The organism is Methylobacterium sp. ME121, from assembly GCF_000974725.1.
GTDB lineage: Bacteria > Pseudomonadota > Alphaproteobacteria > Rhizobiales > Beijerinckiaceae > Methylobacterium > Methylobacterium radiotolerans.
The window spans coordinates 1-47,182 of the sequence record NZ_BBUX01000045.1; the positions used below are offsets into that span (position 1 = coordinate 1).

The window sequence follows — 47,182 nt, forward strand, 5'->3', positions numbered from 1 at the left end:
GGCCGATGCCGCGCGCGACCGCCTGCACGTCCGCGCCCACCGCCTCGCACAGGTCCGCGACCTCGTTGATGAACGTGATCTTCGCCGCCAGGAACGCGTTCGCCGCGTACTTGGTCAGCTCGGCCGTGCGCCGCGACGTGACCATGATCGGCGCCTGGTTGAGGTAGAGCGGCCGGTAGACCTCGCGCATCACCGCCTCGGCGCTGGCCTCCTCGGCACCGACGACGATGCGGTCGGGGCGCTTGAAGTCGGCGATGGCCGCGCCCTCGCGCAGGAACTCGGGGTTCGACGCGACCGCGAACTGCGCCCCGGGGTTGGTCTCGCGGATGATGCGCTCGACCTCGTCGCCGGTGCCCACCGGCACGGTCGACTTGGTCACCACCACGGTGAAGCCGGACAGCGCGCCGGCGATCTCCCGGGCGGCGTCGAACACGAAGCTCAGGTCGGCGAAGCCGTCGCCGCGGCGGGAGGGCGTGCCCACCGCGATGAACACCGCGTCGGCCTCGGCCACGGCCTCCCGCATGGACGTGCTGAACGCGAGCCGGCCCTGGCGCACGTTCTCGGCGACCAGGACGTCGAGGCCCGGCTCGTAGATCGGCATGCGGCCGGCGTTCAGGCTGGCGATCTTGTCGGGGTCCCGGTCGACGCACACGACCGTGTGGCCGAAATCGGCCAGGCAGGCGCCGGAGACCAGGCCGACATATCCGGCCCCAATCATCGCAATCCGCATCGGGCCCTCCCGGCAGCTCGCCCTCGGCTTGCTGCGATGCAACATGATCCGGGGCGCACGCGGATGCAACCCGGGCCAGCCTGGATCTGCTCCAGTCTGTCACGGGAATGCAACACCCGCGAAGGATGACTGTAGTTTGACAGCCGGCCGCGGGGCGGCCCGCATCGGCCGCCGGTCCGCGGGCCGCGCCTCCGCGAAGGCGCGCGGGGCGGCTTCGCAGCGCGGGCGGCTTCCTGTAGAAGCGCCCCCGCCCGGCGGGGAGGCCCGGATCCGCCCCGAGGACCCGACCCAAGGATCGGTGAAGGACCGCGATGACCGAATTGCCCAACGTGCACGTGCGTGCCGAGGTCCTGGCCCAGGCGCTGCCCCACATGCAGCGCTACGACCAGGAGATCGTGGTCATCAAGTACGGCGGCCACGCCATGGGCGACCGGGCCGCGGCCGAGGACTTCGCCGAGGACATCGTCCTCCTGGAGCAGTCCGGGCTGAAGCCGATCGTCGTGCACGGCGGCGGTCCGCAGATCGGCAAGATGCTCGACCGGCTCGGCATTCAGTCCGAGTTCCGCGGCGGCCTGCGCGTCACCGACGAGGCCACCGTCGAGGTCGTCGAGATGGTCCTGGCGGGCCTGATCAACAAGCAGATCGTCGGCTGGATCTCCGCCGAGGGCGGCCGGGCGGTCGGCCTGTGCGGCAAGGACGGCAACATGGTCCGGGCCAAGCGTGCGATGAAGACCGTCGTCGATCCCGAGAGCCACGTGGAGCAGACCGTCGATCTGGGCCTCGTCGGCGAGCCGGACCACGTCGAGCGCGGCGTCCTCGACGCGGTGCTCAAGGCCGAGCTGATCCCGGTCCTCGCGCCGGTCGCCTACGGGGCGGACGGGCAGACCTACAACGTCAACGCCGACACCTTCGCGGGGGCGATCGCCGGGGCGCTCCGGGCCAAGCGCCTGCTGCTGCTCACCGACGTGCCGGGCGTGCTCGACAAGGACAAGAAGCTGATCCCCGAGCTGACCGTGGAGGATTGCCGGCGCCTGATCGCCGACGGCACCATCACGGGCGGGATGATCCCGAAGATCGAGACCTGCATGTACGCGATCGAGCGCGGCGTCGAGGCGGTCGTCATCCTCGACGGCAAGGTCAACCACGCCGTGCTCCTCGAGCTGTTCACCGATTACGGTGCCGGCACCCTGATCCGTCGGGGCTGAGAACGCGGCCGCCCGCGCACCGCGCCGCCCCCGACGGCGCGGTGCGGTGCGCGGACGCAACCTCCGCGCGCCCGGCGCATTGTCGTACCCCCGCCCGCCCCGGAGGGGCCGGCCTCACAAGCTCCGGACAAGCATCAAACTTGCGAGCTTGGCCGTTCCGGTCCAGATTCCGGGGCAACAGCAACCTGAGGGGTTCCGGTGCACCACCCCGACAAGGCCCAGTTCACCACGCCGGCGGCGCGCGGCTTCGCCGATGTCGACACCTGGGTGTTCGATCTCGACAACACCCTCTACCCGAGCGACGCCGCGGTCTGGCCGAAGGTCGACGAGCGCATCACCCTGTACGTGATGCAGCTCTACGGGCTCGACGGCATCTCGGCCCGCGCCCTGCAGAAGTACTTCTATCACCGCTACGGCACGACGCTGTCGGCGCTGATGGTCGAGTCGCGGATCGATCCGCACGACTTCCTCGACTTCGCCCACGACATCGACCACTCGTCGATCAAGCTCGACAAGAGCCTCGGCGACGCGATCGAGCGGCTGCCCGGGCGCAAGCTGATCCTGACCAACGGGTCGCGCCGCCACGCCGAGAACGTCGCCGGCAAGCTCGGCATCCTCGACCACTTCGAGGACGTGTTCGACATCGCCGCCGCCGACTTCGTCCCGAAGCCGGAGCGCACGACCTACGAGCGGTTCCTGGAGAAGCACGCCGTCGAGCCGACCCGGGCCGCCCTGTTCGAGGACATCGCCCGCAACCTCGCGGTGCCGCACGACCTCGGCATGGCGACCGTGCTGGTGGTGCCGAAGGTCACCGATCCCTATCGCGAGGCCTTCGAGCAGGAGGCGGTGCGCGAGCCGCATATCGACCACATCACGGACGATCTCGCCGCCTTCCTCTCCGCCTGCGTGCTGCCCGAAGCGCGGTCGGGATCCGAGGAGCGCCGCTGACGCGAAGCCGGGCGGCGCGGTCGCGGTGCCTCCGCGGCCGGGGAGGGGCGCGGCGAAGACCCGGCCCCACCTGGAGGAGCGGGACGCGGCAGAGTTCCGTCCGGGATCGATCGCACGATCCGACATCCCGGCGGCGCCGCGGCTCGATCGCGCCCGTACCCCAATCGACAAGCCGGCGGCGATCCTGTAGAGAGCCGCCCAACTCACAACAGGATCGCCGAAATCCTGGCGCCGATCGCCCATGAGGGGCGGAACGGCGCGACGGCCGGAGCTATGCCATGAACATCATCGAGCAGCTGGAGCGCGAGGAAGTCGCGCGCCTCGCCAAGACCATCCCGGATTTCGAGCCGGGCGATACGCTCATCGTCAACGTCCGCGTGAAGGAAGGCGAGCGCACCCGCGTGCAGGCCTACGAGGGCGTCTGCATCGCCCGCTCGGGCGGCGGCCTCAACGAGAGCTTCACGGTCCGCAAGATCTCGTACGGCGAGGGCGTGGAGCGCGTCTTCCCGGTCCATTCCCCGATGATCGACTCGATCAAGGTGGCCCGCCGCGGCAAGGTGCGCCGTGCCAAGCTGTACTACCTGCGCGACCGGCGCGGTAAGTCGGCCCGCATCGTCGAGCGCACCGACCGCTACAAGGCGAAGGACACCCCGGCCGCGGCGCCCGCCGCCGAGTAAGCTGTCCGATCCGCTCCGCGGGCCGGAGCGATCGTCCCGTTTCATTCAGACCGGTCCGGCTCAGCCGGGCCGGTTTTTTTCTTGGCCGACAGTCTCGTCCAGGCCGCCGGCACGCCACCTCAGGCAGCCCGGATCCCGTCGAGGAACCGGTGGATCTCGGCGGAGAGCTGCTCGGACCTGCGTGACAGGTCGATCGCGGCGCCGAGAACCCGCTCAGCCGCGTCGCCCGTCGCCTCGGCACCCTGCGACACGTCGGCGATGTTGCCGGTGACGGCCTCCGTGCCGGCCGCCGCGCGCGCGACGCTGCGCACGATCTCCTCGGTGGTCGCCCCCTGTTGCTCGATCGCGGCCGCCACGGTCGCGGCAAGCGTACTGACCTCACCCATGGTGCGACCGATCCCGTGGATCGCCTCGACGGCCTGCCGGGTCGAGGCCTGGACCGCGCCGATCCGCGCGGCGATCTCCTCGGTCGCGGCCGCGGTCTGCTCGGCCAGCGCCTTGACCTCGCCCGCCACGACGGCGAAGCCCCGGCCGGCCTCGCCGGCCCGGGCCGCCTCGATCGTGGCGTTGAGGGCCAGGAGGTTGGTCTGTCGGGCGATGCCCGCGATCATGCTGGCGACGACCCCGATCTGCTCGGCCCCGTCGGCGAGATCGCCCACGAGGGCGTCCGTGCGCTGCGCCTCGGTCGCCGCCCGCGCGGTCTTGGCCGACGATTGCGCCATCCGTCCGGAGATCTCCTGGATGGTGATCGCCATCTCCTCGGTGGCCGCGGCGACGCTCTGCACGCTCCCGGCGGTCTCCTGCGCGGCCCCGGCGACGCGCGTCGCCCGGTCACTCGTGCGCGAGGCCGTCCGCGCCATCGCCTCGGCGGTCGCCTGCATCTCGGTCGCGGCCGCGGAGACGCCCGTCATCAGCGCACCGGCTTGGGCCTCGAACGCCCGGGTGAGCGCGTCGAGGCTCTGCGCGTGCCGGGCCTTGGCCTCCGCTTCCTGCGCGGCCGCCCGGTCCATGGCGGCCTTGGCGTCCAGGGCCTGTCGGAAGACTTCGACGGTCCGGGCCATCTCGCCGATCTCGTCTGTCCGCTCGAGCCCGGGTATCGGCTCCGCGCCGTCGCCCTGAGCCAGCACCTGCATCCGGCGGCCGAGCCGGTCGAGCGGCCGGGTGATGCCGCGCCCGATCAGGAGCGAGCCGATCACTCCCAGGGCGCCGAGCCCGAGCAGAAGGCCGATCGCCGCGAGGGCGAGCGCCTGGAAGGCGGCCTTGATGTCGTCGGTGTAGGTCCCCGCCGCGATCAAGATGTCCCAGGGCGCGAACCTGACGGCGAGCGTCGTCTTCGGAGACAGGCCTTCATGCCCGGGCCGGGGATAGAGATAGCTCATCGTAGCCGTGTCGGACTTCTTCAGCAGATCGATCAGGGTCCCGGCCACGCGAACGCCGTTGACCCGAGTCTCCAGCTGATTGCTGCCGACGAGTCGGCGGTCGGGAACCGCCAGCGCCGTTCCGTCCATCGCGTAGATGGCGACGTAGTTGGTGCCCGTGTCGAAGCGCATGGCCATGGCGGTCTCGACCAGTGCCGCCAGGGCCGCCTCCCGGGACAGAGCGCCGCTCCTGACCCGGGTCTCGAGGCTTTGCGCATAGGTGGTGAACAGCTCCGTGACCGTGCGCAGGGACTGCAGCCTCTCCGACAGCATTTCCTGATAATACATTCGCAGCCCTGCAGCGCCGATGACCGCGATAAGCATTGTTATGAGCGAAATCTGCGCCATCATTCGACGTGAAAGGCTTTTACTGAAAAATATTCTGATCATAATTCATACCGCAGGAGCGCCAGCATCGGATATGCTGCGGTGAGACCTGATAAATCTGCGCGTACATGTCAACGCAAGCCCTGGGATCCGGGGCGAGATCTGAAAGAGGATAGGATCAGCGGTGCAGAGCGGACGAAGAGGTCGTCGGCCACGACGCGGTCTGCATCGGGCGGAGGAACGGGCCGCGGAACGGCGATGGAGAACCTGAGATCTTGCCCGCGGCGCGCGGACGAAACGTCCCGGCCGTCCGCGGCAGCTGGGCGAAGTCGGCCCATTGCGGGCGCCGCTCGGGCGCGATCGGGGATGATATCGGCGGCGGATCGGCGTGGCGCCGCGGCCCGGCACAACCGCGCTGCCAAGATCGGGGTCAGGCGGCTAGCCGATCCGTGCGGTTACCTCGATCTCGACGCGCATCTCGGGGCGCAGAAGGCCCGCCACGATCACGATCGTGGCGGCCGGTCGGACATCTGCCAGCACCCGGCCGCAGACCGCCAGCACGGCCTCGGCATCGTCCCGGTCGGTGACGTAGTAGGTGGCGCGCACGAGGCCGGCGAGGCCGGTCCCGGCCTCGGCGAGAACCGAGCGGATCGTGCGCCAGCAGGCCTCGGCCTGCGCGGCGGCGCCGTCGGGCATCGTCATCGTGGCGTAGTCGTAGCCGGTCGTCCCGGACAGGTAGACGGTGTCGCCGTCGATTACCGCCCGGGAGTAGCCATAATCCCGCTCGAACGGGGAGCCCGAGGTGATCAGCCGCCGGCTCATCCGCCGCGCAGGGCTTCCAGCACCTTGCCGCCGGCGCGGCCCGTGGGCGTCATGCCGAGCCGGCGCTCCACGTCCTTGATGGCGTCGCGCGTCTTCTGGCCGACCTTGCCGTCCGGCTCGCCGACGTCGTAGCCGCGGGCGGCCAGCCGGGTCTGGAGATCGCGCCGCTCGGCCCGCGACAGGGGCGGGTCGTCGGTCGGCCACGCCGCCTGGACGCCGGCCTTGCCGCGCAGCCGGTCGGACAGGACCGCGATGGCGAGGCCGTACGACTCGGCGGCGTTGTACGAGTAGATCGCGTCGAAGTTCTTGGTGACCAGGAAGGCCGGCCCGTCGATGCCGGCGGGCGCGATGATCCCGGCCGGCCCCTCGCCCGAGAGCGGACGGCCGTCCACGCGGGTCACGCCGAGCGACGCCCAGTGGGCAACCGGCCTCTTGTTCTTGCGCCCGGCGGCGGCGACGTTGAAGCCGCGGGGCAGCTTCACCTCGTAGCCCCAGACCTGACCGTGCTGCCACTTGGCGACGTGCAGGAAGTTCGCCGTGGAGGCGACGGCGTCGGCCGTCGAGTCGACCACGTCGCGCCGCCCGTCGCCGTCGCCGTCGACGGCGAGGCGGTGATAGGTGGTCGGCATGAACTGGGTCTGGCCGAAGGCGCCCGCCCAGGAGCCGGTCAGCCGCTCCGGCGCGATGTCGCCGCGCTCGATGATCCGCAGGGTGGCGATCAGCTCGCCGCGGAAGAAGTCCCGGCGGCGGTTGTTGGAGCAGGCCAGCGTCGCCAGCGACTGCACCAGGGGCATCTTGCCGAGGTTCTTGCCGAAATTCGACTCGACGCCCCAGACCGCCGCGATCGTGTACCGGTCGACCCCGTAGCGCGACTCGGCCTGGGCGAGCGCCGCCGCGTTCTGGCGCATGGCCGCGCGCCCGTCCTCGACCCGCTCGTCGTCGACGAGCGCCGCCATGTAGTCCCAGATCGGCGTCTTGAATTCGGGCTGCGCCTGGGACAGCTCGATCACCTTGTCGTCGTAGCTGATGCCGCTCGTGGCGGACCGGAAGGTCTGCGCCGAGACGCCCGCCGCCGCCGCCTGGGACTGGATGCCGGCGAGGCAGCTGTCGAAATCGGCCCGCGCCGGCAGGCTCGCCAAGGGCAGGACCGCGATGCCGGCGAGCAGCCCGAGCGCGCGCGCCGTCCTCGGTCCCGTCGGGTGCTTCGGCATGCTGACGATCCTCACGATGCGGAACGGAGTCTGGGCGCGGATTCAGGCGACATGTGGGTTAACGAACGGTGAGGAAACCCGCCTTACCTTGACCCAGCTGCCTACCAACCGGTAGGTTGATGCGGAGCCGGCCCGCCAGTGGTCGGCCCCACCGAGCAGGGAGACAGGACGCATGATGAAGGACTGGAATCAGTACGGCGCCGAGCTCGTCAGCACGCTCGGGCGCATCGGTGCGGTGAGCCCGGACCTCCTCAAGGCCCACGATCAGCTCGCGGCGGCGGCCCCGACCGAGCGCAAGCTGGACGCGAAGACCCGCGAGCTGATCGCCCTCGCGGTGGCGGTGACGACCCGGTGCGACGGCTGCATCGCCGTGCATTCCGACGCCGCCCGCAAGGCCGGCGCGAGCAAGGAGGAGGTCGTGGAGGCGCTGGGCGTCGCGGTGGCGCTGAACGCCGGCGCCGCCCTGGTCTACACCGCCCGCGCCTTCGAGGCCTTCACCGGCGAGGCCGGCTGAACCGGCCGACCCGGGGCCGCGCCCCGGGACCTCGGGCGGCGCCGTGGCGCGTCATCGGGGCGGCCCGACGGCCCGGCCTTCGCCTCCCAGGCGGTCCAGATAGGCGCAGAGCATGTCGGCCAGGGCGTCCGCGCGGGTCTCCAGGGCGGCCTCGTCGCGGATCGACTCCGAGATGCGCTCGCCGACCGTGCCGAGCGTCGTCGCGATGATCTCGCCCGCGACCTGACGCTCCGCCTCGGGAACCGCCGGAAGGGCCGCGTGCAGGAACTCGCGGAAGGCCTGCGCGCCGGCCAGCTGCGGCTCCGCGGCCTCGGGCGCGTCGCGATAGGCGGGGGCGGCCGCGTCGAGGGCCCGGCGCATCGCGGCCTCCGCGCATTCCGAGCGCACGAAGGCGTGGACGGCGGCGCGCAGGCGCGCGCCGGGCGCCGTCGCGGGATCCGTCAGGATGCCGGCGAGGAGGGCGGTCGTGTCCCGCCACTCGTCGCTCTGCAACTGGAACAGGATCGCCGCCTTGTTGGGGAAGTACTGGTAGAGCGAGCCGATGCTGACGCCCGCGCGCTCGGCGACCCGCGCCGTCGTGAAGCGCTCCGCGCCGACCTCCCCCAGAACCTGAGTGGCCGCCTCCAGAACGGCCGCGACGAGGTCGCTGGAGCGCGCCTGCCGGGGCTGCTTTCGCTTGGAAATTCCGAGACTTGGCCGGTCGGGCATGGGGTGGTGCTCGGAACGCGAATAGGCGGGGGTAGGGGGCAGCGGTACTCTGCGTCGTGTTCAGTTGAACACGCAAGACGGACAGCAACGCGCCATGTCACTCTCAGCTTCCACACTCGCCGAACCGCGTATCGCCTCGCTGCTGGACAGTCTCTTCGTGCAGGCGGAGGCATCCTCACCGTTGAGCGCCGTCGGGGATCTCTCGGCGGACGAGCGGACGCGGCTCATGGGAAGCCGCACCGGCTACCGGGACTTCTACAGCCGGCTCAAGGACATGCCCCTCGCGGTCTCGCGGGAGACCGGCCGGCTGCTCTACATGCTCGCGCGGACCCGCCGGGCGCGGTCGATCGTCGAGTTCGGCACCTCCTTCGGCCTCTCGACCCTTCACCTCGCCGCGGCCCTGCGCGACAACGGCGGCGGCCGGCTCATCACCTGCGAGTTCGAGCCGTCCAAGGTGGTGCGGGCGCGGGCGAACCTGATGGCGGCCGGGCTCGCGGATCTCGTCGAGTTCCGCGAGGGCGACGCCCTCCAGACCCTCGGCCTCGACCTGCCCGACTCGGTCGACCTGCTGCTCCTCGACGGGGCGAAGGGGCTCTATCCGGAGGTTCTCAGCCTCGTGGAGAGCCGCCTCGGGCCGGGCGCCCTCGTGGTCGCCGACAACGCGGACCACAGCCCGGACTACCTGGCACGGGTGCGCGCGCCGAGCCGGGGCTACCTGTCGGTGCCGTTCGCCGACGACGTCGAACTGTCCATGCGGCTCGGGTGAGGCCGCATCCGGGTCGGACCGGCGGTCGCCTCAGCGCGACGCGACCGCCGTCGGGACGCGGATACCGCCGCTCAGGCCCACGCGCGCTGGGCGAGCTTCTGCTCGTAGGCGTCGATGGACGAGACGCGCTCGAGGGTCAGCCCGATCTCGTCGAGTCCGTTCAGCAGGTTGTGCTTGCGGCCCTCGTCGACGTCGAAATGCAGGGTGCCGCCGTCCGGCCCCCGGATCGTCTGCGCCGCCAGATCGACCGTCAGGGTGGCGTTCGCGCCGCGCTCGGCGTCCTCGAACAGCTTCTCCAGGTCCTCGGGCGACACGACGATCGCCAGGATGCCGTTCTTGGCGCAGTTGTTGAAGAAGATGTCGGCGAAGCTCGTGGAGATCACGCAGCGGATGCCGAAATCGGCCAGCGCCCAGGGCGCGTGCTCCCGGGACGAGCCGCAGCCGAAATTGTCCCCGCACACCAGGATCTTGCTGTTCCGGTAGGCCGGCTGGTTGAGGATGAAGTCCGGGTTCTCGGAGCCGTCCTCGCGGTAGCGCATCTCGGCGAACAGGCTCTTGCCGAGCCCGGTCCGCCGGATCGTCTTCAGGTACTTCGCCGGGATGATCCGGTCGGTATCGACGTTGATCGTCCGCAGGGGCGCCGCGACGCCCTCCAGGGTGGTGAACTTTTCCATCGTCTGACGGCTCGTGTCGGTGGTCTCTCTGCCGGGCGGTTTAGCAGCCGCCGGCCCGGGCCGGAAGCGTCAGGCGAGGTCGGGCGCCGTCGACCGGGACAGGGTCCCGTCGTGGAGGGCCGAGGCGACCAGCGCCCCGGCGATCCCGGCCGCCCGCAGCGCCCGCAGGTCGTCCGGGCCGCGCACGCCGCCCGCCGCGTAGAGGCGGCGATCCGGCGCCCGCGCGCGCAGGGCTCCCAGGGCCCCGAGGTCCGGGCCGGCCCCGGCGCCGACCTGCGCCAGCGTCATGGCGATCACCTCCGGCGGCCAGAGCGCGGGATCGTCGTGGAGGGCCGCCGGGCCGAGCCGCTCCGCGCCGCGCGTGTCGAGGGAGAACACCGCCCGGTCGCCGAGCCGCGTCACGAGGTCGGCATCCGCCTGGCTCTCGCTGCCGATCACCGGGCGGCCCAGGCCGGAGGCCAGGAACGCGTCGACGCCCGCCGGCTCGGCGAAGCCCGCATCGACCCACAGGCTGACGCCCGGGCAGGCGCGGGCGATCGCCTCCAGGGCGCGGAGATCGGGCGCGGCGCGATCGATGATCGCGTCGAGATCGGCGACGTAGAGGATGGCGGCGGGCCACGCGTCGCGCAGCCCCCGGGCCACCGCGTCGGGCGCCGAGCCCTTTGCCAAGGGCGTCTCGATCGGGGCATAGGAGGAGCGCTCGCCCCGGCGCGCCCGCACCACGCGGCCGCCCCGGAGATCGAGCACCGGGATCACCGCGAAGCCGGGGCGCCCGATCCTGTGGTCCATCGAGGCGCTCATCGCGGTCCCATGCGCTCATCAAACCCAACGACGATCGGGTGGGACCTCGGCGGGGTCCACGTCAAGGTCGCCCTGGTCGAGGACGGCCGGGTCGCGGCCGCCGCCCAGGTGCCGTGCCCGCTCTGGCAGGGCCTGCCGGCCCTCGACCGGGCGCTGGAGGCCGCCCCCGACTGGGCCCGCGGCGCGGCGCTCCACGCCGTGACCATGACGGGCGAGCTGACCGACTGCTTCGCCGACCGGCGCGCCGGCGTCGCGGCGCTCGCCGGGTGGGCCGGATCGCACCTCGCCGGGACCGTGCGGATCTACGCCGGGCGCTCGGGCTTCGTCGCCCCGGAGGCGGCCGCGTCCCGCGCGGCGGACGTGGCCTCGGCCAACTGGCACGCCACCGCGGCGCTCGCCGGCCGGCACGTCCCGGACGCGCTCCTGATCGATATCGGCTCGACCACCGCCGACCTGATCCCCGTCGTGGGCGGACGGCCGGCCGCGACCGGCTACAGCGACGCCGAGCGGCTGGAGACCGGCGAGCTCGTCTATACCGGCGCGGTGCGCACGCCGGTGATCGCGCTGTCCGACCACGCCCCCTTCGCGGGCCGCCGGACCCGGCTGATGACCGAGACCTTCGCCCACATGGCGGACGTCTACCGCATCCTCGGCCTCCTCCCCGAGGGCGCCGACCAGCAGCCGAGCGGCGACCGCAAGGGCAAGACGGTCGCCGAGAGCGAGACCCGGCTCGCCCGGATCGTCGGGCGGGACCGGGCGGAGGCGCCCGGAGCGGCCTGGACGGCGCTCGCCGCCCACTTCGCGGAGGCGCAGCTGCGCCTGCTGCACGACGCGGCGGCGGAGATCCTCAGCCGGCCCGATCTCGGCGCGGACGCGCCCCTCGTCCTGTGCGGCGCCGGCGCCTTCGTGGGCGCCCGCCTCGCCGAGCGGCTCGGTCGGCCCTCGACGCCGCTGGCGGCGCTGCTGGCGGACCGGATCGGCGGCGCGCGCGACGGGATCTCGACCTGTGGACCGGCGGTGGCGGTCGGCCTCATCGCCGCGGAGGAGGCAGTCGCATGAGTGCAATCAAGATCCTGGCCCGGATCCTGACGGCCCGGGTCGGGCCGCATATCGAGCTGGCCGTTGAGACGGAGACCGGGGAGGTGCTGAAGGTGCTCGCCACCGAGGACCAGGTCGACCGGCTGGTCGACGAGCTGGAGGACATCCTCAACTCGCCCGCCGACCCGGAGGATGACGGGCCGCCCCAGGCGGCCTGAGGCCCCGGGCCCCGCCGGTCGCCATGAGCCTGATCGCCGCCAAGATCGTCGTCACACCGACCCTGATGTGGGCCGTGTCGGCGGCCGCGCGCCGGTGGGGCAGCCTCGTCGGCGGCCTGCTCTCGGGCCTGCCGCTCACCTCGGCGCCGATCTCGATCTACCTCGCCGCCGAGCAGGGCGAGCGCTTCGCCGCCGAGGCGGCGATCGGCTCGGTGGAGGGACTCGGCGCGGTCACGGTCAGCTACCTCGCCTACGCCGTCTCCGCGCCGCGGACGGGGAAGCTCGCGTCCGCGCTGCTCGCCCTGGCGGCCTTCGTCCTCGCGGGCGCGCTGCTGCACGGGGTGGTCCAGCCCGGCCTGTGGCTCGCCACGGCGATCGACCTGCCGGCGATGGCGCTGGTGGTCGCCCTGTGCCGGCCGGCCGCCGGGACCGCGGCGCCGGTCCGCCGGGCGCGCCCGCCGCGCTGGGACATGCCGGCCCGGCTCGCGGCCGCCACCGCCCTGGTCCTGCTGGTCTCGGGCCTGGCGCCGCATCTCGGCTCGGGCCTGAGCGGCGTCCTGGCACCGATCCCGATCATCTCCTGGCCGCTCATCGTCTTCGCCCGGGCGCAGGACGGGGTCGGCGCCGCGCTGGACGTGGTGCGCGGCAGCGCCCAGGGCGCCTTCGGCGTGCTGGCCTTCTATGTCTGCGTGCACCTGCTGCTCGGGCGGATCGACCCGGTCGCGGCCTACGCCGCCTCGATCGCGGTGTCGGCGGCCTGCGTGCTGCCGTGGCTGGTCGCCCGGCGCCGCCCGCGGGCCGCCTGACCGGGCCGCGCCGACGCGACCGCCGAGGAGAATCATGCTGCCCGATACGGGGATCCCGACCCTCACCCCGGGCTACGCGGCGGTGCCGCGGGGCCATCTCGCCACCGTCGTCACGAGCCTGGAGATGCACCGGCCGCCGCCGCCGCGTCCCGGACGGCCGCTCCCGCCCGGCCTCGCCCTCGAGCCGCTGGCGGGCACCGACCCGAAGACCTACCGGACCCTGTTCCGGGAGGTCGGCGCCGACTGGCTGTGGTTCTCGCGCCTCACCCTTGCGGACGGGGCGCTGGCGGCGATCCTGGCCGACGGCGATGTCGAGATCTTCGCGCTCCGGCGCGACGGGCGGAACCTCGGCATGCTGGAACTGGATTTCCGCCAGCCCGGCACCTGCGAGCTGGTCTTCCTCGGATTGACCGACGACGCGGTCGGGACCGGGATCGGCCGCACGCTGATGAACGCGGCGATCGGCCGGGCCTGGGCGCGCCCGATCACGCGGTTCTGGGTGCATACCTGCACCCTGGACCATCCCGGGGCGCTCGCCTTCTACCGGCGCTCGGGCTTCGTCCCCTTCGCGGTCCACGTCGAGGTCGCGCCCGATCCGCGGCTCGACGGGACTCTGCCGCGCGACTGCGCCCCGCACGTGCCGCTGCTCGGCTGAGGCGATCCGGGATCCGGACACGAAGAGACCCGCGGCCTCACGGCCGCGGGTCTCGTGTCGCCGATCGTGCGCGCCCGGTCAGGCGGCGGTGCGCTTGCGGGCTTCCTGCTTCGTGTCGACGCCGGCCGCTTTGATCTCGGACAGCTTCTGCGCGACGTTGCGCGAGAACACGAACTCGGCCGGGCGCTGGTTCTCCAGGCTGACCTCGGGGGCCATCGCGCCGTCGGTCTTGATGCCGCGAATCGCGTGCACCAGCGGCTTCCAGGGCTTGCGGACCGAATCGACGACCGACGAGGCCTCGTACCCCGAGTGGACCATGCAGTCGGCGCACTTCTCGTAGTTGCCGGTGCCGTAGGCGTCCCAGTCGGTGGTCTCCATCAGCTCCTTGAAGGTCGCCGCGTAGCCCTCGCCGAGCAGGTAGCAGGGCTTCTGCCAGCCGAACACGGTGCGGGTCGGGTTGCCCCACGGGGTGCAGTGGTAGGTCTGGTTGCCGGCCAGGAAGTCGAGGAACAGGCCCGACTGCTGGAAGGTCCACTTCTCGCGGCCCTTCTCCTTGCCGTGCCGGAACACGCCGCGGAACAGCTCCTTCGTCGCCTTCCGGTTCAGGAAGTGCTTCTGGTCGGGAGCGCGCTCGTAGGCGTAGCCGGGGGAGACGGTGATGCCGTCGATGCCCATCCGGGTCACGCTGTCGAAGAAGTCGGCGATCTTCTCCGGCTGGGAATTGTTGAAGAAGGTGCAGTTGATGGTGACGCGGAAGCCCATCTCCTTGGCCTTCGCGATCGCCGCCACGGCCTTGTCGTAGACGCCGCGCTGGCACACCGACTGGTCGTGCATCTCCTTGTCGCCGTCCAGGTGGATCGACCACGTGAAGTACGGGCTCGGCTTGTACTCCTTGATCTTCTTCTCGAGGAGCAGCGCGTTCGTGCAGACGATCGCGAACTTCTTCTGGGCGATGATGCCCTCGACGATCTGCGGCAGGTCCTTGTGCAGGAGCGGCTCGCCGCCGGCGATCACCACCACCGGGGCGCCGCACTCGCGCACCGATTCGAGCGCGTCGGCGACCGGCAGGCGCTTGTTCAGGATCTCGTCCGGGTAGTCGATCTTGCCGCAGCCGGCGCAGGCCAGGTTACAGCGGAACAGCGGCTCCATCATCATCACAAGCGGGTAACGCTTGCGGCCCGTGAGGTGCTGCTTCAGGATGTAGCCGCCGATCTTCGCGACGTACCGGAGGGGGATACCCAAGATTGCGGCTCCTTACTTCGTCGACCCCGGGGCGTCGGGGTGCTTAACGCGAAAAAATCTCGAATTCCAGCGATCTAGCTTGGAACTAATCTGAAACGACCCCGTTTGGGCGGGGCGATGACATCTTATTCCGCTCCTGACGCAACGGTGCCACATGGACCGCGGGTGCGAAGTCCGTGGACGGAAGCGCCCGATCGTTGAGGACAGCACGTGCATTGCGTCGGCAATACGACCGAAATCCCAGGATTCGGGAGGCCGCGCCTGAATCGCCGTGCGCTAGCGCACACGGGCGGGCGCGGGATGCGCGCCGCGGCGGCCGCGTTGCAATCTGGCATCGCCCTCTTTACTGAGCCTCGTGGCCGCGATGCAAGTCCTGGCCCGCGATCGGTGTCCGGATCGCGGACCGCATCGGGCGAAGTCAGTCGGGTGCCGGACGCGCGCGGCGCGTTCGGATCGGGCGGTGCGGCGGTCCTCGAACCCGATGCGCGCCCGATCGGATCGCGGAGCGATCGCGCGGCGGAGCCCTGAGCCCGACGGCGTCGGTGGCCCGGGTTCGGACCGGACGGATGGCAGGAGCCGGTCGCGCGCGGGGCGCGTCCGATGCGAACAGGCAGGGTGCTCGTGATCGAAAGTCTCGTCGCGTTCTCGGTGCGGTATCGGTGGATCGTGATCGCCCTCACGGCGTTCCTCACGGTCGCGAGCCTCGGAGTCGCGGCGCACCTGTTCCGAATCAACACCGACGTCGAGCGCCTGATCGACCCGAAGGAGCCGTGGCGGCAGGACGAGATCAATTTCGAGAAGGCGTTCCCGCAGCGCAGCAACACCATCGTGGCGGTCATCAACGGCGAGACGCCGGAGGAGACCGAGGAGGCGGCCGCCAACCTCGCCAAGGCGCTCACGGCGCACAAGAACCTGATCGAGACGGTGTACCGGCCCGACGGCGGCCCGTTCTTCAACAAGAACGGCCTGCTGCTGATGTCTCAGGCGGAGCTCGACAAGACCCTGGAGGCGCTGACCCAGCAGCAGGGTCTGCTCGGGCCGCTCGCCGCCGACCCCTCGCTGCGGGGCATCATGCGGGTGCTGACGCTGGGCGCGCGCGGCGTGAAGACCGGCGACGCGAAGATCGAGGATCTCGAGAAGCCCATGGGGCAGATCGACGCCACCCTGCAGAAGGTGCTGGCCGGTCAGCCGGCGCGGATGTCCTGGCAGGAGCTCCTGTCGGGGGGTGAGACCAGCGTCACCGACAAGATGAAGTTCGTGGTGATCCAGCCGGTCCTCGACTTCAACGCCCTGGAGCCCGGCTACCAGGCGACCAAGCTGATCCGCAACGTCGCCAAGGATCTGGGGATCGACGCCCAGAACGGCCTGCGGATGCGCCTGACCGGCACGGTGGCGGTGGCGGACGAGGAGTTCGCGACGCTGTCGGAGGATGCCGGCCTCAACAACAGCATCATCGTCGGCGCGATCGTACTGTTCCTGTGGCTGGCCCTGCGCTCGGGCAAGCTCGTCGGCGCGGTGATCATCACCACCTTCGCGGGCCTCGTGGTCACGGCCGCCCTGGGCCTCATCATGGTCAAGGAGCTGAACCCGATCTCGGTGGCCTTCGCGGCCCTGTTCGTCGGACTCGGCATCGATTTCGGCATCCAGTTCTCGGTCCGCTACCGGGCCGACCGCTACGAGCAGCCGACGCTGGAGAGCGCGATCCGCGCCGCGGCGCGGGGCGTGGGCTGGTCGCTGACCCTCGCCGCGGTGTCGCTGGTGGCGGGCTTCTTCGCCTTCCTGCCCACGGCCTTCCGGGGCGTGTCGGAGCTGGGCCTGATCGCCGGCGTCGGCATGATCGTGGCCTTCCTGTTCTCGCTGATCCTGCTGCCGGCGCTGATCGCGGTGTTCAAGCCGGTGGGCGAGAAGGCGGCGGTGCAGACCGAGTGGCTCGTCGGCGTCGATCCGTGGATCATCCGGCACCGCAAGCCGATCCTGATCGTCGTCGGCCTGATCACCCTGGCCGGCGCTCCGCTGCTCTGGCACCTGCCGTTCGACTCGAACCCGATGCACCTGCGCAGCCCCAAGACGCAGTCCATCGCGACCTACCTGGACCTGATCAAGAATCCCGAGACGAGCCCGAACTTCATCGACGTGCTGGCGCCCAGCGTCGAGGCGGTCCCGGCGCTGTCGAAGACGCTGCTGGCGCTTCCGGTCACCGCCTCGGTCAACAGCATCGACACCTTCGTGCCGCGGGATCAGGACAAGAAGCTGGCCCAGATCGCCGACACGGCCCAGCTCCTCGACCCGGTGCTCAATCCCGGGCGCAAACCGCCGCCGCCGACCGACGCCGACAACGTCAAGGCGCTCAAGGACGCCGCCGCGGCGCTCAACGGCCTCTCCGCCGACGCCAAGGGGGACGCGAAGGGCGCCCAGCAAGCGAAGCAGCTCGCCGGCACCCTCGACAAGCTCGCCGCCGGCCCGGTGCAGCTGCGCGAGGCGGCCTCGGTGGCGCTGACCAAGGACCTGGTGCCGCTGCTCGCGCGCCTGCGCGACCTGCTGCATCCCGAGAAGATCACGCTGGACAACCTGCCGCCGCAGCTGAAGGCCGACTGGGTGGCGGCGGACGGACGGGCGCGCATCGAGGTTCACCCGAAGGGCGACTCGAACGATGACACGGTGCTCCGCCGGTTCTCGGACGAGGTCCTGAAGGTCGCCCCGCACGCCACCGGCGCGCCCGTGGCCACCACGCAGTCGAGCTACACGATCCTGGGCGCCTTCGTGCAGGCGGCGGTGACGGCCTTCGTGCTGATCTTCGTCATCCTGTCGGTCGCCCTGCGCAAGCCGTGGGACGTGGCGATGACCCTCGGCCCGCTGGTGATCGCGACCCTCTGGACGCTGATGGCGATGCGCATCGTCGGCATGCCGCTGAACTTCGCCAACATCATCGCCCTGCCGCTGATGCTCGCGGTCGGCGTGGCGTTCCACATCTACTACGTGATCGCGTGGCGGGCGGGCGTGACCGACATGCTCGCCTCCAGCCTGACCCGGGCGATCTTCTTCTCGGCGCTGACCACGGGCAGCGCCTTCGGATCGCTGGTCCTGTCGAGCCATCCCGGCACGGCGAGCATGGGCAAGCTGCTGGCGCTGTCGCTGTTCTTCACCCTGGTGGCGGCGTTCTTCGTGGTGCCGGCGACCCTCGGCGAGCCGCCCGAGCAGCCCGACGAGGATCGTCCGGAAGCCGAGAAGGCGGCCGGCGCGGCCCTGCGCAAGACCGCCGCGCACCAGGATCCGGTGCCGGCCAAGTAGGAGGGGCCGAACCGCGCCGGCCCGCGCCCCGGGGCATCCTCAGAGGGCCTTCTCGAAGAAGTGGTCCGGGTAGGGGTCGTCGTTGAAGCGGTCGATCTCCACCCAGCCCGACCGCCGGTAGAGCGCTAGGGCCTCGGGCAGGGCGCTGCTGGTGTCGAGGCGCAGCGTCCGGATCCCGAGGTCGCGGGCGGCGGCCTCGACCTGTTGCATGAGCCGCTTGGCGAGGCCCAGCCCGCGGGCCGCGGGATCGATCCAGAGCCGCTTGATCTCCGCCACCGCGCCGCCGCTCCCCTTGAGCCCGACGCATCCGACCGGAAGGCCGTCCGCGACGGCGAGCAGGAAGGTGCCGCGCGGGCGCACCAGGGCGCCGGCCTCGGGGTCGCACGACAGGGCGACGTCGAACCCGCCGGCGAATCGGCTCGCCAGCTCGGCGTAGTAGGCGGCGAGGCAGGCGCGGGCGGACGCGCTCGCGGGATCGGCCTCGGTGATCGCGATGGCGTCGCGGCCGAGGACCAGGGCGATCCGGTCCATGGCGTGCAAGAGCGCCGACACCTGCGGCGCGCGCTCCAGCAGGGCGACGGCGCGGGCATCCGACAGCGCCTCGTAGGCCGCGAACTCGCGCCGCCCGGCCTCGGTCAGGGACGCGACCCGGCGGCGGGCGTCCGGCGGGATGCGGTGCGGTCGCGACCAGTCCCTCCTCCTCCAGGCCGCGCAGGAGACGGCTCATCAGGCCGGAATCGAGACCGAGATAGGCGCGGATCTCGCCGATCTCCGCGCGCCCCGCCCCGACGGCGTTCAGGACGCGCGCCGCCCCCAGGGGACGGCCTCGGCCGAGGAACGAGGAGTCGAGCGCGCCGACCTCGGCGGTGACGGCGCGGGCGAAGCGGCGGACGCGGGCGATCTCGGCAGGATCCATGGTATCTGACTAAAGTCAGATATCGGCCTGGATCAACCCAGGAAGTCGGAGAACCCGCCGCGGGCCGCGCCCGACGCGCCGGCGGCCGACAGGGACGCGGGGGCGATCAGCGCGTCCCGCTCGTCGGCGTAGCGGTAGCCCGGCGCCTCGCCGGGGAAGCCGCCGGCGGTGGCCGGGTGGGTGTAGAGCTCGGTCAGCCCGTCCGGGAGTTCGGCCAGCAGAGCCGCGACGCGGGCGGGCGTCATCGCACCGGACCACGCGAGGCCGAGGGTGCGGTCGGGGATCAGCAGCCCGGCCTGCCGGGCGCGGACGGCGAGCAGCGCCGCCCAGGGGGCGATGTCGAGGGCCGGCCGTGGCCGGGCACCGGGCTCGGCGCGGCGCAGGATCTCCCGCGGCTCCCGGGGTACCCGCAGGGCGCGCATCCCGAAGTCGCGGCCGATGCGCAGCACCGCCCCGGCGATCAGCGGGTGGACGTGGAAGTGCTTGTGGGCGTTGACGTGGTCCAGCGGCAGGCCGGTCGCCCGGTAGGCCTCGAACTGCGCGCGGATCTCCGCGGCGAGCTGGCGCCGGGCCGCGGGCCTGCGGGCGAAGTCGAGGCCGAGGCGGGCCATGTCGGCGCGCATCAGGCCGGCCGCGTCGGTCAGGTCGGGCAGTTCGGCGGCCGGCAGGGTCGGCCACGCCTCCACGAGGACGAGGTGCAGCCCGACGCGCAGGGACGGCAGCCGTTTGGCCCGGGCCACCGCGTCGGCGGCGGCCGGCGCCGAGACCATCAGGCTCGCCGCCGTGAGGATCCCGTCGCGATGCGCCTGCTCGACGGCCTCGTTGACCTCGGGGCTCAACCCGAAATCATCCGCGGTGACGACCAGACGCTTCACGCAAACCTCGTAACGGGTATCGACGGGTCCAGGGCGGAGCCCTGGAAGAGGTGCGGGGCTCTGCCCCACACCCCGCCGGGGCCGCAGGCCCCGGACCCCGGACTTACGCCGCCTTGGCGGTGCCCTGACGCTCCTTGAGGAAGCGGTAGAACTCGACGCCCTCGCGCAGGCGCCGCTTCATCATGTCGGGCGAGCGCACCATCTCGCTGACGATCGAGGCGATCTTCGGAGCCCGGAAGTAGAACTTCTTGTAGAACTCCTCGACCGAGGTGAAGATCTCGGTGTGCGAGAGGTGCGGGTAGTGCAGCGGCGCGACCTGCACGCCGTTCTCGTCGACGAGCTCGGCGTTCTCGATGTCGAGCCAGCCGTTCTCCACCGCCTGCTTGTACAGGAAGGTGCCGGGGTAGGGGGCCGCCAGCGAGACCTGGATCGTGTGCGGGTTGATCCGCTTGGCGAAGGCGATCGTCTCCTGGATCGTCTCCTTCGTCTCGCCCGGCAGGCCGAGGATGAAGGTGCCGTGGATGGCGATGCCCAGGTCGTGGCAGTCCTTCGTGAACTTCTCGGCGACCTCGACCCGCATACCCTTCTTGATGTTGTGCAGGATCTGCTGGTTGCCGGACTCGTAGCCGACCAGCAGCAGGCGCAGGCCGTTCTCCTTGAGCACCTTCAGGGTCTCGCGCGGCACGTTCGCCTTGGCGTTGCACGACCACGTGACGCCGAGCTTGCCGAGCTCGCGGGCGATCTCCTCCGCGCGCGGCAGGTTGTCGGTGAAGGTGTCGTCGTCGAAGAAGAACTCCTTGGTCTGCGGGAACTCCTTCAGGCAGTACTTGATCTCCTCGATCACGTGCGCGACCGAGCGGGTGCGGTAGGTGTGGCCGCCGACCGTCTGCGGCCAGAGGCAGAAGGTGCAGCGGCTCTTGCAGCCCCGGCCGGAGTAGAACGAGATGTACGGGTGCTTCAGGTACCCGATGAAGTACTTCTCCATCTCCAGGTCGCGCTTGTAGACGCTGGTGACGAAGGGCAGCTGATCCATGTCGGTCATGATCTCGCGGTCCTCGTTGTGGACCACGACACCGTTGGCGTCGCGATAGGACAGCCCCTTGATCTCCGACATCGGGACGCCCTCGGCGACTTCCTTGACGGTGAAGTCGAACTCGTTGCGGGCGCAGAAATCGACCACCGGGGCCTGGGCCATCGCGCCGGCGGCGTCGACCGCGACCTTGGCGCCGATCAGGCCGGCGATGAGCTTCGGGTTGGCGGCCTTGAGCGCCTCGATCGTCTTCACGTCGGACTTGAACGACGGCACCGAGGTGTGGAGCACGACGAGGTCGAAGTCGTTGGCCTGGGCCACGATCTCGGCGAGCTTGATGTTGTGCGGCGGCGCGTCGATCAGCTTCGAGTTCGGCACCAGGGCGGCCGGCTGGGCCAGCCAGGTCGGGTACCAGAACGACTTGATCTCGCGCTTGGCTTGGTAACGGGAGCCGGCACCGCCGTCGAAACCGTCGAAGGTGGGGGCCTGGAGGAAGAGCGTGCGCATGGGGTTCAAGGCCTCAGGGCAATGCCGGGGGAGGGCGGAGGACGAGGGAGCCGGGTTCAGCGGAGCGGCGCGCCGGCATCGCGGCCGAGTTCGGCGTCCGGGATCAGGGTGCCATCCGCAACCACGTGATAATCGTGACCTTTCCATGTCACCGCCCCCGACACGAAGGCCCAGGAGAAGTTCAGGAAGGAGAGGATGTCGCGGATCGGCAACAGTCCGTAGGGGTGCGGGGCGAGGCCGAAGGCCCGCTCCAGCTGCCGGCAGAGCAGCACGCGGCTCGCCAGCGCCGCGGCGGCGACCCAGAGCGCGCCGGTCCCGGCGCCGGGCAGGAGCGCGCCCAGCAGGGCGAGGGGAAAGGCGTGGGTGACGATCGAGCCGGCGTAGCCGGCCGGGTCGACGGTGCGGATCGTCCGGTTCCAGCGCAGCTCGTGCCGCCACAGCCCGGAGAGATCGGTGTCGACGCTGGTGTGGCCGATCGTGAAGCTCGGGATCACCACGCGGCCGCCGAGTCCGCGCAGGGCCGCGCCGATGGCGTAGTCGTCCGCCAGATCGTTGCGGAAGGTTCGGAAGCCGCCGACCGCCTCCAGGCTCGCCCGGGTGAAGGCCACGGTGGAGCCGAAGCAGGGCTTCGCCAGCCCGAGGCTCAGGCCCATCACCACGTTGGGCAGGAAGTGGGTGTCGATCGCGAGCGTCGAGAGCTGATCGTACAGGCCCCGGAAGGCCGGGACGCCGTGGTACAGGCAGGTCACGCCGGTGACGCCGTCCTGCGACAGCTCCGCGACGAGGCGCTCCAGGTAGTCGGGGCCGACCACCATGTCGCTGTCGGCCAGCACCACCACGTCGTGGGCGATGGCCTCGGCCATGTTGATCAGGTTCGAGACCTTGCGGTTCGATCCGTGCTGCCGGCCGTCGATCACGAGGTCGATGCGGGCCTCCGGATAGGCCTGCTGCAGGCGCTCGACCACGCCGATCGCGGGATCGGTGGGCTTCTGGACGCCGAACACGACCTGGACCGGCCCGGCGTAGTCCTGGCGCAGAACGGTCTCGAGATTCGCGTAGAGGTTGGGCTCGAGGCCGCAGAGCGGCTTCAGCACGGTCACGGAGGGCCGCGGGGCTCCCCCGGGGAGCGCCGGCGGGCGTCGGCCCGCGTAGCGGCCCGCGCAGATGGCGGCGGCCAGCCCGTAGACGCAGCCCGCCGCCGCCAGGATCAGGCAGAGCAGCGAGAGCCACGAGAGGCCGTGCAGCGCCAGGGAGGAGACATCCATCCGGTCGGGTCCGTGCGGTCGTCCGGCCGCCGAGGCGGCGATGGCCGCGAGCGGCCGGTTCAGGTCGGCGCTGGCGCCGGCGATCCTCAGGGGGTCGGCTTGGCCGCGAGCATGCCGTCGGTCCGCGCCCGGAGGAACTTCACGACGCCGTCGGCGCCCCCGGACTTCAGCGGCGCCGACAGGGCGTTCCGCTGCGCGGCGATCTCGCTGACGTCGCCGTTGAGCAGGACGTCCTGGATGCGGTTGTCGGCGTTGACGACGAAGTCCACGGCCGAATCGTCGCCGTCCGCGGCGGTGACGCGGGTCGGCACCACGCGCTGGGCGCCCCGCTCCTCGACCTTCGGGGTCACGTCGAACTTGCCGCCGGCGGCGCGGGCCAGCCGGTTGGCGTAGGTCACGGTCAGGCTGCGCTTGAACGCGTCGATCACCGCCGCCTGCTGCTCGGGGGTGAAGCTCGACCATTTCGAGCCCACCGCGATGCGGGTCATGGCGGGGAAGTCGAACGCCTTGTCGAGCGCGGGGCCGACGGCCTCGACCCGGGCCGGCAGGGGGCCGGGCCCGTCCTTCAGCGCGGCCGAGAAGGCGGCGTAGAGGTCGCGCACGGTCTGAACGGCCGGATCGTCCGCGGCCCGTGACGGGGCCGGGACGAGCAGGGTCAGGGCCAGGGGTGCGGCGACGAGGGCGGCCGCGAGCCGGCGGGTCAGGCGCACTTCTTCAACTCCTCGCCGTCGCCGAGCCGCGCCCCCATGCGCGGCGGGGCGTAGCTGTAGAACGGGCCGAGGGTGGCGGGCTGCGCGACCCTCTTGGCCTTGCGCCCGGCCTCCGGCTCCGGCTCGCGCGCCTCTTCCTCGGGCGCCTCGGACCGGAGCCTGGACTCGATCCGGTGCCAGAGCAGGAGGCTCGGGAGCCCGACGCCGAGATCGGCGAAGCGCTTGACCAGCGAGAGGGCGAGCGCCGCCTCGGCCGGGATATCGAACAGGCCGCACAGGGCGATCAGGCCGCCCTCCTGCGCGCCCAGGGCGCCGGGCACCGCGAAGGCCGCGCCGCGCACGGCCTGGGCGAGGCTCTCGATCATGAGCGCCTGCGCGAAGTCGATCGGGTAGCCCATGAACCGCAGGCAGACATAGACCTCGAGCGTGCCGATCACCCAGCCGGCGAGGTGGACCGCGAGAGCCGCCGCGAAGCGCCCGTGGTTGCCGTAGAGCCGGCGCAGGCTGTCGTAGAGCTGGTCGATGGCGCCGAAGGCGCGCCACTCGCGCCCGGAGGCGAAGCGGCTGAGCAGGGCCTGGATCAGGCGGTGACCGGCCCGGCGCTGGATCAGGTAGAACGCGCCGAGGGCCGGGACCGCCAGGGCCAGCCCGCCCTCGACCGTGTGGGCGATCGGCCCGTCGCCGGAGATCAGGACCAGCAGGGCGAGTCCGGCCACCGTGAACAGGAGCTGCGTCAGCGCCTGGGTCATCAGGTCGACGAACATGCTGGCGCCCGCGAGCGCGCCCGGGACGTTGCGCTTCGACAGCAGGCGGGCGCCGACGAAGTCACCGCCGACGGTGGCGACCGGCAGCAGCGTGTTGATGCCCTCGCGGACGAAGCGGAGCGAGACGCAGTCGGCGAGCTTGGTCGCGCCGGCGGGGAACACGACGTACCAGCCGAGTCCCGCCCAGGCGACGGCCACGAGGCGCGCCAGCACCACGAGGGCGGCGCCCCAGCCGGCGCTCACGACGGCGGCCGACACGTCCTCCAGGCCGGAGGACATGAACAGGCCGACGACCGTGCACAGACCGGCGATCGAGGCCAAGGTCGTCAGGCGCTTCATTGTCGTCTTTCAAGCTCGCGTAAGGCTTGATGCGGGAAATCGGTCACGGTCGCGGCAGAAATAGGTCCGCCGGGCCGGGAACGTTTCTGTCACGTTGCAGCACGGATTAGCGGTGTCTATCACCCGTTTGACACACCGGGGGCCAAAGCGGCGGCCGGGCCGAGAAGCCCGCGCAGAAGGCCGCGGCACGTCGCAGAAGGGGCACACGTCATGGAGCGCGAATCACCGATCACGGCCCTGGAGGCCGTGACCGACGACACGCATGCGGGCGGCTTTCCGGGCGGGACCGGACCCGGCGTGCCGGCTCCGCAGTCGCCGGTGATGGCCTGGAACGAGTGGGATCCGCTGGAGGAGGTGATCGTCGGCTCGCTCGACGGCGCCACGATCCCGACCCACCACCTGACGGTGATCTTCAACCTGCCGCGCGCCGCGCAGCCGTTCTACCGGCTGGCGAGCGGCTGGAAGTATCCGAAGTTCATGAAGAAGCTCGCCCAGGCCGAGCTCGACAACTTCATCACCATCCTGGCCGGCGAGGGCGTGAAGGTCCGCCGCCCCGACGCGGTGGACTTCTCCAAGAAGTTCAAGGCGCCGCGCTGGTCCTCCCGCGGCTTCTGCGTCGCCTGCCCGCGCGACCCGTACCTCGTCATCGGCGACGAGATCATCGAGAGCCCGATGTGCTGGCGCTCGCGCTACTTCGAGGGCGACGCCTACCGGTCGCTGTTCAAGGAGTACTTCCGCGCCGGCGCCCGCTGGACCTCCGCGCCGCGCCCGCAGCTGACCGACGACCTCTACAACTACGATTACCGGGTGCCGAACCTGAAGGCCGGCGAGCCCATGCAGTTCACGGTCAACGAGTTCGAGCCGGTCTTCGACGCCGCCGACTTCGTCCGCTGCGGCCGCGACCTGTTCGTCACCCGCTCCAACGTGACCAACCTGATGGGCATCGAGTGGCTGCGCCGCCACCTCGGCCCGGGCTTCCGCATCCACGAGATCGAGAGCCGCTGCCCGCAGCCGATGCACATCGATTCGTCGTTCATGCCGCTGGCGCCCGGCAAGGTGCTGGTGAACCCGGACTACGTCGACGTCGAGAAGCTGCCGGCCGTGCTCAAGAAGTGGGACGTGCTGATCGCCCCGCGCCCCGACCCGGTCGAGGGCTTCATGAGCAAGATCTCGATGTGCTCGCCCTGGACCTCGATCAACGTCCTGGCGATCACCGAGAAGAAGATCGTCGTCGACCAGAGCCAGCCGACGCTGATCAAGGCGCTCAAGGACTGGGGCTTCGACCCGATCCCGGCGCCGTTCCTCAGCTACGGCCCGTTCGGCGGCTCGTTCCACTGCGCGACCCTCGACGTCCGCCGCCGGGGCGTGCTGAAGTCGTACTTCTAGGACCGGCCCGCCGTCGTCCCGGGGCGCCGCGAGCGCCCCGGGACGACGGGCGACGTCGCGCGGCGCCTACCGCGCCGCGATGCCCGCGATCAGCGCCGCGTTGAACCCGTCCGGGTCGGACATCTGCGGCGCGTGGCCGAGATCCGGGAACTCCACGAGCCGCGCGCCCGGGATGGCCCTGGCGGCCGCCTTGCCGAGTTCGGGATAGTTGCCGAGGCTCGCCCGCACCTCCGGCGGCGCGAGGTCCTTGCCGATCGCCGTGTTGTCCTTCTGGCCGATCAGGAGCAGCGTCGGCACCGCGATCTGCGGGAACCGGTAGACCACCGGCTCGGTGAGGATCATGTCGTAGAGCAGCGCCGAGTCCCAGGCGACCGCCTCCTTGCCGGGGCCGCCGTTGAGGCCCGCCAGCATCGTGACCCAGGGCTCGTAGCGGGGCTCCCAGGCGCCGGCGTAGTAGGTCGCCGTCTCGTAGGCCCGGATCGAGGCCGCCGTCACCTTCAGCTCGCGCTGGTACCATTGCTCGACCGAGGTCGGCGGCACGCCCTTGGCGGCCCAGTCCTCCAGGCCGATCGGGTTGACCAGCACGAGCTGCTCCACCGCCTTCGGGTAGAGCAGGGCGTAGTGGGCGGCCAGCATGCCGCCCGTGGAGTGGCCGACCAGGATCGGGCGCTCGATCCCGAGCTTGGCCAGGAGCGCGTGGGTGTTCTCGGCGAGCTGCCGGAAGGTGAACTGGTAGGCCGCCGGCTTGCTCGACTTGCAGAAGCCGATCTGGTCCGGCGCGATCACCCGGTACCCGGCCGCGCTGAGCGCCCGGATCTGGCTCTCCCAAGTGGCGGCGCAGAAGTTCTTGCCGTGCAGCAGCACCGCGGTCCGGCCGTTCGGCGTCGCCGGGCGGACATCGAGATAGGCCATCTGCAGCGGCTGGCGCTGCGACGTGAACAGGAACCGCTCCACCGGGAACGGGTAGGCGAAGCCCTCGAGTTCCGGCCCGTAGGTCGGCTGCGGCAGCGGCTCGGCGGAAGCGGGTCCCGCCGGCAGCAGGGCCAGCGGGGCCAGCAGGACGGAGGCGAGGAGGTTTCGGAGCATGGCCGCGTCGGAGCCTGGTCTGCGAGCGGCGTGCGGCGCCGCGCCGCCCGCTCAGATCGGTCATCCGGGCGCCCCTGTCCACGCCCCGCGGAGCGCCGCGGCTTCGCGCCCGCCGCGGCGCGCGCTATCTCCCGGGGGCGACCGTCTCTCGCCGCGGATGTCCCGATGCTGCGCCTCACCACCCTGACCGCCCTCGCCGGCGCGCTCCTCCTCGGGCCCGCCCCGGCCCGGGCGGCGGATGCCTGCGACGCCCTGGCCGCGCGGGTGATCCGCACCACCGGCGCCTCCCTGGCCGGCCGGGCCGGGCCCGTCGCGGTGTTCCGGGCGCAGGATGCCGAGCGGCTGAGCCTCGACTGCCGCGCCCCGGCCCGGATCACCGTGGCCTCCCGCGACCGCGAGCCGGCGCCGGCCTACTTCGTCCTGATCGGCCGCGCCGCACAGGCGCTCGCCGGGGCGGACGCCGCCGCGGTCGAGGTGCTGGCGCTCAACCTTCACCAGGCCAGCCTGCTGGCGGATGCCCCGCGCCGGGGCGGCGCCGGCCGGATCCTGATGCTGTGCGAGACCGGCCCGCGCACCGACGCCCTCCGGGACGACCGCACGGTCTGCCGGGTCGCGCCCCGGCCCGGGCTTTCGCGGATCCGCCGCGCGGGCTAGACGGGCCGGCATGTCGAAGATCGAGACACCCGGCCCCGTCGTCCAAGTCGGCGACGCGCGCTTCGCCAACCACCTGCCGCTGACGCTGATCGCCGGCCCGTGCCAGCTCGAAGGGCGCCAGCACGCCCTGGAGATCGCCGCCGCCCTCAAGGAGATGGCCGCGGGCCTAGGCGTCGGCCTCGTGTTCAAGACCTCCTTCGACAAGGCCAACCGCACCTCGGGCAGCGCCGCCCGGGGCATCGGCCTCGACGGGGCGCTCCCGGTCTTCGCCGAGATCCGCGAGACCCTCGGGCTGCCGGTGCTGACCGACGTGCACGCCGCCGAGCAGTGCGCCCGCGCCGCCGAGGCGGTGGACGTGCTCCAGATCCCCGCCTTCCTGTGCCGCCAGACCGATCTGCTGCTGGCCGCCGCCGCGACCGGCCGGGCGGTCAACATCAAGAAGGGCCAGTTCCTGGCGCCCTGGGACATGAAGCACGTCGCCGCCAAGGTGACGGAGGCGGGCAACCCCAACGTCATCGTCACCGAGCGCGGCGCCTCCTTCGGCTACAACACTCTGGTCTCGGACATGCGCAGCCTGCCGATCATGGCGCAGGTCACGCAGGGCGCGCCGGTGGTGTTCGACGCCACCCACTCGGTGCAGCAGCCCGGCGGGCAGGGGGCGAGCTCCGGCGGCCAGCGCGAGTTCGTCGCCGTCCTCGCCCGCGCCGCCGTGGCGGTGGGCGTGGCGGGGGTGTTCATCGAGACCCATCCCGACCCGGACCGCGCGCCCTCCGACGGCCCCAACATGGTGGCGCTGAGGGACATGCCGGCCTTGCTCGAGGAGCTCCTCGCCTTCGACCGCCTCGCCAAGCGCCGGACCGCCTGACCGGATCAGGCGGATCCACGTCCTGCGGCCGCCGGCTCCAGGACGTGGATCCGCAGGGGCTGGACGAGGCCGAACGTCCCGTCGGCCTCGCGCGCCGCGGCGCCGAGGAAGGCCTCCGCGACGACGGGCCGCCGGTCCCGGATGGTCGCCTCGCGGGCCGGGTCCACGGCGCTGACGCGGGCGAGGAACGCGTCGAGGGAGTCGAAGCGCTCGCGCCGCTCGATCGTCGCGTCGCGGCGGCACGTGTAGGCGCCGCGAGCGAGGGCGGCCGCGATGGCGTCCTGGGCGGCGGCGCGGACCGCGGTCTCGTCCTCGATCGGCCGCAGCGCCTCGAAGAAGCTGCCCTCCGCCAGGGGCTCGACCACGACCAGCCGTCCGTCCGGGACCAGCACGCGGGCCGCCTCGGCGAGGGCCGCAGCCGGGTCCGGGACGTGGTGGAGGGCGTTCAGCATCACGGCGCCGTCGAAGCTGGCGTCGGGGAAGGGCAGGGCCTCGCCGGTCGCGGCCTCGAAGCGCGCCTCCGGCACGGCGTCCCGCGCCCGGGCGAGCGCCGCCGCGCCGGGGTCGATCCCGGTGACGCGCGCGCCGGCGTCGACCAGCCGCCGCGCCAGCGCCCCGGGGCCGCACCCGATATCGACGATCCGCTTGCCGGCCAGCGGCGCGAGGCTCTCGCGGATCAGGGTCAGGGCATCCATCGTCGGTCCTCCGCGAGGATCCGTAGCACGGCCGGGCCGGGAGAGGAGGGATTTCCTCCGCGCGCGCCGGGCGGCCGTCGCGGCCTCAGGACAGAAGTCTCGCGCGGCGCAGTCGTCACGCCCGCCCTGAACGGCGCCGCGCAAGAGTTCGGAGGCAGTTCCCGCAGAGGCGCCCAAGCTTGACCAGAGTCGACGGAGAGGCGGGAACGATGAACGGCGGTTCATGATCCTGCCCGCGTGCGGATCCGCACGCAAGCACGTCATGAAATCTGGAACTGTCCGGGTGCGGCCACGTTATTGGGCATGTTCGATCGAGGATCGAGAAGGAACACTATGCGCAAGATCGGTATCATCGCCACCGCTGCCGCCATGGCTCTCGGCAGCGTCGCCGTCACGACCAGCGCCGAGGCGCGTCCCTACGGCTACCACGGCGGCTACGGCGGCTACGGCCACGGCTACTACCGCGGCCGTCGCGGCATCGGCACCGGCGCCGCCATCGGCCTCGGCATCGCCGGCCTCGCCGCCGGTGCGATCGCCGCCGGCGCGGCCCGCGACAGCTACTACGGCGGCGGCTACGGCTACGCCCCGTCCTACGGCTACGGCTACGCCCCGGTCTACGGCGGCTACGGCTACGCGGCCCCGGGCTACGGCTACTACGGCTACGGCTACTGAGATCGGAGATCCGACGAGGATCGGGGGCGACCGGCGCGAGCCGGTCGCCCTTTTCGTCTGTCCGGTCAGCGTCCGCGGTAGGGCGGGACGCCCGGGTCCGGCAGCCACGCGTTCTTCGGCAGCTCGCCCGTCTGCCAGAACACGTCGATCGGGATGCCGCCGCGGGGATACCAGAAGCCGCCGATGCGCAGGTAGCGCGGCTCCAAGAGGTCGCGGAGCCGCTTGCCGATCGCCACCGTGCAATCCTCGTGGAACGCGCCGTGGTTGCGGAACGACCCGAGGTAGAGCTTCAGCGACTTCGACTCCACGAGCCAGTCGCCGGGCACGTAGTCGATCACGAGGATCGCGAAGTCCGGCTGCCCGGTGACCGGGCAGATCGAGGTGAATTCGGGCGCGGTGAACCGGGCGACGTAGTCGGTGTCCGCGTGCGGGTTCGGGACCCGGTCGAGCCGCGCCTCCTCGGGCGAGGCGGGGAAGGGCGTCGGCTGGCCGAGCTGGAGATCGTCGGTGGAGGTCATGGCCGGCCATATAGAGCCTGCCGGCCCCGCGCGCATCCGCCTGATCCGCGACGCTTTCCCGGGTGAACCCGGCTGTGCGCCGCCCGTCCCGGCGCTTGCCGCCGGCCGCGGCTTGACGGATAAGCCGCCGCGATGCGCCGCACCCCCCGATCGGGGCGCGGTCGCCGACCCGCGGCCCCCGCGAGAGGACGTTCCATGACCGCGATCACCAATATCAGCGCCCGCGAGATCCTCGACAGCCGAGGCAACCCCACGGTCGAGGTCGACGTCATCCTGGAAGACGGCTCCTTCGGCCGCGCGGCGGTGCCGTCGGGTGCCTCCACCGGCGCCCACGAGGCGGTGGAGCTGCGCGACGGCGACAAGAACCGCTTCCTCGGCAAGGGCGTCCTGAAGGCGGTCGAGGCGGCCCAGACCGAGATCCTCGACGCGATCGGCGGCATGGAGGCCGAGGACCAGGTCGCGGTCGACGAGGCGATGATCGAGCTCGACGGCACGCCCAACAAGGCGCGCCTCGGCGCGAACGCGATCCTCGGCGTGTCGCTGGCGGTGGCCAAGGCCGCGGCCGAGGCCTCGGGCCTGCCGCTCTACCGCTACGTCGGCGGCGTGCAGGGCCGGGTGCTGCCCGTGCCGATGATGAACATCATCAACGGCGGCGCGCACGCCGACAACCCGATCGACTTCCAGGAATTCATGATCATGCCGGTGGGCGCCGATTCGCTCGCCGAGGCCGTGCGCATGGGCTCCGAGGTGTTCCACACCCTCAAGGGCAAGCTGAAGAAGGCCGGCCACAACACCAACGTCGGCGACGAGGGTGGTTTCGCCCCGAACCTGCCGTCCGCCGAGGCCGCCCTCGATTTCGTGATGGACGCGATCAGCGCCGCCGGCTTCAAGCCCGGCCAGGACATGGCGCTCGCCCTCGACTGCGCCGCCACCGAGTTCTTCAAGGACAGTGCCTACGCGTACGAGGGCGAGGGGAAGACCCGCACCATCGAGGCGCAGGTCGACTACCTCGCGCAGCTCGTCGCCACCTACCCGATCGTGTCGATCGAGGACGGCATGTCGGAGGACGACTGGGCCGGCTGGAAGCTCCTGACCGACAAGATCGGCGACCGCTGCCAGCTCGTCGGCGACGACCTGTTCGTCACCAACGTCGAGCGCCTGTCCCGCGGCATCGCCGAGGGCACGGCCAACTCGATCCTGATCAAGGTCAACCAGATCGGCTCGCTCACCGAGACCCTGGCGGCGGTCGATATGGCCCAGCGCGCCGGCTACACCGCGGTGATGTCGCACCGCTCGGGCGAGACCGAGGATTCGACCATCGCGGACCTCGCGGTCGCGACCAATTGCGGGCAGATCAAGACCGGCTCGCTGGCGCGCTCGGACAGACTGGCTAAGTACAACCAGCTGATCCGCATCGAGGAGGGCCTGGGCCCGCAGGCGCTCTACGCCGGCCCGTCGGCGCTCAAGCAGCTCGCCCGCCGCTGATCCGGCGGATCCTGCTGGCCGGCCTGCTCGGTGCCGGAGCGGCCGGCCCCGCCCGCGCGGACCCGCTCTGCGACGGGGCCCGCCCGACGCTCAGCGCGCAGCTGCTGTTCGGCCTCTCGCGGCCGGACGGCGGGCGCGTCTCGGGCCGGGCCTTCGACCGGTTCCTGGCCGAGCGGATCACCCCGCGCTTCCCGGACGGGCTCACGGTCTTCGCCGGCCGGGGCCAGTGGCGCGGACCGGACGGACGGATCGTCCACGAGGCCGCCCGCATCGTCCTGATCGTCACCGAACCGACGCCCGAGGCGGTCGCTTCCCTGCGCGCCGTGCAGGAGGCGTACCGGACCCGCTTCGCGCAGGGCGCGGTCGGCTTGGTGCTGCAGCGGAGCTGCGCGCTGTTCTGAGGGCGGCGCCGATCCGCCCGCTCGTCCGCTCGACTCGGACGGAGGATCTCCGCCTCCTCAGGCCGTCGCCGCACCGGACGGCTCGCCCGGCACGGTCCAGACCCGCATCGGCCGCGACAGGCCCCGGAGCTCGATCGTCCCGACCGGCTCCAGCGGCCGGGCGCACCGTTCGGCGAAGGAGTCCGACACGAGGAGCTCGTGGCCGAGGGCCGCGCACTGGCTCTCGATCCGGCTGGCCTCGTTGACCGCCCGCCCGATGATCGTGAAGTCGAGGCGCCGCTCCGTGCCGACATTGCCGTAGATGACCGTCCCGAAATGGACGACGCACTCGGCCGGGAGCTCGGGCAGCCCCGCGGCGCGGCGGCAGGCGTTGAGCGCCGCGTTGGCGGCGAGCCCCTCGGTCGCGGCGTCGAGGGCGCCGCCGCAGACCGGGCAGGGCAGGGTGTCGGCGTCCGGGACCGGGAAGATCGCCAGGAAGCCGTCGCCGAGGAATTTCAGGATCTCGCCGCCGTGCCGCGCCACCGGGTCGCCGAGGGCGTCGAAGTGCTCGTTGAGCCACGTGACCATGTCGGCGGGATCCACCCGGTCGGCCAGGGCCGTGAAGCCCCGGAGGTCGGTCAGCAGGATCGCCGCCGGCACGGCCCGCCCCTCGCCGCGCCGGATCTGGCCGTCGAGGATGCGCTCGGCGGTGGACCGGCCGAGATAGGTGGCCGACACTTCCCGGAACGTGTGGGCGAGGCCCATCTTGGCCATCGCCAGCGTCAGGAACGGCAGGACCTCGGCGATCGCGGCGAGGTCCGCCCCGGTGAAGCCGGCGGCGGCGCGGGTGCAGAATGAGACCGCGATGCCCCGCAGCGCGGTGCCGGGGGCGAACTCGGCGATGTGCAGCACGTAGTCGACGCCGCCCTGCGCCCCGAGGGCGTTCAGGACCGGGAAGTCCACCGCCAGTCCGGGCGCGTCGAGGCGCCAGCGGCCGAAGGTCTCGCCCTTCTCCACCAGGGCGTAGACCGGGCTCAGGAGCCAGTCGCTCTCCTCGTCGGCGCCGTGGGCGTTGGCGACGAAGGACATGCCCTCGCCCGCGTGCCAGTTCAGGCTGACGCCGCGCAGCGTCGGGTCCAGGGCCGGCGCCATGACGCTGACCCGCCAGACGGGGAGGCCGGCCTCGACCAGCGACTCGCAGAAGCCCGCGAGCAGGGTGTCGTGGTCGTCGGTCGCCGTGGCGTGCGCGGCGATCCAGCGCCCCAGATGCGTCAGGTCCATGCCTCAGGCTCGCCCCTGTCCGTGCCGGCCGCGGTCCGGCCCCGACCCGGCCCTGTCCCGACCGCGGCGCGATCGAAAAGAACCGTTAACCTTTCCGCGCGAGGGTCGCGCCATGGTCGTGCGCCGCCGAGTCAGAATGGTCGTGTTGCCGCTGGGTCTCTGGACCCTGTCGGCGCTTGTTGTCGGCTATTTCGTGTGGCAGGCCGAGAGTGGCAACCGCGGCCTCGAGGCCAAGAAAGCCTTGAAGATCCGCGCCTACGGCCTCAGCCAGGAACTCGCCGCCGTGAAGGCCGAGCGCGCCGTCTGGGAGCATCGGGTGAACCTGCTCAAGAGCGACCAGATCGACCGCGACCTCCTGGAGGAGCGCGCCCGGATCGTCCTGGGCCGGGTGCACGCCAACGACGTGGTCATCATCACGCCCTGACCGTCGCGCGAGCATCCCGCGGAAGTCCCGGGGAGGGTTTTCCGCAGTCCTGAAAGTGCTCTGACAAGAGCGGCTTCCTGTCAGAGCGGCAGCCCTCGCTTTCCAATCGTCGCTGTCCTACACCCCCACGCAGTCGCGTGGAATCACGGGGAGAGCGCCGATGGACGCCGCCAAGGAGCCTGCCAAAGAGCCCGCAACGGACGCGTCGTCCGCGCCGGTGCAGGCCGCGAGCCCTCAGGCCGCCGAGGCGCACCGCCCCGCGCCGAACATGCCGCAGTTCACGCGGGACGAGGATCTCCACGCCTATCACGAGATGCTGCTGATCCGGCGCTTCGAGGAGAAGGCCGGCCAGCTCTACGGCATGGGCCTGATCGGCGGCTTCTGCCACCTCTATATCGGCCAGGAGGCCGTGGTGATCGGCATGCAGATGGCCTCGGTCGAGGGCGACCAGGTCATCACCGGCTACCGCGACCACGGCCACATGCTGGCCTGCGGCATGGATCCGAAGGGCGTCATGGCCGAGCTGACCGGCCGCCGCGGCGGCTACAGCCGCGGCAAGGGCGGCTCGATGCACATGTTCAGCCGCGAGAAGCAGTTCTTCGGCGGCCACGGCATCGTCGGCGCGCAAGTCTCGCTGGGCACCGGCCTCGCCTTCGCCGACCATTACCGGGAGAACGGCAAGGTCAGCCTGACCTACATGGGCGACGGCGCCGCCAACCAGGGGCAGGTCTACGAGAGCTTCAACATGGCGGCCCTCTGGAAGCTGCCGGTCGTCTACGTGATCGAGAACAACCGCTACGCCATGGGTACCTCGGTGGCCCGGGCCTCGGCGCAGACCGACTTCTCGAAGCGCGGCCTCTCCTTCGGCATTCCCGGCGAGCAGGTCGACGGCATGGACGTGCGCACCGTCCGCGAGGCGGCGACCCGGGCGATCGAGCACGCCCGCACGGGCCAGGGCCCTTACATCCTGGAGATGCAGACCTACCGCTACCGCGGCCACTCCATGTCCGATCCGGCCAAGTACCGGACCAAGGACGAGGTCTCGAAGATGCGCGACGAGCACGACCCGATCGAGATGGTGCGCAAGCGCCTGCTCGAGCTGCACGCCGTGCCCGAGGCCGAGCTGAAGGCCACCGACGCCAAGGTCCGCGAGGTCGTCAACGCCTCGGCCGAGTTCGCCACGAACGACCCCGAGCCGGATCCGTCCGAGCTGTGGACCGACATCCTCCTGGACGCGCACGCCTGAGCGCGGACGACACCGCTGGCCGCCCCCCCAACGAATAAACGACCGCAGAGCTGAGCATGGCGACCGACATCCTGATGCCCGCCCTCTCGCCCACCATGGAGGAGGGCAAGCTCGCCAAGTGGCTGAAGAAGGAGGGCGACCCGATCAAGTCCGGCGACGTGCTGGCCGAGATCGAGACCGACAAGGCCACCATGGAGGTGGAGGCCATCGACGAGGGCGTCCTCGCCAAGATCCTGATCGCCGAGGGCACCGAGGGCGTCGCGGTGAACACGCCGATCGCCGTCATCGCCGGCGAGGGCGAGGACCCGGCGAGCGTCCAGTCCGGCGGCGGCGCCAAGCCCAACGGCGCGGGCGGGCAACCCGCCCCCGCCCCCGACATGCAGGCCGAGGGCATGGCCGACAGACCGGCTCCCGCGGCCAAGACCGGCGACGACGCCCCGAAGGCGCCGGCCGCGCCCGCCGTCATCACCAACAAGGCCCAGGAGCCGGTGATGGAGGAGTTCCCGGCCGACACGCCGATGGTCACGCAGACCGTCCGCGAGGCCCTGCGCGACGCCATGGCCGAGGAGATGCGCCGCGACGGCGACGTCTTCGTCATGGGCGAGGAGGTCGCCGAGTACCAGGGCGCCTACAAGGTCACCCAGAACCTGCTGCAGGAATTCGGGCCGAAGCGGGTGGTCGACACCCCGATCACCGAGCACGGCTTCGCGGGCATCGGCGTCGGCGCGGCGCTGGCCGGCCTGAAGCCGATCGTCGAGTTCATGACCTTCAACTTCGCCATGCAGGCGATCGACCACATCATCAACTCGGCGGCCAAGACGCTGTACATGTCCGGCGGTCAGCTCGGCTGCCCGATCGTGTTCCGCGGCCCGAACGGCGCCGCCGCCCGCGTCGCCGCCCAGCACAGCCACGACTACGCCGCGTGGTACTCCAACGTGCCGGGCCTCAAGGTGATCGCGCCCTACACGGCGTCTGACGCCAAGGGCCTGCTGAAGGCCGCGATCCGCGACCCGAACCCGATCATCTTCCTCGAGAACGAGATCCTGTACGGGCAGTCCTTCCCGGTGCCGCAGCTCGACGACTTCGTGCTGCCGATCGGCAAGGCGAAGATCCACCGCACCGGCAGCGACGTGACCATCGTGTCCTTCGCGATCGGCATGACCTACGCCCTCAAGGCCGCGCAGGCCCTCGCCGAGCAGGGCATCGAGGCCGAGGTGATCGACCTGCGCACCATCCGGCCGATGGACACCGAGACGGTGGTCGCGTCGGTCAAGAAGACCGGCCGCTGCATCACCGTGGAGGAGGGCTTCCCGCAATCCGGCGTCGGCGCCGAGATCGTGGCCCGCCTGATGGTCGACGCCTTCGATTACCTCGACGCCCCGGTCCTGCGGATCACCGGCAAGGACGTGCCGATGCCCTACGCGGCCAACCTCGAGAAGCTGGCCCTGCCGACGGTGGCGGAGGTCGTCGAGGCCGCCAAGAGCGTCTGCTACAAGTGACCGGCGCGTGGGCGACGCCGTCGCCCGCCCCGGCCAGGACCGAGGAACAGCCGGCGCGCCATGAGCCAGGATCCCAGCAGCGACTTCGCCGAACTCGCCATCCCGCCCGACGCCCTGGAGCAGGGCGGTATCGAGGTTCTGCGCGCGGCCGTGGTGGACGGCGCGGTGAGCGTCGCGCTCCGCCGCTCCTTCGACGACCCGGCGACCTGGGGCCGGCTGCTGATCGACCTCGCCCGGCAGGCGGCCCGCGCCTACGCGCTGGAGACCGACATGTCGGAGGAGGAGGCGCTGGAGCGCATCCGCGCGGGCTGGGAGGCCGAGGGGCTCGACCCCGGCGGCCTCAACTGACGATGGCGGCCGACCATGGCTGAGGCGGCTGTCCGGCAGGCGACCTACGCGGATCTGGAGGCAGTCCCGGAGCATCGCGTCGCCGAGATCATCGACGGGGTGTTGGAGACGTATCCGCGACCCCGGCACGGCATCGCCGCGGCCCGCCCGTCGGGAGAGCTGGATCGGCCGTTCGCACGCGGCCGTGGTGGTCCCGGCGGATGGGTCTCCATCACCGAGCCTGAGCTTCACCTCGGATCCCAGATGGTCGTGCCCGATCTTGCGGGCTGGCGCCGCGAGCGGATGCCGACCGAACCCGAGGATGCCTTCATCGAGACGCCTCCGGATTGGGTCTGCGAGATCCTCTCGCCGTCGACGATTCGCCTCGATCGCGGGCCGAAGCGCCGGATCTACGCCGGGTCCGGCGTCGACCACCTCTGGCTGCTGGACCCGGCGGCCGGCGTGCTGGAAGGCTTCGCCCCCGCGGACGGGCGCTGGGTGCTCCTCGCCACGATCCAGCGCGGCGAGACCGTGGCCCTGCCGCCCTTCGACGCCGTCCCGTTCCCCTTCGACGACCTCTTCCCCTTCGACGATCCGGCCGCCCCGGCCTTGCCCGAGACCTGATGCCATGCCGATCAACGTGCTGATGCCCGCGCTCTCCCCGACCATGGAGAAGGGCAACCTTGCCAAGTGGCTGAAGAAGGAGGGCGACCCGATCAAGTCCGGCGACGTGCTGGCCGAGATCGAGACCGACAAGGCCACCATGGAGGTGGAGGCCATCGACGAGGGCGTCCTCGCCAAGATCCTCGTGCCCGAGGGCACCGCGGACGTTCCGGTCAACGACCTGATCGCCATCATCGCCGGCGAGGGCGAGGACCCGTCGAGCGTGCAGGCCGGCGGCGCGCCGAAGGCCGCCTCGAACGGCGAGGCCAAGGCGGAATCCAAGCCCGAGCCGAAGGCCGACGCCTCGGCGGCCGGGCAGAACACGACGCCCGGCGGCGGCCACATGGCGTACGAGCGGGTGAACGCGGCGCCCGAGGGCGCGCAGCCCGGCGGCGCCCCGCAGGCCGGCGCGCAGGCCGGCTCGGGCGGCCGGGTCTTCGCCTCGCCGCTCGCCCGGCGGATCGCCAAGCAGGAGGGCGTGGATCTCGGCGCCGTCCGGGGCAGCGGGCCGCACGGCCGCATCATCGCCCGCGACGTGCAGGCCGCGAAGGCTTCCGGCGCCACCCAGGCGCCCGCCGCCGCGCAGCCCGCCGCCGAGGCGCCGAAGGCGGCAGCCCCGACCCCGAAGACCGCCCCCGCGGGCGGGGCGCCGGCCGGGCTCACGACCGATCAGGTCAAGGGCTTCTTCGCCAAGGACGCCTACGAGGACGTCCCCCTCGACGGCATGCGCAAGACCATCGCCAAGCGCCTCACCGAGGCGATGCAGGTCGCCCCGCACTTCTACCTGACGGTGGATTGCGAGCTCGACGCGCTGATGAAGCTGCGCGAGACGCTGAACGACTCCGCCGGCAAGGACAAGGACGGCAAGCCCGCCTTCAAGCTCTCGGTGAACGACTTCGTCATCAAGGCGATGGGCCTCGCCCTGACCCGCGTGCCCGCCGCCAACGCGGTCTGGGCCGAGGACCGGATCCTGCGCTTCAAGCACGCCGAGGTCGGCGTCGCGGTGGCGATCGACGGCGGGCTGTTCACCCCGGTGATCCGCCGGGCGGACGAGAAGACGCTCTCGACCATCTCCAACGAGATGAAGGACTTCGCGGCCCGCGCCCGCGCCAAGAAGCTGAAGCCCGAGGAGTACCAGGGCGGCGTCACCTCGGTGTCGAATCTCGGCATGTTCGGCATCAAGCACTTCACCGCGGTGATCAACCCGCCGCAATCGAGCATCCTGGCGGTGGGCGCGGGCGAGAAGCGCGTCGTCGTGAAGGACGGGGCGCCGGCCGTGGTCCAGGTGATGACCTGCACCCTGTCGTGCGACCACCGGGTGCTCGACGGGGCGCTCGGCGCGGAGCTGGTCTCGGCCTTCAAGGGGCTGATCGAGAACCCGATGGGCATGCTGGTGTGAGGAGCGACTCTGCTATGATCGCCTGAGCGATCAAAGGAGAGTCGCGTGTCGGAAGTTACCGATCTGGTCCTGCCAGTCCTACAGCGGATGCAGAGCGACATCGCCGAGGTGAAGCGCGATGTCGCAGCGATCAAGACAACCCTGACGGGTCATACCGAGAAGCTGGAAGAACTGGAGATTTACGTCGCCTACGAGACCGGCCTCGGCACGCAGGCGAAGGCGGATCTTCAGTCGATCAAGAAGACGATCAAGGCCATGGAGCAGCGGCTGAGCGCGCTGGAGACCTCGCCTTGATCGCCTCCTCAACGACGGTGCGGTCGCGCGCCCCACAGCGGAGAGCTGAGACACGATGTCCGACACCTACGACGTCCTCATCATCGGCGCCGGGCCCGGCGGCTACGTCACGGCGATCCGCGCGGCGCAGCTCGGCTTCAAGACCGCCGTGGTCGATCGCGAGCACCTGGGCGGCATCTGCCTGAACTGGGGCTGCATCCCCACCAAGGCCCTGCTCCGCTCGGCCGAGATTTTTCATTATTTCCAGCACGCCGGCGATTACGGGCTGACCGCGGAGAAGGTCGGGTTTGACACCGCGGCGATCGTGAAGCGCTCCCGCGGCGTCTCGGGCCGGCTCAACGGCGGCGTCGGCATGCTGCTCAAGAAGAACAAGGTCGACGTGATCTGGGGTGAGGCCGCGGTCGACAGCGTCGCGCAGGGCAACCAGCCCGGCCAGGTCACCGTGAAGGAGACCAAGCGCGCCGAGCCGCCGAAGGGCGCCAAGGGCGCCGGCACCTACCAGGCCAAGCACATCATCGTGGCGACCGGCGCGCGCCCCCGCGCCATCCCCGGGATCGAGCCCGACAAGAAGCTGATCTGGACCTACTACGAGGCCATGGTCCCCGAGACGATGCCCAAGAGCCTGCTGGTGATGGGCTCGGGCGCCATCGGCATCGAGTTCGCCTCGTTCTACCGCACCATGGGCGCCGAGGTGACCGTGGTGGAGCTGCTGCCGCAGATCCTGCCCGTGGAGGATGCCGAGATCGCAGGCCTCGCGCGCAAGCGCTTCGAGAAGCAGGGGATCAAGATCCTCACCGGCGCCAAGGTCACGAAGGTCGAGAAGGGCGCGAACTCCGTCACCGCCACCGTCGAGGGCGGCGACGGCAAGAGCCAGCAGATCACGGCCGAGAAGCTCATCTCGGCGGTGGGCGTCGTCGGCAACATCGAGAATATCGGCCTCGAGAAGCTCGGCGTGAAGATCGACCGCGGGATCGTGGTGACCGACGGGCTCGGCCGCACCAACGTGCCCGGCCTCTACGCGATCGGCGACGTCGCCGGCCCGCCGATGCTCGCCCACAAGGCCGAGCACGAGGGCGTCATCTGCATCGAGACCATCAAGGGCCTGCACACCCACCCGATGGACAAGGCCAAGATCCCGGGCTGCACCTACTGCCAGCCGCAGATCGCCAGCGTCGGGCTGACCGAGGCCAAGGCCAAGGAGCAGGGATTCTCGGTGAAGGTCGGCCGGTTCCCCTTCGCGGGCAACGGCAAGGCGATCGCGCTGGGCGAGCCGGACGGGCTGATCAAGACCGTGTTCGACGCCAAGACCGGCCAGCTGCTCGGCGCCCACATGGTCGGCGCCGAGGTGACCGAGCTGATCCAGGGCTACGTCGTGGCGATGAACCTCGAGAGCACCGAGGAGGAGCTGATGCACACGGTGTTTCCGCACCCGACGCTCAGCGAGATGATGCACGAGAGCGTGCTCGACGCCTACGGCAAGGTGATCCACACCTGATCGGCGGCCGACGGGGCGCGCGGGTCGGACGTGGACCCGCGCGCCGCCGAGCGGTCAGTGCGGGCGGGACCGCGCCGCGAGCGTCAGGCTCACGGCCTGGAACAGCAGGATCACCAGAACCGTCGCTGCGCTGCCGCCGATCGGGATCAGCAGCAGGGCGACGAACGGATCGAGCCCCCGGACGAGCAGGAGCGTGATGCAGCTGCCGATCACGGAGGCGATGGTCATCCGAAAGATGCAGCATTCGGACGGTTGCATGCGCGCTCCAAATCAGGCCCCCGTCGGGAGTCTGGCGAGGCGCGCCCGATTATGCAACCGAAGATAGTACTTAGTCGAAACACAATCCCAGATCATGGATCTGAGGCCGCTTCGAGGCGTCAGAGGCGATCCCGAACCTCAGCTATGCCCGCGCTCCACGGGCTCGGCTTGGTCCGGGGACGGCACGTAGGCGCACCACTGGCAGATCCCGCGCTCCGCGCCGCGCTGCGCGTTGCGCTGGGAGCAGAGCGGGCAGACGAGCAGGATCAGCCGCGAGCCGGTGCGCAGCGCCAGCCCGCGCCCCCGGAAGGTGACCTCGGTCGCCGCGTCGCCCGACGCGCGGTCCAGGGCGCTCACGGCGTGCCTCCGTGGCGTGGCCGCGGTACGGGTCCGCACGTGGTCTCGATGGCCATGGCGATGCCGCCCCCCAGCGTTCCTGCCAAGTTGTCGCTGGGTATAAGCGGCGAGTCGGCGAATGGCTCCGCTTGCGCATGTGGATCGGCCGGATGCATGCGGGCCGAAACGCCCGTATGAGAGGCTGCCGCGCCCCCGCTTCTTCGGGCGCGGCCCGGGCGGATGGGATGCAGGCGACGATGCAGGCGACGACGCACGACACCCAACAGGGCGAACCCGGCGGGACCGCCGGCGGCCTCCCCACCTTCGCCGACGTGGCCCGCGCCGCGGAGCGGATCGCCGGGGCCGCGCACCGCACCCCGGTCCTGACCTCGCGCACGGCGGACGCGATGACCGGCGGCCGCCTGTTCTTCAAGGCGGAGAACCTGCAGCGGGCCGGCGCCTTCAAGTTCCGCGGTGCCTACAACGCGATCAGCGCCCTGCCGGAGGCGGCCCGCACACGCGGAGTGATCACCTACTCCTCGGGCAACCATGCCCAGGCGATCGCCCTCGCGAGCCGGCTGCTCGGGGCGCCCGCCACCATCGTCATGCCGGGCGACGCCCCCGCGGCGAAGATCGCCGCCACCCGCGGCTACGGCGCCGAGGTGGTCCTGTACGACCGCTACACCCAGGATCGCGAGGCGCTCGGCCGCGAGATCGCCGAGGCCCGCGGCCTGACGCTGATCCCGCCCTTCAACCATCCCGACGTCATCGCCGGGCAGGGGACGCTGGCGCAGGAGCTGATCGAGACGGTCGGGCCACTCGACGTGCTGGTGGCCTGCCTCGGCGGCGGCGGCCAGCTCGCGGGCTGCGCGCTCGCCGCCGCCGCGCTGTCGCCGGGTTGCCGGGTGATCGGCGTCGAGCCGGAGGCGGGCAATGACGGGCAGCGCTCGTTCCGCGAGGGCCGGATCGTCACGATCCCGGTGCCCCGGACCATCGCCGACGGGGCGCAGTCGACGGCGCTGGGCGACCTGACCTTCGCGATCATCCGCGCGCAGGTGTCCGACATCCTCACCGTCACCGACGCGCAGCTCGTCGAGACCATGCGGTTCTTCGCCAGCCGGATGAAGCTCGTGGTCGAGCCGACCGGCTGCCTCGCGGCGGCGGCGGTGCTGAGCGGCCTCGTGGACGTGACGGACAAGCGCGTCGGCGTGGTGATCAGCGGCGGCAACGTCGATCTCGCGGCCTTCGCGCGGCTGACCGGCGAGGCGGCCTGAGGCGGCCTCAGGCGCCGATTGCCGGGCCGGTGTGACCCCGCCGCGGTGGACCGGCCCCGAGCCAATGCTTATCTTGTGCGCGTCGGAATGCGCGTCCCCGGGCCTTGAACCCGGATGGGCGGGAGGGTGACGATGTCCGCTGGTTTCAAGGTTCTCTCGCTGACCGATCGCGCCGCCGATCGGATCAAGGCGATCATGGCGGAGGCCGACCGGCCGATCGCCGGGCTGCGCGTCGGCGTCCGGAACGGCGGCTGCGCCGGGATGTCCTACACGATGGAATATGCCGAGGCGGCCAAGCCCGGCGAGGACGTGGTCGAGGATCGCGGCGTGCGCGTGTTCGTCGATCCGAAGGCGGTGCTGTTCCTGCTCGGCACCGAGATGGACTTCACCACCAACAAGCTGGCGTCGCAGTTCGTGTTCAACAATCCGAACCAGACCTCGGCCTGCGGCTGCGGGGAATCCGTGGCGATCACGCCGGTCTCGGCGGACCGCCTGCCCGCGCAGGTCTGAGCGGGAGCGCCCCGGCGCGCAGCGAGCCGGCGGCGCGCCGCGCCCTCAGGCCACCTGCGACAGCGACTCGGCGGCGTCGTCCAGGAAGCGGTTCCGGCCCGCGCGCTTCGCGGCGAACATGCACAGGTCGGCCCGCTCCATCAGCGAGGCCGGCGTGTCGCCCGGGCGCAGCACCGCGACACCCAGGGAGATCGTGATCTTGCCGAGCGACTCGCCGGTCGAGCGCTTGACGAGCTCGCGCCCCATGACGCTGGTGCGCACCGTCTCGGCCACCTGCTTGGCCACCGCCCGGTCGACGCCGGGCAGGATGATCCCGAACTCCTCGCCGCCGAACCGGGCGAGCTGCGCCTGCTTGCCGGCGTTCTCGCGCATCACGATCGCCACGAGCCGCAGGACCTGGTCGCCCGTGAGATGACCGTACAGGTCGTTGAAGCGCTTGAAGAAGTCGATGTCGAGGATGATCAGGCTCATGGGCGTCGTGCGCGCCCGGGCCGTCTCCATGGACGCCTTCAGCGTCTCCTCGAAATGCTTGCGGTTCGCCAGCCCCGTCAGGGCGTCGGTCAGGCTCTCGCGCCGGGTCGCGTCGAGCTTCTCGCGCAGGGTCTCGATCTCGCTGCGGGTCTCGCGCATGCGGGCTTCGAGGATCCGGTTGTTGGCGGCGACCTCCCGGGTCGTCGCGGCCAGGGTCGCGACGATCTCGCCGAACCGCGCCCGGCTCGGGACGCCCTGGGAGAGATCCTGCGCGACCCCGCGCAGGGACTCGCTGTACTGCGCCGTCGAGCCCAGGGAGAGGTCCAGGATCTCGGTGACGGCCGCGATCTCGCTGAGGACGACGCGGCTGACGTCGTCGGTGGTGCTCGCGAGGCGGCGCCCGTCGAGATAGGTCTCGTGCAGGTCGTCGATGTCGCCCTCGGTGAGGCAGCCATTCTGGGTGGTGAGGCGCTTCACGGCGTCGGCGAGGAGCGGCAGCTCCCCCGAGACGTAGGCGTACCAGACGGCGTAGGCGCGCGGCGTCGCGGAGGGGCCGTAGTCGCGAATCAGATCGTGGCTGCGCTTCGCCAGCGCGAAGCTGCGATCGCGATCCGAATAGGTCTCCTGGCTCATCCGTATCCCGCGGTCCGGGGCGACCGGCGCGCATGCGCCGTCACCCAGACTTGATATACGGCCGCCTGGTAGCCGGACAGTTAAGCCCGAACAGACGTCTGTTACTTATCCTTCTTCGCCAAGACTGGTCGAAGCAGGAATGCCGGAACGTGGGAGCCGAGGCCGACGGGCGTGTCCCCGTCGGCGTCGATCCGGCGCCCGCGCTCCTCGCGCGCGGCCTCGCCGCGGCCCGACGCGCGGCCCGGCGCGCGCGGCTCCGGACGGCTCTCGGGGCGGGTCTCAGAGCGGCTCTCGGGACGGTCGTCCGGGCGGCTCTCCGCGCGCGCCGCGCCGCGGCCGCCGCGCGACCGGGTCGGGCGCTCGCGGACCTCCCCGGCCTCGCCGGCGCTCCGGGCGCTCTTCTCGACGACGCCCTTGTCGGCACTCTTGTCGCCGCCCTTGTCGCTGCCCTTGTCGCCGCTCCTGCCACCGCTCTTCGCGGAGCGCCCGCCCCGCCGCCCGTCGCTCGACCGGCCGCGGTGGCGCGTGCCGGTGTCGCCGGACGCGTCGGCCACGCTCGTCAGGTCGCCGTCCAGCCAGGGGATCGGCTGCCCGATCAGCGCCTCGATGGCGCCGAGCGAGCGCGCGTCGTCGGGGGCGACCAGCGTGTAGGCCGTGCCGCTCCGGCCGGCGCGACCGGTGCGGCCGATCCGGTGGACGTAATCCTCCGGGTGATGCGGCACGTCGAAGTTGAAGACGTGGCTGACCGCGGGGATGTCGAGGCCGCGCGCCGCCACGTCGCTGGCGACCAGCAGGGCGGTCTCGCCGTTGCGGAAGCCGTCGAGGGCCGTCGTGCGGGCGCGCTGGTCCATGTCGCCGTGGAGCGCCGCGGCGTCGAAACCGTGGCTGACCAGGGACTTCTGCAGCAGCGCGACGTCGCGCTTGCGGTTGCAGAAGATGATCCCGTTCTTCAGATCCTCCTCGCCGCGGATCAGGCCGCGCAGGCGCTCGCGCTTGGCATGGCCCTCGGCACCGGTGGCGACGAGGCGCTGCGTGATCGTGGTCGCCGTGGAGGCCGGCCGGGCCACCTCGACCCGCTGCGGGTTGTGCAGGAACATGTCGGCGAGCCGCTCGATCTCCGGCGGCATGGTGGCCGAGAAGAACAGGGTCTGCCGGGTGAACGGCACCATCTTCACGATGCGCTCGATATCGGGGATGAACCCCATGTCGAGCATGCGGTCGGCCTCGTCGATGACCAGGAGCTCGACGCCGGTGAGCAGCAGCTTGCCGCGCTCGAAATGGTCGAGCAGGCGGCCGGGCGTGGCGATCAGCACGTCGGTGCCGCGCATCAGCTTGGCGTCCTGGTCGGCGAAGGAGACGCCGCCGATGATCAGCGCCACGTTGAGCTTGTGGTTGGTCCCGTAGCGGTCGAAATTCTCGACCACCTGGGCGGCCAGCTCGCGGGTCGGCTCCAGGATCAGCGTGCGCGGCATCCGGGCGCGGGCGCGGCCGTTCTCCAGCAGCGTCAGCATCGGCAGCGTGAAGGCCGCGGTCTTGCCGGTTCCGGTCTGGGCGATCCCGAGGACGTCGCGACGTGCCAGCACGTGGGGGATCGCCTCGGCCTGGATCGGCGTCGGCTCTGTGTAACCCGCCGCTTCGACGGCGTTCAGGACTTTCTCGCTCAGTCCCAGGTCGGAAAAAGGCATTTGCGTTCAGGAACCGTTGCGCGCCCGGCCGGCGCGAAGGACACCGTCGCGGCAACGGCTGGGAAAGGCTCGCGCGGGGCGCTCGGACGCTCCCGGGGCCGCGGGGCGCATCGTCCCCGTCAGTTAGGGCCTTGGCGCGACTTGTCAATCTCGCAATCGCGACAGCGCGCGTCCGCGCACAGGGGATCGGCCCCGGGAGCGGCCCCCGATCAGGGCCGGAGACGGTCGACCGCGGGCACGGCGCAGGGGTCCAGACGGGTGGACCGGGCGGATCGCGCCGCGAGCGCGCCGGTCGTCTCGGGCTCGGCCATCGGCGGCAGCGCCGCCGTCGCGAGGGCGGTCCCGGGCAGCGCCGCGTCGGGCCGGCTCAGCCGCGCGAGCTGGTAGGCGCCGATCACCGCGACGATCCCGGCCAAGCCCGCCACGCGCAGCGCCCAGGGCAGGGGGCCCGCGGTCCGGCTCGGCTTGGCGCGCGCGACCCGCGCGGCAGTCGAGCCGACCTGCGAGCCGGCCTGCGAGCCGGCCTGCGCGCCGGGCGCGGTCTCGACGGTCCGGCGCTTGCCGAAGGTTGTCCGGCTCCGATCGTCGGGGCTCTGCATGGACGGTTCTCTCCACCGGCCGGGGACCGGGTTCGGTGCGGGGCGCGACGGGGCTCGCGGGCGAGCCCGCGAGCCCCGGACCATCGGTCAACAGGGTTAACCGATCGCTTACGAGGCGGCGGCCTCTCGTCAAAGTTGTGCCGGAATAAAACGTCCGCCCTCGCCCGTCCCTGCAGAGACCTCGGGCGATCTCGCCCGGAACACGCCGGCTTCCGACAATATGCGCGGCGCGCAACGCAGCTCGTCATCCGGGGTTTTGCAACTGTCCGCGCCCCGTGCGGGGCCGCGACCCGGCCCTCTGCTGTGGGGCGGGCCGGCTAGTCTTCATCTTTCGTTGACGGGATGTCCCTAGCCTGAGGAGGCTTGTTGCAGGAAAGCGACAGACCCGCCATCCGAGAGCGCCTAGAAGGCTGCCGGCTCAAGCTAACCCCAGGACCGAACACCACCATGAAGAAGCTTCTCCTCGCATCCACCGTTCTCGCCGGCATGACCGCCGCGGCGTCCGCCGCCGACCTGCCGCGCCGCGCCGCGCCGCCGCCGGTGTTCACGCCGGTGCCGGTGTTCACCTGGACCGGCTTCTACTTCGGTGTGAA

48 protein-coding genes and 1 pseudogene are annotated in these 47,182 nt (G+C 71.4%); 26 read left to right on the plus strand and 23 right to left on the minus strand.

Features of this window, described 5'->3' with window-relative positions; genetic code table 11:
- A partial coding sequence (locus tag ME121_RS22370) for a UDP-glucose dehydrogenase family protein (RefSeq protein ID WP_491892860.1) occupies positions 1 to 730 on the minus strand: 730 nt, incomplete at its 3' end.
- 311 nt (positions 731 to 1,041) lie between these two features.
- Between ME121_RS22370 and argB the strand changes: the two genes are divergently transcribed.
- From argB to rplS, 3 genes are all read left to right on the plus strand, one after another.
- Positions 1,042 to 1,935 (plus strand): acetylglutamate kinase, encoded by an 894-nt coding sequence (argB, locus tag ME121_RS22375; RefSeq protein ID WP_012317957.1) that lies wholly within the window; start codon positions 1,042 to 1,044, stop codon positions 1,933 to 1,935.
- A gap of 198 nt (positions 1,936 to 2,133) precedes the next feature.
- Positions 2,134 to 2,883, plus strand: a complete 750-nt coding sequence (locus ME121_RS22380; protein WP_024830878.1) for a pyrimidine 5'-nucleotidase — start codon at positions 2,134 to 2,136, stop codon at positions 2,881 to 2,883.
- Positions 2,884 to 3,161: 278 nt separating this feature from the next.
- Positions 3,162 to 3,560 carry a 50S ribosomal protein L19 gene (rplS, locus tag ME121_RS22385; RefSeq protein WP_012317959.1) on the plus strand — a complete coding sequence of 133 codons (399 nt, stop codon included), beginning with the start codon at positions 3,162 to 3,164 and terminating at the stop codon, positions 3,558 to 3,560.
- 119 nt (positions 3,561 to 3,679) lie between these two features.
- Here the strand turns inward: rplS and ME121_RS22390 are convergent, their stop codons facing one another.
- From ME121_RS22390 to ME121_RS22400, 3 genes are all read right to left on the minus strand, one after another.
- On the minus strand, positions 3,680 to 5,266 hold the full coding sequence (locus tag ME121_RS22390; RefSeq protein ID WP_348648830.1) for a methyl-accepting chemotaxis protein: 1,587 nt from the start codon (positions 5,264 to 5,266) through the stop codon (positions 3,680 to 3,682).
- Between the two features lie 477 nt (positions 5,267 to 5,743).
- Positions 5,744 to 6,127 carry a RidA family protein gene (locus tag ME121_RS22395; RefSeq protein ID WP_024830876.1) on the minus strand — a complete coding sequence of 128 codons (384 nt, stop codon included), beginning with the start codon at positions 6,125 to 6,127 and terminating at the stop codon, positions 5,744 to 5,746.
- Positions 6,124 to 7,338 (minus strand): lytic murein transglycosylase, encoded by a 1,215-nt coding sequence (locus ME121_RS22400; protein WP_179240042.1) that lies wholly within the window; start codon positions 7,336 to 7,338, stop codon positions 6,124 to 6,126. Before ME121_RS22400 ends, ME121_RS22395 begins: the two co-directional genes overlap by 4 nt.
- A gap of 172 nt (positions 7,339 to 7,510) precedes the next feature.
- Between ME121_RS22400 and ME121_RS22405 the strand changes: the two genes are divergently transcribed.
- Positions 7,511 to 7,852, plus strand: coding sequence for a carboxymuconolactone decarboxylase family protein (locus ME121_RS22405; RefSeq protein WP_012317963.1), 342 nt, complete (start codon positions 7,511 to 7,513; stop codon positions 7,850 to 7,852).
- A gap of 51 nt (positions 7,853 to 7,903) precedes the next feature.
- On the opposite strand, the gene ME121_RS22410 is transcribed toward ME121_RS22405, so the two are convergent.
- On the minus strand, positions 7,904 to 8,560 hold the full coding sequence (locus ME121_RS22410; RefSeq protein ID WP_043073243.1) for a TetR/AcrR family transcriptional regulator: 657 nt from the start codon (positions 8,558 to 8,560) through the stop codon (positions 7,904 to 7,906).
- A 94-nt stretch (positions 8,561 to 8,654) separates the two neighbouring features.
- Between ME121_RS22410 and ME121_RS22415 the strand changes: the two genes are divergently transcribed.
- Positions 8,655 to 9,326, plus strand: coding sequence for an O-methyltransferase (locus tag ME121_RS22415; protein ID WP_012317965.1), 672 nt, complete (start codon positions 8,655 to 8,657; stop codon positions 9,324 to 9,326).
- Between the two features lie 71 nt (positions 9,327 to 9,397).
- Here ME121_RS22415 and leuD read toward each other — a convergent pair whose 3' ends face one another.
- Positions 9,398 to 10,000 (minus strand): 3-isopropylmalate dehydratase small subunit, encoded by a 603-nt coding sequence (gene leuD, locus ME121_RS22420; RefSeq protein ID WP_029359938.1) that lies wholly within the window; start codon positions 9,998 to 10,000, stop codon positions 9,398 to 9,400.
- A 69-nt stretch (positions 10,001 to 10,069) separates the two neighbouring features.
- Positions 10,070 to 10,801, minus strand: a complete 732-nt coding sequence (locus ME121_RS22425) for a HisA/HisF-related TIM barrel protein (RefSeq protein ID WP_083374287.1) — start codon at positions 10,799 to 10,801, stop codon at positions 10,070 to 10,072.
- Between the two features lie 9 nt (positions 10,802 to 10,810).
- Between ME121_RS22425 and ME121_RS22430 the strand changes: the two genes are divergently transcribed.
- From ME121_RS22430 to ME121_RS22445, 4 genes are read left to right on the plus strand one after another with little or no spacing between them, the layout of a single operon-like run.
- Positions 10,811 to 11,860: a hydantoinase/oxoprolinase family protein gene (locus tag ME121_RS22430; protein ID WP_024830870.1), complete on the plus strand. Its 1,050-nt coding sequence runs from the start codon at positions 10,811 to 10,813 to the stop codon at positions 11,858 to 11,860.
- Positions 11,857 to 12,057 (plus strand): hypothetical protein, encoded by a 201-nt coding sequence (locus ME121_RS22435; protein WP_012317969.1) that lies wholly within the window; start codon positions 11,857 to 11,859, stop codon positions 12,055 to 12,057. The genes ME121_RS22430 and ME121_RS22435 overlap by 4 nt, the downstream gene beginning before the upstream one ends.
- A gap of 23 nt (positions 12,058 to 12,080) precedes the next feature.
- The gene (locus ME121_RS22440; protein WP_059409605.1) at positions 12,081 to 12,863 is read left to right on the plus strand and encodes a hypothetical protein; all 783 of its coding nucleotides are present in this window, start codon (positions 12,081 to 12,083) and stop codon (positions 12,861 to 12,863) included.
- Between the two features lie 34 nt (positions 12,864 to 12,897).
- On the plus strand, positions 12,898 to 13,518 hold the full coding sequence (locus tag ME121_RS22445) for a GNAT family N-acetyltransferase (RefSeq protein ID WP_059409606.1): 621 nt from the start codon (positions 12,898 to 12,900) through the stop codon (positions 13,516 to 13,518).
- A gap of 78 nt (positions 13,519 to 13,596) precedes the next feature.
- Here ME121_RS22445 and hpnH read toward each other — a convergent pair whose 3' ends face one another.
- Positions 13,597 to 14,760, minus strand: a complete 1,164-nt coding sequence (hpnH, locus tag ME121_RS22450) for an adenosyl-hopene transferase HpnH (RefSeq protein ID WP_012317972.1) — start codon at positions 14,758 to 14,760, stop codon at positions 13,597 to 13,599.
- 621 nt (positions 14,761 to 15,381) lie between these two features.
- On the opposite strand from hpnH, the gene ME121_RS22455 reads away from it, so the two are divergent.
- Positions 15,382 to 18,048 (plus strand): MMPL family transporter, encoded by a 2,667-nt coding sequence (locus ME121_RS22455; RefSeq protein WP_041372513.1) that lies wholly within the window; start codon positions 15,382 to 15,384, stop codon positions 18,046 to 18,048.
- Between the two features lie 39 nt (positions 18,049 to 18,087).
- On the opposite strand, the pseudogene ME121_RS22460 reads toward ME121_RS22455, so the two are convergent.
- From ME121_RS22460 to ME121_RS22485, 6 genes and pseudogenes are all read right to left on the minus strand, one after another.
- Positions 18,088 to 18,964: pseudogene (locus ME121_RS22460) on the minus strand (bifunctional helix-turn-helix transcriptional regulator/GNAT family N-acetyltransferase).
- 32 nt (positions 18,965 to 18,996) lie between these two features.
- Positions 18,997 to 19,839 carry a hopanoid biosynthesis-associated protein HpnK gene (hpnK, locus tag ME121_RS22465; protein WP_012317975.1) on the minus strand — a complete coding sequence of 281 codons (843 nt, stop codon included), beginning with the start codon at positions 19,837 to 19,839 and terminating at the stop codon, positions 18,997 to 18,999.
- Positions 19,840 to 19,942: 103 nt separating this feature from the next.
- Positions 19,943 to 21,376, minus strand: a complete 1,434-nt coding sequence (hpnJ, locus tag ME121_RS22470; protein ID WP_012317976.1) for a hopanoid biosynthesis associated radical SAM protein HpnJ — start codon at positions 21,374 to 21,376, stop codon at positions 19,943 to 19,945.
- Between the two features lie 56 nt (positions 21,377 to 21,432).
- A complete protein-coding gene (gene hpnI, locus ME121_RS22475) occupies positions 21,433 to 22,641 on the minus strand; it encodes a bacteriohopanetetrol glucosamine biosynthesis glycosyltransferase HpnI (RefSeq protein ID WP_024830865.1) in 1,209 nt (402 codons plus the stop codon).
- Between the two features lie 86 nt (positions 22,642 to 22,727).
- Positions 22,728 to 23,351: an MlaC/ttg2D family ABC transporter substrate-binding protein gene (locus tag ME121_RS22480; RefSeq protein ID WP_012317978.1), complete on the minus strand. Its 624-nt coding sequence runs from the start codon at positions 23,349 to 23,351 to the stop codon at positions 22,728 to 22,730.
- Positions 23,342 to 24,454 carry a flippase-like domain-containing protein gene (locus ME121_RS22485; protein ID WP_029359945.1) on the minus strand — a complete coding sequence of 371 codons (1,113 nt, stop codon included), beginning with the start codon at positions 24,452 to 24,454 and terminating at the stop codon, positions 23,342 to 23,344. Before ME121_RS22485 ends, ME121_RS22480 begins: the two co-directional genes overlap by 10 nt.
- A gap of 210 nt (positions 24,455 to 24,664) precedes the next feature.
- Between ME121_RS22485 and ME121_RS22490 the strand changes: the two genes are divergently transcribed.
- Positions 24,665 to 25,840: an amidinotransferase gene (locus tag ME121_RS22490; protein ID WP_012317980.1), complete on the plus strand. Its 1,176-nt coding sequence runs from the start codon at positions 24,665 to 24,667 to the stop codon at positions 25,838 to 25,840.
- Positions 25,841 to 25,906: 66 nt separating this feature from the next.
- Here ME121_RS22490 and ME121_RS22495 read toward each other — a convergent pair whose 3' ends face one another.
- The gene (locus tag ME121_RS22495) at positions 25,907 to 26,926 is read right to left on the minus strand and encodes an alpha/beta fold hydrolase (protein ID WP_012317981.1); all 1,020 of its coding nucleotides are present in this window, start codon (positions 26,924 to 26,926) and stop codon (positions 25,907 to 25,909) included.
- A 165-nt stretch (positions 26,927 to 27,091) separates the two neighbouring features.
- Between ME121_RS22495 and ME121_RS22500 the strand changes: the two genes are divergently transcribed.
- Both ME121_RS22500 and kdsA read left to right on the plus strand, forming a co-directional pair.
- A complete protein-coding gene (locus ME121_RS22500; protein ID WP_059409607.1) occupies positions 27,092 to 27,580 on the plus strand; it encodes a hypothetical protein in 489 nt (162 codons plus the stop codon).
- Between the two features lie 10 nt (positions 27,581 to 27,590).
- Complete coding sequence (gene kdsA / locus ME121_RS22505) at positions 27,591 to 28,445, plus strand: 3-deoxy-8-phosphooctulonate synthase (protein ID WP_024830864.1); 855 nt, start codon at positions 27,591 to 27,593, stop codon at positions 28,443 to 28,445.
- Positions 28,446 to 28,450: 5 nt separating this feature from the next.
- Here kdsA and ME121_RS22510 read toward each other — a convergent pair whose 3' ends face one another.
- Positions 28,451 to 29,140, minus strand: a complete 690-nt coding sequence (locus ME121_RS22510; protein WP_059409608.1) for a class I SAM-dependent methyltransferase — start codon at positions 29,138 to 29,140, stop codon at positions 28,451 to 28,453.
- Positions 29,141 to 29,473: 333 nt separating this feature from the next.
- Between ME121_RS22510 and ME121_RS22515 the strand changes: the two genes are divergently transcribed.
- Positions 29,474 to 29,812, plus strand: a complete 339-nt coding sequence (locus ME121_RS22515) for a hypothetical protein (RefSeq protein ID WP_012317985.1) — start codon at positions 29,474 to 29,476, stop codon at positions 29,810 to 29,812.
- A gap of 65 nt (positions 29,813 to 29,877) precedes the next feature.
- On the opposite strand, the gene queF is transcribed toward ME121_RS22515, so the two are convergent.
- A complete protein-coding gene (queF, locus tag ME121_RS22520) occupies positions 29,878 to 30,330 on the minus strand; it encodes a preQ(1) synthase (protein WP_043073251.1) in 453 nt (150 codons plus the stop codon).
- Between the two features lie 195 nt (positions 30,331 to 30,525).
- Between queF and eno the strand changes: the two genes are divergently transcribed.
- Positions 30,526 to 31,815: a phosphopyruvate hydratase gene (eno, locus tag ME121_RS22525; protein ID WP_059409609.1), complete on the plus strand. Its 1,290-nt coding sequence runs from the start codon at positions 30,526 to 30,528 to the stop codon at positions 31,813 to 31,815.
- Positions 31,816 to 31,919: 104 nt separating this feature from the next.
- Complete coding sequence (locus ME121_RS34060; protein WP_281068168.1) at positions 31,920 to 32,216, plus strand: DUF3574 domain-containing protein; 297 nt, start codon at positions 31,920 to 31,922, stop codon at positions 32,214 to 32,216.
- Between the two features lie 57 nt (positions 32,217 to 32,273).
- Here ME121_RS34060 and ME121_RS22535 read toward each other — a convergent pair whose 3' ends face one another.
- Positions 32,274 to 33,476 carry an adenylate/guanylate cyclase domain-containing protein gene (locus ME121_RS22535; protein ID WP_059409611.1) on the minus strand — a complete coding sequence of 401 codons (1,203 nt, stop codon included), beginning with the start codon at positions 33,474 to 33,476 and terminating at the stop codon, positions 32,274 to 32,276.
- Between the two features lie 112 nt (positions 33,477 to 33,588).
- Between ME121_RS22535 and ME121_RS22540 the strand changes: the two genes are divergently transcribed.
- From ME121_RS22540 to lpdA, 8 genes are all read left to right on the plus strand, one after another.
- Complete coding sequence (locus tag ME121_RS22540) at positions 33,589 to 33,900, plus strand: FtsB family cell division protein (protein WP_012317989.1); 312 nt, start codon at positions 33,589 to 33,591, stop codon at positions 33,898 to 33,900.
- A 268-nt stretch (positions 33,901 to 34,168) separates the two neighbouring features.
- Positions 34,169 to 35,146, plus strand: coding sequence for a pyruvate dehydrogenase (acetyl-transferring) E1 component subunit alpha (gene pdhA / locus ME121_RS22545; protein WP_234742070.1), 978 nt, complete (start codon positions 34,169 to 34,171; stop codon positions 35,144 to 35,146).
- 56 nt (positions 35,147 to 35,202) lie between these two features.
- Positions 35,203 to 36,645 (plus strand): pyruvate dehydrogenase complex E1 component subunit beta, encoded by a 1,443-nt coding sequence (locus ME121_RS22550; RefSeq protein ID WP_012317991.1) that lies wholly within the window; start codon positions 35,203 to 35,205, stop codon positions 36,643 to 36,645.
- Between the two features lie 60 nt (positions 36,646 to 36,705).
- The gene (locus ME121_RS22555; protein WP_012317992.1) at positions 36,706 to 36,993 is read left to right on the plus strand and encodes a DUF5076 domain-containing protein; all 288 of its coding nucleotides are present in this window, start codon (positions 36,706 to 36,708) and stop codon (positions 36,991 to 36,993) included.
- Positions 36,994 to 37,008: 15 nt separating this feature from the next.
- On the plus strand, positions 37,009 to 37,596 hold the full coding sequence (locus tag ME121_RS22560; protein WP_059409612.1) for a Uma2 family endonuclease: 588 nt from the start codon (positions 37,009 to 37,011) through the stop codon (positions 37,594 to 37,596).
- 4 nt (positions 37,597 to 37,600) lie between these two features.
- Complete coding sequence (locus tag ME121_RS22565; protein ID WP_059409613.1) at positions 37,601 to 39,034, plus strand: pyruvate dehydrogenase complex dihydrolipoamide acetyltransferase; 1,434 nt, start codon at positions 37,601 to 37,603, stop codon at positions 39,032 to 39,034.
- Positions 39,035 to 39,079: 45 nt separating this feature from the next.
- Positions 39,080 to 39,328, plus strand: a complete 249-nt coding sequence (locus ME121_RS22570; protein WP_012317995.1) for a hypothetical protein — start codon at positions 39,080 to 39,082, stop codon at positions 39,326 to 39,328.
- Between the two features lie 55 nt (positions 39,329 to 39,383).
- Complete coding sequence (lpdA, locus tag ME121_RS22575; protein ID WP_012317996.1) at positions 39,384 to 40,823, plus strand: dihydrolipoyl dehydrogenase; 1,440 nt, start codon at positions 39,384 to 39,386, stop codon at positions 40,821 to 40,823.
- 54 nt (positions 40,824 to 40,877) lie between these two features.
- On the opposite strand, the gene ME121_RS22580 is transcribed toward lpdA, so the two are convergent.
- Together ME121_RS22580 and ME121_RS22585 are read right to left on the minus strand one after the other, a co-directional pair.
- Positions 40,878 to 41,081, minus strand: a complete 204-nt coding sequence (locus tag ME121_RS22580) for a hypothetical protein (RefSeq protein WP_043073254.1) — start codon at positions 41,079 to 41,081, stop codon at positions 40,878 to 40,880.
- Positions 41,082 to 41,219: 138 nt separating this feature from the next.
- Entirely contained in the window at positions 41,220 to 41,438 is a 219-nt protein-coding gene (locus tag ME121_RS22585) for a hypothetical protein (protein WP_024830855.1), read from the minus strand.
- A 236-nt stretch (positions 41,439 to 41,674) separates the two neighbouring features.
- Between ME121_RS22585 and ME121_RS22590 the strand changes: the two genes are divergently transcribed.
- Positions 41,675 to 42,691: a threo-3-hydroxy-L-aspartate ammonia-lyase gene (locus tag ME121_RS22590; RefSeq protein WP_012317998.1), complete on the plus strand. Its 1,017-nt coding sequence runs from the start codon at positions 41,675 to 41,677 to the stop codon at positions 42,689 to 42,691.
- A gap of 132 nt (positions 42,692 to 42,823) precedes the next feature.
- Positions 42,824 to 43,201, plus strand: a complete 378-nt coding sequence (locus ME121_RS22595) for a HesB/IscA family protein (RefSeq protein ID WP_024830854.1) — start codon at positions 42,824 to 42,826, stop codon at positions 43,199 to 43,201.
- Between the two features lie 45 nt (positions 43,202 to 43,246).
- On the opposite strand, the gene ME121_RS22600 is transcribed toward ME121_RS22595, so the two are convergent.
- The 3 genes from ME121_RS22600 to ME121_RS22610 all read right to left on the minus strand — a co-directional run bounded on the left by ME121_RS22600 (position 43,247) and on the right by ME121_RS22610 (position 46,589).
- Positions 43,247 to 44,305, minus strand: a complete 1,059-nt coding sequence (locus ME121_RS22600; protein ID WP_012318000.1) for a GGDEF domain-containing protein — start codon at positions 44,303 to 44,305, stop codon at positions 43,247 to 43,249.
- 101 nt (positions 44,306 to 44,406) lie between these two features.
- Positions 44,407 to 45,990, minus strand: a complete 1,584-nt coding sequence (locus ME121_RS22605) for a DEAD/DEAH box helicase (RefSeq protein WP_059409614.1) — start codon at positions 45,988 to 45,990, stop codon at positions 44,407 to 44,409.
- Positions 45,991 to 46,199: 209 nt separating this feature from the next.
- Positions 46,200 to 46,589 (minus strand): hypothetical protein, encoded by a 390-nt coding sequence (locus ME121_RS22610; RefSeq protein WP_059409615.1) that lies wholly within the window; start codon positions 46,587 to 46,589, stop codon positions 46,200 to 46,202.
- Positions 46,590 to 47,182: the final 593 nt, after the last annotated feature.

Excerpts from the sequence above, each read along its gene's own strand:
- argB (WP_012317957.1), top strand. The coding sequence starts at position 1,042 with ATGACCGAATTGCCCAACGTGCACGTGCGTGCCGAGGTCCTGGCCCAG.
- rplS (WP_012317959.1), top strand. The coding sequence starts at position 3,162 with ATGAACATCATCGAGCAGCTGGAGCGCGAGGAAGTCGCGCGCCTCGCC.
- ME121_RS22390 (WP_348648830.1), bottom strand. The coding sequence starts at position 5,266 with ATGTATTATCAGGAAATGCTGTCGGAGAGGCTGCAGTCCCTGCGCACG.
- ME121_RS22395 (WP_024830876.1), bottom strand. The coding sequence starts at position 6,127 with ATGAGCCGGCGGCTGATCACCTCGGGCTCCCCGTTCGAGCGGGATTAT.
- ME121_RS22400 (WP_179240042.1), bottom strand. The coding sequence starts at position 7,338 with ATGCCGAAGCACCCGACGGGACCGAGGACGGCGCGCGCGCTCGGGCTG.
- ME121_RS22405 (WP_012317963.1), top strand. The coding sequence starts at position 7,511 with ATGATGAAGGACTGGAATCAGTACGGCGCCGAGCTCGTCAGCACGCTC.
- ME121_RS22410 (WP_043073243.1), bottom strand. The coding sequence starts at position 8,560 with ATGCCCGACCGGCCAAGTCTCGGAATTTCCAAGCGAAAGCAGCCCCGG.
- ME121_RS22415 (WP_012317965.1), top strand. The coding sequence starts at position 8,655 with ATGTCACTCTCAGCTTCCACACTCGCCGAACCGCGTATCGCCTCGCTG.
- leuD (WP_029359938.1), bottom strand. The coding sequence starts at position 10,000 with ATGGAAAAGTTCACCACCCTGGAGGGCGTCGCGGCGCCCCTGCGGACG.
- ME121_RS22425 (WP_083374287.1), bottom strand. The coding sequence starts at position 10,801 with ATGAGCGCCTCGATGGACCACAGGATCGGGCGCCCCGGCTTCGCGGTG.
- ME121_RS22430 (WP_024830870.1), top strand. The coding sequence starts at position 10,811 with ATGCGCTCATCAAACCCAACGACGATCGGGTGGGACCTCGGCGGGGTC.
- ME121_RS22435 (WP_012317969.1), top strand. The coding sequence starts at position 11,857 with ATGAGTGCAATCAAGATCCTGGCCCGGATCCTGACGGCCCGGGTCGGG.
- ME121_RS22440 (WP_059409605.1), top strand. The coding sequence starts at position 12,081 with ATGAGCCTGATCGCCGCCAAGATCGTCGTCACACCGACCCTGATGTGG.
- ME121_RS22445 (WP_059409606.1), top strand. The coding sequence starts at position 12,898 with ATGCTGCCCGATACGGGGATCCCGACCCTCACCCCGGGCTACGCGGCG.
- hpnJ (WP_012317976.1), bottom strand. The coding sequence starts at position 21,376 with ATGCGCACGCTCTTCCTCCAGGCCCCCACCTTCGACGGTTTCGACGGC.
- hpnI (WP_024830865.1), bottom strand. The coding sequence starts at position 22,641 with ATGGATGTCTCCTCCCTGGCGCTGCACGGCCTCTCGTGGCTCTCGCTG.
- ME121_RS22485 (WP_029359945.1), bottom strand. The coding sequence starts at position 24,454 with ATGAAGCGCCTGACGACCTTGGCCTCGATCGCCGGTCTGTGCACGGTC.
- ME121_RS22490 (WP_012317980.1), top strand. The coding sequence starts at position 24,665 with ATGGAGCGCGAATCACCGATCACGGCCCTGGAGGCCGTGACCGACGAC.
- ME121_RS22495 (WP_012317981.1), bottom strand. The coding sequence starts at position 26,926 with ATGCTCCGAAACCTCCTCGCCTCCGTCCTGCTGGCCCCGCTGGCCCTG.
- ME121_RS22500 (WP_059409607.1), top strand. The coding sequence starts at position 27,092 with ATGCTGCGCCTCACCACCCTGACCGCCCTCGCCGGCGCGCTCCTCCTC.
- kdsA (WP_024830864.1), top strand. The coding sequence starts at position 27,591 with ATGTCGAAGATCGAGACACCCGGCCCCGTCGTCCAAGTCGGCGACGCG.
- ME121_RS22510 (WP_059409608.1), bottom strand. The coding sequence starts at position 29,140 with ATGGATGCCCTGACCCTGATCCGCGAGAGCCTCGCGCCGCTGGCCGGC.
- ME121_RS22515 (WP_012317985.1), top strand. The coding sequence starts at position 29,474 with ATGCGCAAGATCGGTATCATCGCCACCGCTGCCGCCATGGCTCTCGGC.
- queF (WP_043073251.1), bottom strand. The coding sequence starts at position 30,330 with ATGACCTCCACCGACGATCTCCAGCTCGGCCAGCCGACGCCCTTCCCC.
- eno (WP_059409609.1), top strand. The coding sequence starts at position 30,526 with ATGACCGCGATCACCAATATCAGCGCCCGCGAGATCCTCGACAGCCGA.
- ME121_RS22535 (WP_059409611.1), bottom strand. The coding sequence starts at position 33,476 with ATGGACCTGACGCATCTGGGGCGCTGGATCGCCGCGCACGCCACGGCG.
- ME121_RS22540 (WP_012317989.1), top strand. The coding sequence starts at position 33,589 with ATGGTCGTGCGCCGCCGAGTCAGAATGGTCGTGTTGCCGCTGGGTCTC.
- pdhA (WP_234742070.1), top strand. The coding sequence starts at position 34,169 with ATGCCGCAGTTCACGCGGGACGAGGATCTCCACGCCTATCACGAGATG.
- ME121_RS22550 (WP_012317991.1), top strand. The coding sequence starts at position 35,203 with ATGGCGACCGACATCCTGATGCCCGCCCTCTCGCCCACCATGGAGGAG.
- ME121_RS22555 (WP_012317992.1), top strand. The coding sequence starts at position 36,706 with ATGAGCCAGGATCCCAGCAGCGACTTCGCCGAACTCGCCATCCCGCCC.
- ME121_RS22560 (WP_059409612.1), top strand. The coding sequence starts at position 37,009 with ATGGCTGAGGCGGCTGTCCGGCAGGCGACCTACGCGGATCTGGAGGCA.
- ME121_RS22565 (WP_059409613.1), top strand. The coding sequence starts at position 37,601 with ATGCCGATCAACGTGCTGATGCCCGCGCTCTCCCCGACCATGGAGAAG.
- lpdA (WP_012317996.1), top strand. The coding sequence starts at position 39,384 with ATGTCCGACACCTACGACGTCCTCATCATCGGCGCCGGGCCCGGCGGC.
- ME121_RS22580 (WP_043073254.1), bottom strand. The coding sequence starts at position 41,081 with ATGCAACCGTCCGAATGCTGCATCTTTCGGATGACCATCGCCTCCGTG.
- ME121_RS22590 (WP_012317998.1), top strand. The coding sequence starts at position 41,675 with ATGCAGGCGACGACGCACGACACCCAACAGGGCGAACCCGGCGGGACC.
- ME121_RS22595 (WP_024830854.1), top strand. The coding sequence starts at position 42,824 with ATGTCCGCTGGTTTCAAGGTTCTCTCGCTGACCGATCGCGCCGCCGAT.
- ME121_RS22600 (WP_012318000.1), bottom strand. The coding sequence starts at position 44,305 with ATGAGCCAGGAGACCTATTCGGATCGCGATCGCAGCTTCGCGCTGGCG.
- ME121_RS22605 (WP_059409614.1), bottom strand. The coding sequence starts at position 45,990 with ATGCCTTTTTCCGACCTGGGACTGAGCGAGAAAGTCCTGAACGCCGTC.
- ME121_RS22610 (WP_059409615.1), bottom strand. The coding sequence starts at position 46,589 with ATGCAGAGCCCCGACGATCGGAGCCGGACAACCTTCGGCAAGCGCCGG.